This window comes from Stenotrophomonas maltophilia group sp. Smal32, from assembly GCF_030237085.1.
Taxonomy (GTDB): domain Bacteria; phylum Pseudomonadota; class Gammaproteobacteria; order Xanthomonadales; family Xanthomonadaceae; genus Stenotrophomonas; species Stenotrophomonas maltophilia_Q.
The window spans coordinates 1-56,468 of record NZ_JASJSI010000009.1; the positions used below are offsets into that span (position 1 = coordinate 1).

The following is a 56,468-nucleotide window of genomic DNA, read 5'->3' on the forward strand; positions in this document are numbered from 1 at the left end:
CCAGCTTCATGCGCGCCGCTGACAGGGATGCGGCGCGACTGCGCCTGTCCGTGCTGCCGACGCTGGGCACCAGTTGGCTGACGCCGCGGCTGGGCACGTTCCGCGCCCGCCACCGGCAATTCGTGCTGGAACTGGACCTGTCGGCAGCGCCGCAGGATCTGGCCGCCGGCCACTTCGACGCCGCCATCCGCAATGGCCAGGGCGAATGGCCGGGTCTTCAGGCAACTCCCTTGTTTCCCAGCGTGTTCACACCGTTGTGTGCGCCGGCGCTGCTGCACGAGGCGCGTGGGCTGGGCAGCAGCGCGCTGGAGATTCCCCTGCTCGGGCGGCCGGACTGGTGGGCCCTGTGGTTTGCCGCGCACGGGCACCATCCACCGCCGGCACCGGAGAGTTTCGTCGCGCCCTTTGCCGTCGAGCATCTGGATGTCGGCGCCGCGATCGCCGGGCAAGGCATCGCCCTTGGTTCGCCGATCCTGTTCCAGGCCGAGCTGGACAGCGGGCGGCTGGTGCAGGCGCATCCGGGCGTGGCCAGCGACGGTCGCGGCTTCTGGTTCGTGGCACCCACGGCGCGAGGTGGCAGTGCCAAGGTCATTGCATTCCGTGACTGGCTGGTCGAGCAGGCCGCCGAGGCGCGGCACGCAGCCCGCCATTACCTGGCCCGGGCGGTAATGCCATGAACCAGAGCCCTGAACTGCTGCGGCGCCTGCTGCGTGCCAAGGACCGGATGGATCGGGCCAGCCATGAGGAATGGCCCGTCGCGCGCCTGGCCGAGGTCAGTGCGGTGTCGCCGGCGCACTTCGCCCGCTCGTTCAAGCAGGCCTTCGGGCTGCCACCGCACCGCTATCTCCTCAGCCGGCGCATCGAACGGGCCGTGGCGATGTTGCGTGACACCGAGTTGCCGGTCACCGAAATTGCCGCGCAGACAGGGTGGAGCAGCCTGGGTACCTTCGGCCGCATCTTCCGTGACATCACCGGTGACAGCCCGGGCAATGTGCGTGAGCGTGAGCGTGCGGGTCAGGCGGCGTCGGCCAGCGTGCCGGAATGCCATGCACGCGCCGCGCAGCGCCCGGACCTGAAGATCGCAGTTTTGGAGAAGCGCCGCCGCGAGGCGGTTGCTAACGTGGACCCTACCTGAGGGAGGTCCCATGACGAACACTGTGAACACGGTCGGCCTGTATGTGCGCGACCAGGATGAGGCGCTGGCGTTCTACGTCGGCAAGCTCGGTTTCGAAGTGCATACCGACGTGCGCAATGGCAGCTACCGCTGGCTGACGGTACGCAGCCCGGGCCAGGACGGTTTCCAGCTGGGCCTGTTCGTGCCGGGCCCGCCCACCCACGATGCGGCCACCGCGCTTTCGCTGCAGCAGCTGGTAGCCAAGGGCGCAATGCCGCCCCTGGTGCTGGCGGTCGATGACTGCCAGGCACGCTACACGCAATGGCTGGCACAGGGCGTTGAATTCACCCAGCAGCCGATCGAGCGCTATGGCGCCGTCGACGCCGGATTCCGCGACCCATCGGGCAATGGCTGGAAGATGATCGAAGCCCGTTCCGAAGCGAGGCGCCGGCAATGAGCCGCGGTGGCTGGGCACGGCCCGTGCATCGTTGGACCTCGATCGTGTTCACCCTGGCGGTGATCGCCAACTTCGCCGTACGTGGGCTGGGCCAGGGCGAACCGGCGGCGTGGATCACCTATTCGCCGTTGCCGCCCTTGTTCCTGCAGCTGTTCACCGGGTTGTACCTGTTCGTGCTGCACTACAACGGCAGGTGCCGCAGCGCCGGGCAGGGCACTGCGGGTTGACGCTGGGTCAGGCGGCAGCGTCGGCGGCGTAGGCCGCCAGCAGCGCGGGAAGGTCTTCCATGCGCTGGAAGATCACCTGGGCACCGGCTGCGCGCAGCGCCTCGGGCGTGCTGTGGTGCGGGCCGCCCTCGCTGAAGCCGAACACGGTGGCGCCTGCCGCCACACCGGCGGTCGCACCGGTCACGGTGTCTTCGATGACCGCGCAGCGCTTCGGATCCACGCCCAGCGCGGCAGCGGCCGCCAGGTAGACGTCCGGGTGCGGCTTGGTGTTGGGCATGTCCTGGCCGCTGTAGACGTGGTCGCCGAAGGCATCGAGGATGCCGACCTTGCCCAGCTGCAGCTGCACCTTGTGCAGATCGGCGCCGGAAGCGCAGGCAATCCGCCCTTCGGTCGCAACTGCGATCGCACGCACCGCTTCCGGCGCGCCCTGGATCGCCTGCAGGTCACGCTCCAGGGCGATGTTGCGCTGCTGGCGGAATTCCTCCAGCCATTCCTCGGTGAACGGCTTGCCGGTGCGTTCTTCGATCAGTCCGGCCAGGTGGGCAACGGATTGGCCAAGGAAGACTTCCCCCGCCTGCGCTGGAGTCAATGGCCAGCCACGTTCGGTCAGCATCTCGGAGAGGACGCGGGCGACCAGTGGCTCGGAATCGACCAGTACGCCGTCGCAGTCGAACAGCACGGCATCGAAGGGGAAATGGGACATCTACAGCTCCAGAGGGCAATGCGGTGGTGCAATTGCCCGCCATTTTCCCACAGCCATCCTTGCGTGGCACCCGGACCGGGTGCCACCCATTCCCGGCAGGCCGGTCAGCCCAGGTCACACCCCGCCGGCTGGGGCCAGGTGGTGGCCGGCAGCATGTTCTTCAGCGAGGCAGGTGCGTTGATCGCCACGTAGCTGGCACCCAGCAGCTCCTCCAGATCGGCGATGGTCACCAGGTAGCTGTCCAGGCTGCCCAGGTTCGCTTCATTGGGGATGATCCAGCTGATCGCCTTGGCCGTGCCGGTGTTCGGATCGCGGGTGATGATCGTCTTCCAGAAGAACTCCGGCGTCGGGATGCCGTGGCTGGAAAGGAAATAGTCGTTGGCGGCGTCGCCGTAGACCACGCCACCGTAGACATCCACCGGCGCGATGTCGCGATAGCACTCGGCCACGTTCTCGGCCTTCACCCAGATGCCCTGGTTGAAGCTGGACACCTGCGGGACGATGTTGGTCATGTAGTTGGCGCGGCGGATGTACGTCGCGTTGTAGTCCATGTGGTTGGACGTCACCAGATGGCCCCGGTCATAGCCGGACTTGATGCTGGCGTAGGAGGCGGTGCTGGTCTGCCCGAGGCAGCCGGCCGGCAGGTCCGGGTCCTTGTAGAAGCTGGACGGCCGCGCGGCCGAACCAGTGTCTGCGGTCAGGGTGTATTCGTAGCGGGTGGCGCTGTGGATGCTGCAATCGTAGGTAAGCACGAAGCCGCCCTTGTTGAGGGTGACGACCTGGGCCTGGGCAGCGCCGGCGAAGGCACTGAGGACGAGCGCGAAGAAGAAGCTTGCAAGGCGCATTGCGGTTCTCCAGCAGAAGTTCAGGGCGCAGCCGTCCGCCACGGCCTGGCAGGGCGAGGTCATGGGGAGACGGTGCGGAGTGGGTGCAGCGGATTGCGGTGGGACGTGGCCGCGTTGTTGGGCTGTGGAGGCCCTGCGGTGTCGTAAGCGTCACAAGCTGTCGTCTTTCGGTCAACGACGAAAAGACGAAGCTGTGACCGCGCGCAAGCACTGGAGAGGTGTCAGATCACACGGCACGTGGGTGACATACGCGGGTGCTAGGGCGTTGTAGCGCAGGCGGTGTACGACTCGATATCCTGCGCAGCAGGACCGGGAGCCATGGGATCGGGCAAGGCGAATGATCAACAGTGAACTGCTTGCAGGGGTCGCTGCTGCCGCCCTGATCGGGATTGCAATCGTGGCCGCGCTGCGTCGACAGAGACGCCCGCCACATCGCAGTTTCAAGTGTGGGCGCTGCGGCAACGCCGCCCTCCATGACGAACGTACCCGTGGCGCCTGGCGCGCCGGCAAGCAGCGCTTCTACTGCAGCGCCTGTCATGCCGCCTGGCTGCGATCGCATCCACAGACTTCCGCGCCGCACCGCGGGGCGTCCGGATGCCTGGGCGTCGTTGGCACACTTGCATTGATGCCACTTGCAGGCCTGGTGGCGTGGGTGATCCACCGCGCCTGAATGTGATCGTGCATCGATCCAACCGGGCGCCGGGTTCGAAAGCGTCATGCTGCGTCGCAAGGTGCCACCCACCATTCGCACTGGTACGGTCCGACCCGTTGCACCACCACCGACGGGGAGAGACCACGATGCGCAAGGTAGTGCTGCTGTTGATCCTGCTGACCGGGCTGGCGCCCACCGCTTGGGCGGCCACGGTCAAGACCACCCATCGCACCATTCCCAGCTGGGATGGAACGCCTCTCGGGGCCTTCGTCATCGAACCGCAGGACGCGGGCAGCGGACGGCATCCGCTGCTGGTGATGCCCAGCAGCTGGGCCGTGCCCAGCGTGGAGTACGTGGGCGTGGCGCAGTCACTGGCCCGGCGCGGCTATGTAGTCATCAGCTACAGTTCGCGTGGCTTCTGGGAGTCCGGCGGCAGCATCGACATCGCCGGGCCGGCCACGGTCGAGGATGTCAGTGCGCTGATTGACTGGGCGCTGGACAACACCCGGGCCGATCCCACCCGTGTTGGCGTCTCGGGCATCTCGTACGGCGCCGGCACCAGCCTGCTGGCCGCGGCGCGCGACCCGCGCATCAAGGCGGTGGCGGCACTGAGTGGCTGGGCCGACCTGCAGGCCTCGCTGTACAGCAACGATACCCCCAGCGCACAGGGCATCGCGCTGCTGGTGGCCGCCGGCCTGGCCACTGGCCGTCCGGGAACGGAACTGGCCACCATCAACCGCAATGTGCTGGTGGGCAACTACCAGGGTGCTGTGGACTCACTGTTGCCTGTGGCGGCGCAGCGCAGCCCCGGGGCCAGCATCGATGAGATCAACGCCAACCAGCCGGCGGTGTTCCTGGCCAACGCCTTCAACGACAGCCTGTTCCCGCCGGGCCAGCTGGTGGACTTCTTCAACCGCCTGAAGGGCCCCAAGCAGCTGCAGCTGCGCCATGGCGACCACGCGCTCAACGAAGCCTTTGGCGCACTGGGCATTCCCAACGAGGTCTACGACGCGGTTGGCGACTGGTTCGACCACTACCTCAAGGGTGAAGCCAATGGCATCGACCGGCAGCCTGCGGTGCAGCTGAAGTCGCAGAAGGGCAGCTGGAGCACGTATCCGAACTGGCAGGCGACCAATGCCGGCGCCATCAGCTATGCGCTGACCGCACCTAAAGGGCTGCTGCTGCCCACCGGCGGCCTGGGAGAGAGCGGAAGCAGTACCGGCTGGAACTACCGTATCGGTAGTGGCCTGCTGACCGCTGCCAATTCGGGCGTGGCGATGGCCTCCGGCGCGCTGCAGATGATCAATCTGCCGCCAGGCGCCTATGTTCCGTTCGTGGGCCGCAACGCGGCCGGCGTCTGGCAGGGGCCGGTCCAGTGGAGTGCGCGACGCCTGGACGGCGCGCCGGAGGTGCGCCTGACCGTCACGCCCAGCCGCGCCGACACCACGCTGTATGCCTATCTGTACGCCGAGGATGTGCTGGGCAACGGCCAGCTGATCAGCCACAAGCCGTACACGCTGCGCGGCGCCACGCCGGGCCAGCCGAAGACGCTGGACCTGCGCCTGGAAGCGAGCAGCTGGAACATTCCGGCTGGCAGCCGCCTGACCCTGGTGGTTGATACGGTGGATCTGCGCTATTCCGGCATCAGCCAGTTGGGCGGCACGGTGACCTTCAGTTCACCAGCCAACGCGCCTTCGGTGCTGAAGGTGCCGTTGCATTGAGGCCAGAAGCCAGGGCCGTCGCCCGATGCCAAGTCGAGCGGCGGCTGTTTCCTGATGGGGTCAGTTGCTGCGCGCCCGGGCGGCCGCCGCGTTCGCGCGATTGATGCGATCCAGTCTTTCCTGTTTTTCGTATGCGTCCTTGGCGTCCATCACGCCACTGGCAGCATGCAACCACCCGCTGGTGGTGCACCCGGAAAGCAGAAGAGTGCAGGCGAGAGCAGAGGCGGCGAGGGTGACTTTCATCTGGATTCCTTGAGGCAACGGTCGCTCCCACGGATCTGAGCGCCTACGCGCATCGGGCGGGAGCGTCGCAAGGCTACTTCACGATGGCTTAACTTTGTGCGACCGACTGACTGGATTTATTTGTATGTTCAATTGGTTGGCGCCCATTTCCTGGCGTGGACAGCAGGCCGGATACGTTTCACGGGAGTCGCGGATGTCTGCAACGACGATGCTGGTCGCGGTACTGCTCGGTACCTCCGCAACGGTAGTCCCGCCCATCGATTGGCCTGACGTGCTGCAGAAGGATCTGGATGCAGCCGACGCGGCCATGCGCGGCAGCCATCCGGGCGCCGTGGATCTGCGGAATCCTGGTTTCGGCGCGCAGCTGGATGAAGCATTGGCCCTTGCGCGCTCGCGCACGGATCGGGTCTCCAGCTACCAGGGTTACTGGTGGGCGATGAAGGGCTATGCGGCGTCCTTCAACGATGGGCATGTCAGCCTCAACGCACTTCCCGGCGCGCCCGTGCTTCCAGCGCAGTGGCCCGGGTTCCTGACCGGTTTCGACGGCGATGCGCAGGTGGTCATGACCGTGGGCGGTGGTCCGGGCCACCCGCCGCTGGGGGCTCGATTGCTGTCCTGTGACGGCATCGATGCGCAGACGCTGGCTGCGCGCCGGGTGGGTGACTTCAGTGGGCGCTGGAACCTGCAGGCCAGCCGCATCCAGGGTGGCGGCGAAGTGCTGCTGGAGCAGGGCAATCCGTTCGTGCCAAGGTTACGCAGCTGCATTTTCCGTGTGAATGGTCGAGAGCAGGCCCATTCGCTACGTTGGACGCCAATCGATCCGGCAGCCCGGAAGGAACGCCTGGCCGATACCCGTCGCAGCTTCCGCCCGGCCAATGGCTGGCACATCATGCCCGACGGCGGCTACTGGATCACCACCAGCAGCTTCAATGCCGACCCTACGGAGCAGAACTTCAAGGAACTGACCGCGCTGCTCGAGCAGCTTGCTCCAAAAGCCGAAGCGCTGCAGCGGGCACCGTCGGTCGTGCTGGATGTACGTGGCAACAGTGGCGGTGCTTCGCAATGGAGCATCGAACTGGCGCGATTGATCTGGGGCCGTGCCGCCGTGGACGGGCTGTCCGATCCCAGCTGGGTGGAGTGGCGGACCTCCGAGGCCAACATTGCCCAGTTGCGCAGCTTCCTGCAGAAGCTGGTGCGGGCGTCCGACGCATCGCCAGAGCTGCGTCGCATGCTGGAATCGGTGACGACGGGCATGGCACAGGCACGCGGCCGGGGTGAGGCAGTGTGGCGCGAGCCATCCGATACCAGGGCAGATACAGCATCAACCGCAGGCCCGGCAGCACCGCTGCGCAAGGGCAGGGTGGTGGTCGTGGCCGATGCGTCCTGCGGCTCGGCCTGCCTCGATGCACTCGATCTGTGGAAACGGCTGGGCGCGATGCAGGTCGGCGTCGAGACTTCGGCCGACAGCCTCTACATGGATGTCAGGCCGGAGCGGCTGCCGAGCGGACTGGCCAGGATTTCCGTACCGATGAAGGTTTTCCGAGGCCGGGTGCGCGGTTCCAATGAACCGCATGCTCCGGATCGTCGCTTTGACGGCGACATGCGGGACACACGCGCACTGGAAGCGTGGCTGCTGGCGCTGTGAGGACGCGCCTGCCCATGACACGGAATTCCCACGTGCTGTTGCCGGACGCAACGCTGGGTCAGCGCAGGTCCGGTGGATTCTTCGAAGCGTCGCGGACACAGGGATCACCGGCGTCCGGTGTCAGGCGCGCCTCGATGTCTGGTGGAAACCGCGGAATCCTGCTGGTCTGCATCACCACCCAGCGCATGATCGTGTGCAGGTAGTTGAGTGGCAGCATCGTGAGCCACATGAAACCCGGGAGCTGCGCGTCTTCGGCGAAGATGCGCTCCTTGCCGGACGCGAAGCTCTCGCGCTTGCCGTCCAGCGGCATGCAGTAGCGCACCGCGTCCACGACGGCTGCCGGTCCTTCTTCCATGTAGCGCCGCAGGAACTCCCAGTGGGCATGTGCGTTCTCGATGCGAGAGGTCGCGATGCAGAACGCGAACGTCTCCCGTACTGTGACGCCATCCGCGTCCAGGATCAGTCCGCGTACATCCCAGTTGTACCATCCGAAGGTTCCGGTTCCGCGGCCAAGCGTGAAATAGACCTGGTCCCAGGGCACGCTGAGGGTGGTGCCATCCAGCCCGAACACGTGTATCTGCCGGTGCTTGCGATCGAGCGCGATCGGATAGTAGGTCCAGCGGAACAACTCGAGGCAGGCCACCCAGATGCTCGCTGCAGTGAAGGCGGCCAGCATCGCCATGCCGATGAATATCGCCTCCCACAGGCCATTTTCGTTGGGTAGCCTGTTCACGATCAGCAACCAGAGCAGCATCAGCACGCCGCCCAGCCCGAAGGCAATGCCGATCGCGCCCAGCAGGGCTGCAAAGCCACGCGCGGCGAACCAGCGATCCACCGAAACCAGGCAGTTCGAATTCATCTTCACCACGCACAGATGCGCCAACGGCACGACATCCAACCGCTTCTTCTGCAGCAGGCGGTGCTCGCGATCAAACGCATTCAGCGGGCGGTTGTTGGGAAACTTGCGCGTGTATCCGGTGTAATCCATGGGCGATCCCTGCGCGATTCCAGCGCCCGTTGGATTCTAGCGGGATTCTCCTGGGGGGGGGATCAGCGACGAACGTCGAACGGATGGCTCTCCATCAGTGCCCGGACTTCAGCTTCGCGGGCAGGGCTGAAGTCGCCGGGAATGGCGTGCTTCAACGCGCCCGCGGCCAGTCCGAAGCGGACGGTGCTTTCTGCGTCTAGACCGGACAGCAATCCGTGCAGGACGCCGGCGGCAAAGGCATCGCCACCGCCGATGCGATCAACGATGCCGGGCAGCGGCCTCGGAGCGGCCTGCGCGCGGGTTTCATCGCGTCCCAGCAGCAGCGCACCGAGCACGTGATGGTCGGCGCTGATCACCTCGCGCTGGGTGCAGGCCAGCCACCGCAGGTGCGGGAACGCAGAAAAGGCAGCGGCCGCAGCGGCCTCGGTTCGAGCGACCGCATCGTCCTGCGGGAAGCGCAGCCCCAGCACCAGTTCGATGTCCCGATGATCGGCAAAGAGAATGTCGGTCTCGGCGAACAGCTCGCGCAGGATCGGCGCTGCATCGCCATCCCAGCGTTGCCACAATGAGGGACGGTAATTACCGTCGAACGACACCTGCACACCGGCCGCGCGAGCCGCACGCACGGCACCCAGCACCGACTCGGCCACGTTGGCGCCCAGCGCCGGGCTGACGCCCGAAACATGCAGCAGGTGCGCGCCGGAAAGCAGGGCGGGCCACGCATGATCTTCGGCGCTGCTGTTTGCGAATGCAGAACCGGCGCGGTCATACACCACTTCACTGGCGCGCTGCACCGCACCGGTCGCCAGGAAGTACAGGCCCATGCGGTGACCCTCCACTTCACGCACGCCGGCCACGCGCACGCCATGCCGCCGCAGCTCGGCCACGGCGTGCCGGCCCAGCGCGCTAGCGGGTACCGTGCTGACCATCTGCACATCGTGGCCCAGGCAGGCCAGCGAGACCGCCACATTGGCCTCGGCGCCTCCCACATGAACCTGCAGCTGCGGCGTCTGCAGCAGCAGTTCACGACCGGGGGCGCCCAGGCGCAGCAGCAACTCACCGAAACAAACGACGCGGCTCATCGGTTCTCTCTCACTCGGAGGTGGTGCAGCCCAGCATGCGCATATCGATGGCATCGGCCATGCGCCGGTAGCCTTCGTCGTTGGGATGCAGATGGTCGCGGGTGATCTCGTTGGGCAACGACTCGGCGCCCTTCGGGTCACGCAGCGCGGCATCGAAATCGATGATGCCGTCGAAGCCGCTGTTGCCGCCGCGTGCCCACTGGTTGATCGCGGTGCGGGTGGCTGCGGACACGGGCTCGTAGCGCTCGGAACCGCCGAACGGGGTCAACGTACCCAGCCAGGCGCGGATGCCGTGCGCATGCAGCCGCGCCGCAACCTGCTGATAGCCCAGCAGCATGTCCGCCGCATTGCGTCCAGGCAGCGGCTGCGCGCCACCACCGTGGCGGATGTCATTGATGCCTTCGAACAGGATCACCTGATCGGCATCAGCCACCGCGATCACATCGCGATCCAATCGTGACAGCGCACTGTGGCTGCGGCCATGGTCAAGCAATTTGTTGCCGCTGATGCCCTGGTTGAGCACCACGAAGCGGTTGGGGCAGGCCTGCTGCAGGCGCTGCGCCAACCGCTCCGGCCACTGGTTGAAGGTGCCGCGACGTGCGGTGGCGCCTTCGGTGATGGAATCGCCCAGCGCCACGATTACCTGGGGACGATCATCACGCTGCACCATCACTGCCGAGAACACGTTCTGCTGGTAGCTCAGCCGCACGCTGTCGGCAACGGTTGCCTGCCTGCCGTCCGCTACCCGCAGCTCGGTGCGGCGCACGGCGGGACGGGTGGGCTGCGGGAAATAGGCACTCACGCTGATTTCCTGCAGCGCCGCCACCGGCATCCGCACCGGGTCGCTCAGAAGCGCGGCCCCGACCGGCACCTCGATGACCGCGCGGCCGTCCACCGTTACCGGCAGTGGCGCGGCCTTGCTGTTCTTCATTCCCACGCGCAGGTCCTCGACGCGCAGGGGCGCCGTGCCGAGTTCGTTGCTGATGCGCAGCCGCAGCGCATCGCCACGGCTGCCAATGCGCATGTCCTGGCGCACGGTCTGTGCGGCGAACTGTACCGGCGCATCGGACGTTCCGTCCTTGCGGTCGGGCGCGGGCGCGGCCGTCCAGGCAGTGACCCACACGGGTGCGGCCCACGCAGCGGGCGCCGTCATGGCGGAGCAGAGCATCAATGAAAACAGAAGTGTCCAGCGCTGCATGGGCAGGAGTCCGGTCAGGTGTCAGGAGAAGTAAGTGCCGCCGTTGACGTCCAGATTCGCGCCGGTGATGAACGCGGCCGCATCCGAGGCCAGGAACACCGCAGCGTCGGCAGCTTCGTCCGGCGCCCCCTGGCGGCGCAACGGGGTGGCGCCGGCAACGGCCGTGCGTACTTCCGGCTTGGTGAATTCGTCGTGGAAGCGGGTGGCGATCATGCCGCAGCACAGCGCGTTCACGCGGATGCCCTTCGGCCCCAGCTCCTTGGCCATGGCGCGGGTGAAGGTCATCACCGCCGCCTTGGCGGTGGCGTAGATCGATGCGCCCGGGCCGCCGCCATCACGGCCTGCCTGCGAGGCGAAGTTGACGATGGCCGCGCCTTCGCGCATGTGCGGCACCACTGCGTGGGTGGTGAGGTAGGTCGAGGTCAGGTTCAGGTCCATCACGGTGTGGAAGAACACCGGGTCGATGTCGGCCAGCGGCCGGCGCTGCACCATGCCACCGGCCACGTTCACCAACAGGTCGATGCGCTCGCCGAACGCGGCCTGTGCCGCAGCGACCAGGCCGGCGACGGCCGTGGCGTCGGTGACGTCGGCGCGATGCACGATGGCCTGGCCACCGGCCGCATGGATCTGTGCCAGCGTTTCCTGGGCACTGGCCTCATCATTGGCGTAGTTGATGCAGACGCGTGCGCCGGCGGCAGCCAGCTTGATCGAAACGGCGCGACCGATATCGCGGCCACCGCCGGTGACAATGGCCACCTTGTCCTGGAACGACATGCGGAAAACTCCTTGGTTTGCGCGGGAATTGAAGAGAGATGCAGGCTCAACCGCCGCGGCGGTCGAGCTTGTGGATAGGCCCGGTCCACCACCACAGCGCAGCAAGCGACAGCGGCACCAGCGCGGCAACGAGGATGAAGATCGGGGCGTAGGAGTGGCGGGTCAGCACCGGCACCAGCCAAGTGGTGATCAAGGTGCCGGCTACTGCGGCCAGGCCCCCCAGGCCCGCCAGCGTGCCCACCGAGCGGCCGTCGAACAGATCGCCGGGAAGGGTCTGGATGTTGCCGATGGCCACCTGGAAGCCGAACAGCACCGCAGCGATTGCCAGCACCGCCAGCAGCGGCTGGTTGGCCAGCACGGCACCCAGCAGGGCAGGAGCCATGACCACGCAGCCCAGCGTTATGGACAGCTTGCGGGCGCGGTCCAAGCTGTGCCCGGCGTGGATCATCCGCCCGGAGAGCCAGCCGCCGCTGAGGCTGCCCAGCATCGCGCCGACAAACGGCACCCAGGCGAACAGGCCGATCTGCTTGATGTCGAAGCCGAAGGTTTCAGCCAGGTAGATCGGCAGCCAGGACACGAACAGCCACCAGATCGGGTCCAGCAGGAAGCGGCAGGCGAGCATGCCCCAGCTCTGCCGGTGGGCCAGCAGCTCACGAACGCTGGCCTTCGGCGCCACCACCGCCTTTTGCCCGGCCTGGTCTTCCTGGATCAGCCGGCGCTCGGCATCGCTCACCCACGGATGCTTGTCCGGGCCGGCGCGGTAGACAAACAGCCACGGCAGCAGCCACAGGAAACCGATTGCACCGACCAGCACGAAGGTGCCGCGCCAGCCCAGCCACAAGTAGAGGCCGGCGATGGCCGGTGCGGAGACGATCGCCCCGATCGACGCACCTGCGTTGAACACGCCCTGCGCCAATGCGCGCTCGCGCGCCGGGAACCACTCGGCATTGGCCTTCACCGCGCCCGGCCACGCGCCTGCTTCGCTGATGCCGAGCATCGCCCGCACCAGGCCGAAGGACAGCATCGAATGGGTGACCGAATGCAGGGCGATGGAGATCGACCACACGCTGATCGACAACGCGAAACCCAGGCGCGTGCCGATCATGTCGAACAACCGCCCGAACAGGAACTGGCCGGCGGCGTAGAACAGCATGAACACCGTCACCAGCAGGGCGTAGTCATCCTTGGTCGCCCCCACTTCCTTGGCGATTTCCGGCCACATCACCGCCAGTGCATTGCGGTCGATGTAGTTGATGACCGTGGCCACGGCAATCAGGCCCACGATCAGCCAGCGCACTGCTGAACGCACCGGCACCTTGCGCAGCTGGGCCACCACCGCAGGGCCGTTCATTTTGCGTCACCCTTGCTGCGGTCCATGCGCGCGTGGCTGCCGCTCCAGCGGTAGGCATGGCCGTCCACGGTCACGCTGTGCTCGCCCTTGGCGCTGCTGTCATCGGACACGCCCAGCGCGATGCGCGCTCCACTGGCAAGGCGCAGTTCGATCACCTCGGCATCGCTGCCGCGGGTGCACACGATGTCCTTGATGCGGCTGTCGGCGCCGTGCACGTACTCGGCGGTGCCGTTGTACTCGCCATGCGGCTCCAGCACGCTGAAGAAGGTCACGTCCTTCTGGCCTTCCACGCGTTGCAGCAGGGCCGGCTCGCGGCGCAGGTTGAACTCCGGATCGTTGGCGCCGCTTTCCACCAGCAGCGCCTGTGCAGGCGCACTGCTGCCGAAGCGGTAGGTGTAGAAGCGCCCATCCAGCAGCCAGGCCAGCGAACGCGGCGCGCTGCCGGGTTTGCTGCGTGCATCCAGCCACAGGTGCTGGTAGCCGTTGTCCTTGCCCAGCACCGGGCGCTGGGCGGGGAAGTGTTCGGCCTCGAAGCCGGTGGTGACGATGTGGCCATTGAAGTGCAGCGGCAGGTCGTAGCGCGCGGCCTTGTCCCCGTGCACCTTCAGCAGGTCCAGCACCACCGGCAGGCCCAGGTCGGGGTGGCGCAGCAGCGCCTGGGTGCGGGTGAATACCACGCCGGGATAGGCATCGCTCATCGTTGCCGAGGCAATCTGGGTATCGGCATCGGCCTGGAAGAAGCGCACCTGCGGGGCGTGCTCCTCGCCGCGCTTCCAGTCACCCTTGAAGTGGCTCTGCTCGTCCACCACCAGGGTGTTGTGGGCCACGGTCTGTTTGGCCCAGCTGCGGTTCTCCGGCAGGTAGATGCCACCGCGCTTGGCTTCCACGTTGAGGAAGCGTGCTGCACCGTAGTCGGTCACCACCGGATTGCCGTTGTCGTAGAACAGCCAGTTGAGCTTATCGAAGTGGCCATGGCCCATGCCCTGCATCGTGTCCTTCTGCACCAGTGCCTGGCCGCGTTCGCCGTTCATGCGCAGGATCGCTAGGGCGCCGCGTTCGCCGTCGGGGCCATCGCGCAGCAACATCGGCCGGTAGTCGAAGGGCCTGGCCTTGTTCGCGGCCAGTGCCTGCGCCACCTGCAGGCCGTCGGGTGACAACAGCAGGCGTTTCTGCTGCTGGGCCACCGACAGCAGGCGGTCATCGCCGGTGCGCGCATAGGCGATGCCGATGCCGGTCACCAGTTCTTCGGTGTCGATGCCCTTGTCCAGGATGGCGTCGTTGATCGGGAAGAACAGGCCGTTGTAGCTGGACTGCACCAGCACATCCACGGCCTTCAACAGCACGCCGTCGCGGCGCGCGAATATCTTCCGCTGCGGTTCGTTGCGTTCGATGGCATTGGCGAAAAGCAGGAACGGCGCCAGTGCGTAGCGCTGGTAGTAGGGGCCTTCCTCGTAGTAACCATCGGGCGAGAACAGCAGGTCGATCTGCCGCAGGAAGCCGAACCGGTCATCTTTCTGGCTGCCCCGCAGGGACTTCTCCACGAGTTCCTGGTCGCGCAGCACGTAGCCGGTCATGCCGGTGGCGGCCACCGCCCAGGTGGCGTGGTTGTGGATCTGGTCGTAGTTCTTCGGCTCGCTGACGAGGAACTCGGCCATCGGCCGGAACACCTTCGATTCGATGGTGTCGCGGTCCCCGATGGACAGTGCGTCACGGATCGCGTCGTAGCCCTGGATGGCGTTGACCAGCCATACCGAATCGTTGAGCACCTGCCAGAACACGCGCCCGGGGATCTGCCCACGGCCTTCCGGGTGCGGGCCCAGCGCCGGGTAGAGCTGGGCATACTGCAGCAGCATGTCGCGCGCATAGTCCACGTAGGCCCTGTCGCCGGTCAGCCGGTACAGCGTGCCCGCCGCCAGCAGCGCCTGGTAGTTGCGCTTGTGCTGTTCATGGGTGCGGCCGCCGCCCTTGTCCTTGGGTACCGGCACGTCGATACCGGCCTTCATCATCTTCTTCAGCGTCGCCTCGGTGCGCGCCTGCTCCTTGGCGAACCACGGGTAGCGGCGCCCTTCGCTGGCCATCTGCTGCCACTGCGCAGCGGTGACCAGCACCGGCGCGGCCTCGGCCTGTCGCACGGCAGCAGCGGGGGCTGCGAACAGCGATGCGCTCGGCAGCAGGGCGAAGGGGGCGGCCAAGGCCAGGGAAACGAACAGCGGCTGCAACCTCATCGATCAACTCCATTGCGGGTGCGTGACAGGGCAACTTCGCCCACCTTGGGATACCAGTCGACGCCGATCGCCTCGCGCGCGGTCATCGCCAGGGCAGGATCGGCACCCACGGCGGGCAGGGCAGGCGTGGCCACCCACAATCCGCTGGCAGCCTGCTGCAGGCTGACGGCTCGGCTCTCTACGCCTCCCGGGAACACGGTGCTGGCTGCCGGCGACTGCACGTTGCCGCTGAAGCCGATGCCGGCCAGCGAACTGGCGGTATTGGGCGGGTTGCTGCTAGTGCGGTTGACGATCAGGTTGCCAGTGAAGCGGCTGTTGTTGGCGGCAACCACGATGCCCTTGGTTTCATCATGGCCGACACCGAAACTGATTTTCGCCACGTCCACGAAGGTGTTGCGGCTGATCGTGGCATTCACCACCGGCGCATAGCCGGACAGCGGCGGACTGGCCTGCGCATCCATCACCGCCAGTGCCGAACGGTTGCTGGACCCGGCCAGCCGTTCAAAGTAGTTGTTGCTGACGGTCTGGTCGGCGTTGATGATGCGTACGCCGCCGGTGCCGGCCTTGTCGTCGCCGAGGAAGACATTGTCGATCACCCGGTTGCCATTGCCGTGGCGCAGGGTCAGCGCGCCGGCCGAACGATAGAACACGTTGCTGCGGTAGGTATTGCCGCCAGACTTGTTGGAGACGATTTCGGTCTCGCCGTCGCAGCCTTCGAACCAGTTGTTCTCCACCGTGCTGTTGGAATTGCTCAGTGAGGTGTCACTGGTGCCGACGCGGATCGTTTCACCGCCGTTGACGCCCAGCGCTGGGCGTGGGCCGAACCAGTTGTGGTCGATGCGGTGCTGGTTGTCCAGGCCCTGGGTGGCATCGCGCACCACCACCACGGTCGGTCCGGCGTTGGTCTTGCCGCGCAACTGGCTGTGATCCAACCGGTTGTTGCTGCCATACAGCGATACCCAGTAGTCCTGGTCGCTGGCATCCGGGTTGGTGTAGTCATCGATCACCAGGCCGGTGACGCGACTGTTGCTGGCGACGGCCTTGCTCGACTCGCGGAACGCGACCACTGCATCACCCGGCGTATAGCCGTTGCGGAACACCAGGTTGGACACCTGCAGGTAGTTCCCCGCCAGGCGCAGGTCCGAGCGCCCGCTGAGGACGACCTTGCCGGCGGTCTGCGCGCGCAGCACGATCGGCGCGGCTGCCGTGCCCTGGGCCTTCAGCAGCAACCGGGCGTCGGTCCAGATGCCGTCAGCCAACACGATCTCATCGCCGGGCTGCAGCGCCGAGACGGCGGTAGCGAACTCAGCGACATCGTGGACGAGCCAGCTGGCTGCACTTGCTGCTGAAGTGGTCAGGCACATGGCCAGACCAGTGGCCAGGCAAAATAGTGATGAATTGTTGTGCGGGTGACGCGCCAGCGAGTGAATGCGCATGAAATCCTTCCAGGGACGGCCCGGCCGTCGTTTCAGGGTGGGTCTGCATACCACTTTCGGGCCTGTTGTAAGCCAGCTTTCGCGCAAAGTCATGCTGCAGAAGCACATTAAATTGCGATCAACTGGTATGGATAAAAGGCATTTGCGCAGTGACATACCAATTGGTTGACATTGTCATGTCGACGTGCCGAAGCTGCGTCCCACGCCTGGCATGCAGGCGATCCTTTGGGAGGAGGAAACCATGCGGCGACCCGCCGGAGCAGTGCACAGCATCTCGTTGTCCCCCACACCCCTGATCGTGGCGCTGCTCGCCGTGCTGGCGGGCCTGCCCACGGCCCAGGCGCAATCCAGCAGGGACGCGGCAGGGCAGGATCCCACCACGCTGGACCAGGTGCAGGTCACCGGCATCCGCGAGTCGATGCAGAGTTCGATCAACAAGAAGCGCGACGACACGGTCATTGCTGACGTGCTCTCGGCCGATGACATCGGCGATCTGCCGGCGCCCTCGCTGGCCGACGCGATCGAAACCCTGACCGGCGCCGCTTCGACCCGCGACAAGACCGGGGCCTCGGAAATTTCCATCCGTGGCCTGGGCGCCTTCCTCAGCAGCACCAACTTCAACGGTCGCGAGATCACCAACGGCAGCGGCGACCGCTCGGTGAACTTCAACATGTTCCCCGCCGAGCTGATCAATACGGTCGCCATCTACAAGACCCAGCGCGCCGACATCATCGAAGGCGGCGTGGCCGGCACCATCGGCCTGGAAACGGTGCGCCCACTGGAGTACGGCAAGCGGGCGGCGCAGATCGATCTGCGTGGCAGCTGGGCCGAGTATGACAAGAAGTACCGCGACGACGACGGCATCGGCTACCGCGGCACCGCCAGCTACATCGACCAGTTCGAATTCGGCAACGGACAGAAGCTGGGCATTTCGCTGGGTTTCCAGCGCCTGGACGGTACTGATCCGGAAGAGAGCATCACCAGCGGTTCCACCTGGTATGCCTGCGATGGCACGCAGAACGTGGGCAATGCCAACTGCAATGAAGTGTCCGCGCAGGCCATCGCCAACGGCGCGCCGTACTACCTGGTGCCAAGCAGCCGCATCTACCGGCTCAAGCAGGAGCGCAACGACCGCCAGAGCGAGTTCGCCGCACTGCAGTGGCGGCCCAATGACGTGGTTGAAGTGAATCTCGACTTCGAACACACCGAGCGCAACTGGTACGAGAACCGCAGCGATCTGAGCCTGTCCAACGCACGTCGCGGCATCACCCAGCGCGACGTGGACGCAGAGGGCATCGTGCGCCACCTGCATGGCAGCACCTCGATCGACTCCACCTCCAACCGCTACTGGCGTGGCGAGGAATACACCGGGGGTGGCCTGAACCTGATCCTGCGACCGACCCCGGCCTGGGAGCTGTCCACCGATCTTTCGTACTCGCACACCAATCGCCTCGATAGCGAGCGCATGACCCGCCTGCGCGCGAACCAGCGCGACGTCAACAATGCCGCCGTGCCCGGCATCAGCAGTGGTGCCACCGGCTACGTGGACTATGACTGGGACTGGCACGGCGAAGTGCCCAGTGTTGCGCTGGCGCCGAACTTCGACCCCACCAACTGGGACGCCTACACCGGGGCGGCGCGGGTGACCTCAAGCGCAACGGAGAACGACCACAGGATCAAGGCCGGCCGCTTCGATGCCAGTTTCATGCCCGAGTCCGGTTTCTTCAGCCGCATCAAGGGCAGCGTGCGCGCCAGCCAGGCCGACTACCGCCTGCGCGACAACACCCTGGTCACCGACTACGACCAGCGCGTGGCGGCCGACAAGGCGAAGATCATCGCCGCCAACCAGGCCTGCCGCGCACCGTTCCCCCAGGATGACTTCATGGATGCCGCCAGCGGCAACACGATCTCCTCGTGGGCGTACTTCGATCCGGACTGCCTGTACCGGTCGTTCCGCGGCAGCCTCGACAGCGGCCTGGATCCGGGTTTCCAGGATCCGAACAATGTCGACATCACCGAGAAGACACGCGCGCTCTATCTGATGGGTGAGTTCAGCAGCAGCCTGTTCGGCTTGCCGGTGACCGGCAACCTTGGCCTGCGCTGGGTCAAGACCGATGTTCGCTCCGAAGGCGTGCGTACCGGCCTGCGTATCGAGGACAACGGTGACGGGACGATCCGCCTGCAACCCACCGGCGAGTACAGCACGCAGGTGTTCAAGGCGGGCAACGACAAGCTGCTGCCCAGCCTCAACGCGGCTTTTGAACTGCGCCCGGACGTGTTGCTGCGGGTGGGTGCATATCGCGCGATGTCACGGCCGGACATCGCCGCGCTGGGTGCCGGGCGCACCATCAACGTGAGCAGTGATGCCACCTACGGCAATCTGGCCGACGCGCTGGATGACATCAGCGCCAGTGGCAACCCGGCGGCACAGCCGCTGATGTCCTGGAACGGCGACCTTTCCCTGGAGTGGTACCCGAACCCGGACACGATGCTGGCCGGCGCGGTGTACTGGAAGCAGTTCAACGGCGGCACCGCCATCGCGCTGGTGCCTGAAACCTACACCATCGACGGCCGGAGCGTGACCGTGCCGGTGCGGCAGCAGGTGACCACCGACGAGGACAGCACGCTGACCGGCTTCGAGCTGACCGCCACCCATCGACTGTCGTACCTGCTCAAGCCGTTCGACGGGCTGGGCTTCAAGGTCAGCTACAACTACGCCGATGCCGACTACCAGACCCAGGACTCGCGACTGGGCGAGCAGCTGGCCAGTGACGGCACGATCATTCCGGCCATCGTGCCGCCGGCGGGTCTCAGCGGCTTCTCACGGCACGTGCTGTCCGGCTCGATCTACTGGGACGTCGGGCGCTTCAACATCCAGGCCATCGGCAAGTTCCGCTCGCACTACTACCAGGACTTCACCGGCAACACCGCGCAGCAGAACCGCTACTACGATGACAACACCAGCGTGGACCTGCGCCTGCGCTACCGGGTGAACAAGCAGTTGTCGCTGTCGCTGGAGCTGATGAACCTGACCAACGAGCCGCGCGTGGCCTACCAGCCGCTTTATGGCAACTTCCGCGAAGTGGTGACCTACGGGCGGCGTGCGTATTTCGGTGTACGATACAAGTTCTGAACAGGGCGGCGCGGCCACTGGTCGCGCCGTCGCTCCAACCGGACCCTTGCCGGCCGCGGTGGCAGGGCAGGGACCCGGAAGGAATCGCCAAGGGTCAGCCGCATGTCCGCCAACCGCCTTTACCAGACCATCGCTGCCAAGCTCCGCAAGCTGATCGAGGACGGCGAATTCCCGCCGGGCTCGCGCTTGCCAGGTGAGCGTGAGCTGGCCGAGCGGTTCGGTGTCAGCCGGGTGACCATCCGCGAGGCTGAAATTGCCCTGGAGGCCCAGGGCTGGATCGCGATCCGCATTGGCTCGGGCGTGCATGTGAAGCCGCGCCCGACGCAGGTTCCGGGTGGACTGCCGGATGTCAGTGCGTTCGACCTTACCGCTGCGCGCGCGGTATTCGAGGCCGAGGCCGCCGCTCTGGCGGCAAGCAATCTGGATGATGCCGGCATTGCCGAGCTGCAGGCGCTGGCCGAAGCGCTGTGCCGTCGCGACCTGAGCGACGCGGAAGCCGGCGAGTACGACCGCCGTTTCCACCTGGCCATCGCACGGCTTTCCGGCAATCCGGTGGTGGAATTCTTCGTGCAGCAGATCTGGCGCATGCGCAGCGAACTGCCGCGGGTGACCGAGGTCTATGCCCGGGTCTGCCATGATGATGGCGCCAGCCGCGCCGACGAGCACATGGCCATCTTCGAAGCATTGCGCGCACGTGATCCGGTGGCCGCACGCAATGCCATGCGCCATCACTTCCAGCGCCTGTTCGAAGCCATGCTGCAGGCGACCGAAAGCCAGGCGCTGGAGGAGATCCGTCGCCGCACGCAGCAGGACCGCGAACGGTTCATGGCCACGACGCGGATCTGAGTGCCGCGTTCAACACAATCGGCGCTGCGACCTTCAGCAGGGCAGATCGCGCTCGACGCCTGATGGATATGAGAAATGGGCATGACTGCGGCGATGCCCAGCGTGTCCGCAATGCCTACACTGCCCCCGGGTCATACACGGCCCGTTGAGAAAGCTGCATACACACAAGGAGCAGGGTATGAAGTTCTCGCTGTTGGGCGCGGCGCTGCCATTGGTGCTGGCACTGAGTGGAGTCCCCCGGGGAAGCGTCAATGCAGGACCGATCGCGGGCACCGCGACCGCCACTGTGGTTGCGAAGGCCACGTACGCGTCGGATTCGCTGGAGGCCGGCTACATCGTCGATTGGATCAAACGGAATTCGCCCGCCTACGCGCCGGCGTTGCAGACGGGTGAACTGGCCATCTCGCACAGCTATCAGTCTGCTGGCAGTCTCAAGCTGGCCGGTGCGGCGGGCCCGCCTGTTCCATTGCCTGCGCGTGGCGTGGAGGGCGAGGTCATCTCGATCTCCAATACCTTGCCGAGCGGCGCTTCCGAGTCGTGGACATACCGGTGGTCGAGCGGGGCGTGGAAGCTGATCAAGTACAGCTTTGATGCATGCCAGGGCCCCGCCAGCATCGGTGCGAAGGGATCCGACACGGCGATCGCTGCAAAGGGACCCTGCATCGACTGAGGGCGACCTGTGCTGGCAGAACAGCGCTGAGTCTGCTGCAGGAGAGTGGTGCCCCGGGAGATCATGGTCCCGGGGCGCCACTTCATACCTTGCCGTGCGAACATTGACCTCGGCGATCAGGCGGAGATCACCCACGGCCCGAGTCAGTCGCTGGGTCATGCAACCCACGCAGCTTCTTCTTGTTGATCTTACCCACGCTGGTGCGCTCGATCGCATCCACGAAATTGACCCGCTCCGGAATCGCATAGCGTGAGATATCCCCGGCGCGGCTGCGTGCTGCGACCAGTTCGATGATCTCCGCTTCGGCCACATGTTTTCCCGGCTTCCTGACCACCAGCGGCAATGGCCGCTCACCCCATTTCGTATCGGCGATACCGATCACCGCGACCTCGCTGACTGCCGGGTGCAGCGCGATGATGTCTTCCAGCGCAAGCGAGGAGATCCACTCGCCGCCGGTCTTGATCACATCCTTGCTGCGATCGGTGACACGCAGGTAGCCACCTACGTCGATGTTGCCGATGTCTCCGGTGTGCAGGTAACCGCCCGCCCACAGCGTTGCCGAAGCCTCGGGATCGTGCAGGTAGCCCTGGGTCAGCCAAGGTGCACGCGCCACCACTTCGCCGGTGGCGACGCCATCGTGGACGACATCACCCATGTCCGGGTCGACGATGCGCAGATCCACCAGCGGCACCGGCAGCCCGGCCTTGGTCCGCAGTGACAGCACCTCATCGGCATCGGTCACGGTATCCACGTCGATCTGGGCGATGGTGAGCAACGGGCAGGTCTCGGACATGCCATAGCCGCCGAAGATGTCGATGCCCCGTGCCAATGCACGCTGCGCGAGCGCACGGGGCAGGGCGGCGCCGCCGATGATCACCTTCCAGCCCTGCAGATCGGCCTGCGCAGCGTCCGGGTGCTCCAGCAGCATGTGCAGGATGGTCGGCACGCAGTGCGAGAAGGTCACCTTCTCGCGGGCGATCAGTGCCAGCAGGTTGGCGGGGAGATAGCGGCCCGGGTAGACCTGCTTGATGCCCATCAGCGTGGCCACGTAGGGCAGGCCCCACGCGTGCACATGGAACATCGGGGTGATCGGCATGTAGACGTCGTCGCGGTGCAGCCGTCCCTGGCTGGGCGCACTGCCGAGGGCAGCCATCCCCGCCAGTGAATGCAGGACCAGTTGCCGATGACTGAAGGAGACGCCCTTGGGCAAGCCGGTGGTGCCGGTGGTGTAGAACACTGTCGCGCGGGTGTTCTCGTCGAAATCAGGGTATTCACTGGCCGCTGCAGCGTCGCGCAGCCCGGCTTCGTACTCGGCGACGAAACCGGCTGGCAGCGGACCATGGGTATCTTCCATCAGGATGCGCGTGCGTAGATCGGGTAGCTGTCCGTCGATTCCATCCAACAGCGGCAGGAACTCGCGATTGACCAGCAGCACCCGTGCACCGCTGTGATTCAGTGTGTAGGCAATCTGCTCCGGTGCCAGGCGCACGTTCACCATCATCAGCACCGCACCGATCATTGGTACCGCGAAGTAGGCTTCCAGGTAGCGGTTGCTGTCCCAGTCCATGACCGCCACCGTATCGCCATGCTTCACGCCCAGCGAGGTCAGCAGCCCCGCCAGCTGGCCGATGCGGGCATGCAGGGTGCGGTAGTCGTAGCGGACCGTATCGCCGTAGACGATCTCCTGCCCGGGGGACACCGCCAGGGGTGTCAGCAGCAGTTGCTTGATCAACAGCGGATAGGCAGCGGCATCGGTAGCGGGGGCGGATGGCATGAGGGTTCCTCGTGGCAGCATGTCGGTGGCCGGTCTTCTCCTGGCCACACTAGCCATCCCTCCCGCCCGTACCAGCGTACCTAGGTACCTGTGCCCAGCCGCGGGCGATTTGCTAATCTCGCCTGGACATGCCGACCCTGCTCATCGCCGACGACCATCCCTTGTTCCGCGCGGCGCTGCATCGCGCGGCCGAAGAGGCGGTCGCCGACCTGCAGATCTGCGAAGCCGATTCGCTGGACAGCGTGCTCGATGCGCTTGAGGGGCAGTCGATCGACCTGATGCTGCTGGACCTGCACATGCCGGGCAACCACGGGCTTGCAGGCCTGGCGACCATTCGTGCGTTGCAGCCGGGGTTGGCGATCATCATCGTCTCGGCCAATGAGGAACCGCAGGTGATCCGGCGTGCCATCGACCTCGGTGCGGCCGGTTACCTGCCCAAGAGTTCGGGCCTGCACGAGCTGCAGGCAGCGCTGCAGTCGGTACTGGAGGGCGAACGCTGGATTCCGGCCCTGCTGCGGGAGCCAGTGGCGCGCGTGGCGCCGTTCAGCAGGGACGCCGACCTGGCCGTGCGCCTGGCCAGCCTTTCCGCGCACCAGTACAAGGTACTGGGCCTGGTGGCCGAAGGGCTGCTCAACAAGCAGATCGCCGACCGGCTCGGTGTGCAGCTGCGTACGGTCAAGGCACACATGACACGCATCATGGGGCGGCTGGGGGTGCGCAACCGCGCGCAGGCCATCCGCGTACTGCACGAAATGGGACTGGCCGATCCATCCCGGCAGATCGAAGAAGCGCCCGGGCCCTGATGGATCAGGGCGTGGCCGCAGAGCTCGCGGACAGCAGGTGGTTGATCGCCCAGCGAAGTGCCAGCGGCTTGAACGGCTTGCTCAACAAAGAGAGCCCCGCGCCACGAACTGCATCGCGCGTCGCGCTGCCGGTGTCCGCACTGAGGATCACCGTCGGCCGCAGCCCATGCATGGCCGTCAGTCGCTTCCACAGCGCGACACCGGTATCGCCGTCATCCAGGTGATAGTCGAACAACCACAGCGCGGCCTCATGTGCTGATGCTCCGATCACATCGGCGCCCGTTGCCGCAATGACATCACAGCCCCAGGAGTGCAGCAGCTGCTGCATCGCCTCCAGCGCAACCGGGTCGTTGTCCACCACCAGCACGCGGATGCCCTTGAGGGCGGTGCTGCCATTGGCCATGGTTCCGCCGCGCGGCGCTTCCGGCCGCGAAGCGCGTGTCACGCTGAGCGAGAAGGTCGAGCCGCGATCCGGCACGCTGCGCAGGTGCAGGGGGGCATGCAGCAGACCGGCAATACGGTGTGCGATGGTCAGGCCAAGCCCCAGGCCCTGGCCATTGCTGCGATCGATCCGATGGAATTCTTCGAAGACCACCGCCTGTTGCTCCGGTGCAATGCCGGGGCCGGTGTCATGCACGCCAATCGACAGCCTCCGGCCCTGGCGGCGCACCCCCAGCAACACGCCGCCACGGCGGGTGTAGCGGATGGCATTGGCCAGGAAGTTCTGAAGCACCCGGCGCAGCAACAGCGGATCGCTGTAAACCCAGGCGTGGCTTCGCACATAGCCGAACTGCAGGCCGCGGGCTGCCGCGAGCACGGCAAACTCCTGTGCAAGCGGATCCAGCACGTTCGACACCGGGAACGGTCGCGGATCGGCCACCAGCCCACCGGCCTCCAGTCGAGAAATGTCCAGCAGGCCCGACAGCAGGTCATCGGTGGAATCCAGCGCACCACGGATCTGGCGCAGGAAGCTGTCGAGGAACTCCGATTCGATGTGCTGCGACATCGCATCGGTCAGCAGCTGCGCGGCATGCAGGGGTTGGATCAGGTCGTGGCCCACGGCAGTCAGGAAGCGGGTTTTCGCCACGTTGGCGCGCTCGGCTTCCTGCACCGCCTGTTCCAGCCGTGCGGTGCGGTCCTGCACGCGGTGCTCGAGTGTTTCATTGCTGCGCTTGAGTGCATCTTCCGCCCGGCGGAACGCGGTGACATCGGTGAAGGTGGCCACGTAGCCGCCACCCGGCATCGGGTTGCCGCGGATCTCGACGATGGTGTCGTCGGGGAAGATGCGCTCGGACAGGTGCGGCGTGCCGCGACGCATGTGGGCGACGCGGCGCTGCAGCGCTCTGTCGGGCGTGTCGCCGGGGCCGTCGCCAATCTTCAGCTGGCCCAGTGCCCAGGCGGTGAGATCGACCACCGGGCGCCCCACCTGCAGCAGCTCCGGCGGGAACCTGAACAACGCGGCGTAGCGGCTGTTCCAGGCCACCAGCTGCAGCTGCGCATCGACCACGCTGATGCCCTGGCTCATGTTTTCCAGCGCCGCCTCCAGTAGCCGCTGGTTGAAGCGCAGAACCTGCGTTGCCTCGCCCACCGCGCGGGTCACCGCATCCAGCGGCGCGGCGCCACCCTCGCGTGCGGCTTCGACCAGCAGCCGCGCCATGCCCGCGCCCACCACGGCGGTCAGCTCGCGCTCGATGGCGATGACCCGGTCATCATCCAGCATCTGCCCGGCGTGGCCCTCCAGCAGCTGGCGCGCACGCTCCTGGCCGAGGAAGCGCCCGGCGGTCCTGCGCAGGGAAGCGGCAGCCACCGCATCCCGCCTCCGGGGCAGCGGCGGACGCACGGCGCGCGACACCAGGGCAACCGTCAGCAGATTGATCGCCAGGCTGGCGCCCATGCTGAGCGCGATATGGCCGGGTTGCACGCGCAGCGAAACCACGGCCAGCCAGTGCAGTCCGTCGGGACTGGCCGACGGTGTCGCGGCCGGGATCACCATCGGCAGCAATACCAGCCACAGCCAGGCCAGCGAACCCAGCACGATGCCGGCCATGATGGCCGGGGACGGCGTGCGTGGGCGGTACACGGCCAGCAGCACCGCTGGTGCCAGCTGCGAGAGCGCGGTGAAGGATATCAGGCCGAAATCACTGAGTGCCTCGGTATCGCTCATCGCGCGGCTGTACAGCCACGCCATCAGGAACACGGCGAGGATGCCTGCACGTCGGAACGCCAGGACACGCGGGCGCAGGTCGGCATTGGCCACGCCGCCACCGATGCCGCCGAGCAGGTGCGACCCGAATCCATGGTTGCCAAGCATGATCGACAGGGTCAGCCCCGAGAGGATCATCATGCCGGTGGCCGCGCTCAGGCTGCCCAGGTAGGCCAGCAGTGCCAGCAGGTGACGACCGCCGGCCTGGGGCAGGGCCAGAACATACAGGTCCGGAGATACCGATGCCGGCAGCTGTGCTGCACCGGCCAATGCCATCGGCACCGACGGCAGCCCGATCAACAGCAGGTAGACCGGGAACATCCAGCGTGCCGTCTTCAGGTCCGAGGTCTGGCGAAGCTCGACCACGCCGACATGGAACTGGTGCGGCAGGGTGAATGCAGAGATGGCGCCCAGCGCAACCATGGTGAGATAGTCCGGCACGATGGCCGGTGGCGGCAGTTGTGCCATCTTTTCCAGCAGCGGCGTGCCGGCCGCGTGCACCGACAGCGCGGCATACAGGCCGATGGCCAGCAGGGCGGTCAGCTTCAATACCGATTCCAGGCCCAGAGCGACCACGATGCCGCGGTTCGGTTCGGTGGCCGATGCCTTGCGGGCACCGAACAGCAGGGTGAAGGCGGCCATCGTCAATGCGAACCAGAACGACATGTCCAGCTGCCAGCCGGCAGCTGTGAAACGATCACCCAACAGTGCGCCCAGCCCTTGGCTGACCGCTCTCAGCTGAAGCGCGATGTAGGGAATGATGCCGAGCAGCGCGACCAGGGTGATGGTGAAGCCAAGGCCGCGATCCGCACGCAGCCGTGCGACCACCAGGTCGGCGATGGTGGCACTGTTGTGCTGCTTGGCCAGTCGCCCCAGGCGGAGCAGGAACGGCAGGCCGAACGCGAAGATCAGCGCCATGCCAGCGAGGGTGGGTGGAATGGGGAAGCCCCATTGCAGCCCCTGCGACGCCGCGCCGTAGTACGTCCATGCGGTGCAGTGCACCGCCAGGGACAGTGCGTAGATGAGCGGCCATGCCTTCCAAAGCCGATGCCCCCGGCGCTCGCCCCACAGGGCCACGCCAAACAGCAGTGCGGTCCACGCAATGCAGGCCAGCAGCACGAAAGAGGGCGTCAACATCGCTCCAGTGTAGGCAGAAGCCGGGCGCGGCAGCGCTAGGCTGCGATCACGATCAGTGACAGCTGCTCGGCAACCAGTGCCATATCACCATCGGGAAGCCGTTCGACACTCTTGTGCTGGGTCAGCAGCCACTGCCCGGGCTGGCGCAGCTCCAGCGAGAGCAGCCGCGAGCGGACGCGCACCTCCGATCCGCTCGGCACCGGCGCCAGGAAGCGCACCTTGTTCAAACCGTAGTTGAGCACGTGGGCGATGCCGGGGAAGCCGGCGAGGGCGGCGACGTCGTCTTCCACGGTCAGTGAGAGCAGCAGGAAGCCATGCGCGATGGTGCGCCCACCCGCCAGCTGTGCCTGCGCCCGCGCCGGATCGACATGGATCCAGTTGTGGTCGCCTGTGGCATCGGCGAAGGCGTCGATGCGCGACTGGGCGATGCGGGTGGCGCCACTCAGCCGCTCGCTGGCCGCCCATTGCTGCAACGGCTGCAGGACGGCCGGCAGGGTGGCGTCGGTGCCCTGTGGGTTCATTCCACACGCTCCAGCAGGGCCAGGATCGCACCACGCGCCTCAGGCTCGGACAGCATGGGCGCGTGGCCGACATCCGGCACCTCCACCAGCCGGGCACTCTCCGACGTCGCCGCCATCTGCCGTGCAACGTCGGCCGGCAGGATGTCGGACAGGGCGCCACGCACCACCAGCACCGGCACGCGCGAGGTCAGCCCGCGCACCGCGCGCCACAGCACCGGCCGCAGCAGCCACAGCACCCACGGTCGCGTGGTGCGGATCACCGCCGGGTCGTAGTCCAGTTCCAGCAGTCCATCGCTGCGCGTGCGGAAGGTACGCACCGCCATCTGTCGCCAGTCATCGGTGCTGAAGCGCGGGAACGCGGCCTTGCCGATCGATGCCACATAGGCAGTGGCCTGCTCGAGATCCATCGGCGGCACCGGCTTGCCCGCGTACTTGCCGATCCGTGCCAGCGCCTCACGCGGCACCTTGGGGCCGGCATCGTTGAGGACCGCACCAGCGATCCGCTCCGGCGCGCGCGAGGCGAGGGTGATGGTCACCAGTACGCCCAGCGAGGTGCCGACGAATACCGCCCTGTCGATGTTCTGCGAGCGCAGCAGCGCTACCAGGTCGTCGGCATAGGTGCGCGGGTTGTAGCTGGTGGGATCATGCGCACGCTCCGACCCCGCGCGCCCCCGCAGGTCGACCGCGATCACGCGCCAGCCGCCGGCAGTGAGCGTATCGGCCAGCGCATCGAAATCGGCACCATTGCGGGTCAGGCCGGGAATGCAGACCACGGTGCCGCGCGGTGCCGTTCCCGAACCCGGTGCATGGTCGCGCGCATGCAGGCGCAGGCCATCATTGCTGTGCCAGTACAGATCTACGTAGGACTGCATCATGCAGGGGCTTCCTGGAAATCGTAACGGATGCGCTAGAAATCGTAACGGACGCTGAGGCTATATTGGCGCGGCGGGCCATAGAAGCCAATCAGCGTGCCGACCGCCGGAATGTTGTAACCGGTGGTGCGGTATTCCTTGTCGGTCAGGTTGGTGCCCTGCAACGAGAAGGTCCAGGCGTCATCCAACCGCCAGATCACACCGGCATTGACCAGTCCATAGCCGTCCTGGCGGATCACCGGGCTCAGGTCGGTGGTGGGCCAGACCTCGCTCTGGTAGCTGTAGCTCACCCGTGCAGAAAGGTTGCTGCCGTTGGCCAGGTCAGTGCGGTACTCCACGTTCAATGCACCCGAGAATTCCGGCGCATTGGTGAACTTCATCTGCCTGGCGACGTTGACGCCGCGATCGATGTACTCATCGTACTTCGTGTCCAGCCAGGCCAGGTTGCCGGAGATCAGCCAGTGCTGGCTGGGCAGGTACTGGTACTCGACTTCCAGGCCCTTGACGGTGCCGGCGCCGGCATTGGTGAAGTCGCCGAAGAAGGAATCGTCGATGCCATCGCCATTGGTGTCCAGGCCGGTGAACACCGACAGCTGGATATCCTTGTACTTGTTGTAGAACGCCGACAGGTTCAGGAAGAAGCGCTGGTCGAAGAAGGCCATCTTGCTGCCGACCTCGTAGCTGTCCACGGTCTCATCGTCGAAGGGCTCGGCCGAGCGTGGCACCGCCACCGCGTTGGCGCGGATGTTGTAGCCGCCCGACTTGAAACCGCGCGTGGCCAGCCCGTACACCATGATGTCCGGGGTGATCTGGTAGTCCAGCGAAACCTTGGGCGAGACGTTCCTGAAGTTGGTCTTCTTGTCGAAGTCCGCCGTCACCGCCACCGGCCGGCTGAAGCCCGGGTCAGCATAGAGGCGGTTCAGCACGATCGCGCGCTTGTCTTCGTCGGTGTAGCGGGCACCCACATCAAGCTTGAGCCTGCTGGTCAGGTCGAACGTCCAATCCGCGTACAGCGCGATGCTGTCGGTCAATACCTTGCCCTGGTTGTCGGCGAACTGGGCGCTGAAGTAGTTGTTCTGGATCTGGCCGCCGGCCTCGCCACTGAACTGGTACAGGCCGACCACGCCGCGCACCCGTCCGCCGGCATCGTAGTTCAGCTGTATCTCGTTGCTGACCTGCTCGTCGTGGTAAGTGCCGCCCACGTCGGCCAGCTTGATCGGCGTGGTGTCGAAGTCGATGTTGGCCTCACTGTCGGATTCACGCTTGGCCACCACGTACTTCACCGCGATATCTTCGTTCGGGCGCCAGTTCACCGTGGCCGACGCGCCCTTGGTTTCCACGTTGTTGAGATTGCGCATGCCCGAACGGATGTCATAACGGCTGTCCATTGGCGGGTAGGCGCGCAGGAACGGATTGGGCGCCAGCATCTTCGAACCGCGCATGCCGGAGTGGTCGTCGATCCAGTCCAGTGCGAACTGCACGTCGAAGTCATCGCCGGCGTACGCACCCAGGTTCACGCGCGCCGCGTTGATCTGCTTGTCGCTGACCGGCTGACCGTTGAACGTGTTCTCGCCGAAGCCATCGTGGTTCATGCTGGCCACCGCCACGCGGGCACGCAGGCCGCTGTCGGCACCACCGATCGGACCACCGATGGCGGCCTTGGCATCCAGCTGGCTGTAGTTGCCCACGGTGACCTGGGCGAAGCCCTCGGTTCTGGTGGGCAGGCCGCGCGAGATGTACTTGATCGCGCCACCGATGGTGTTCTTGCCGTACAGCGTGCCCTGCGGGCCGCGCAGCACCTCGATGCGCGAGACATCGAACACGTCCAGCAGCGCCCCCTGCGGCCGCGCGATGTAAACGTCATCCAGATAGATGCCTACGCCCGGGTCGGCGCCCCAGGTGGGATCGGACTGGCCGATGCCGCGGATGTAGGCGGTAACCGTGCTGCTGGCGCCACGGGCGGCGTAGATGGTCAGGTTCGGTACCTGCGCATCCAGGTCGCTGATGTCCTGGACATTCATCCTGTCCAGCGCCTCGGAGGTGAAGGCGGTGACGGCGACCGGTACCTCCTGCAGCGTTTCCTCGCGCTTGCGTGCGGTGACCTTGATGCTGTCCAGGTTTGTGGGTGAAGCGGTCCTGCCTGCCGTCGGCACGGCCTGTGGCGTGTCCTGTGCCAGTACCGGCCCGGAGGCCAGCAGTGCGCCGATCATGAGACTCAGGCAATTCCGTTTCATTCGGTCCTCCCCCAGGCAAGTGCTCACAGATGGCCCATTGCCACCCCTGCAGCGAAGGCTAGCGGTGTCATCCGGCAGCGGCGAGTGGACCTAGGTCCAGTCGGCAGTGGCCGCCGGATGCGGATACTGGGCGTGCCCTCAGCCGGACGCGCTCCCCGGTACTACTTCATCCACGACTCACGCATGAGGATCTGGCCATGAATTCCGGAATCGATTCGATCAAGGCGGTACTGCTGGCGCTGTGCTGCTGGCTGGCGTCGGCAGGCAGCGTGCTCGCCGCGGGCCCTGCCGGGCATTGGGACATCGGCCTGTACGGCAACCTGTTCGGCGCCCGCGAATACCAGGTCTGGGTGCCGGCCGGCTACAGCGACCAGCAGCCGCTGCCCTTGCTGTTGGTGCTGCACGGCTGCGTCAACGGCCCCAACCTGATGGGCGAGGCCTCCGGCTTCAACGATGTGGCCGACATCGAGGGTTTCATCGTGGTCTATCCGCGCCAGAACGTGACCTCCAACCCGGCGCGCTGCTGGAACTGGCAGCTGCCGATCAACCAGGCCCGTGACAGCGGCGAGGCGTCGATCCTGGCCGGCATCGTGGACAAGGTGAAGGCCGGTTACAGCGTCGATCCGCACCGGGTCTACGTCACCGGCATTTCTGCCGGCGGTGCTATGACCTCGATCATGCTGGCCTGCTATTCGGACGTGTTCGCCGCTGGTGCCATCCATTCCGGCGGCATGTTCAAGGGTGCGACCACCATCTCCGGCAGCGCCTACGCGTTGCTGGCCGGCAGCATCCATTCGCCGGACAGCAACGGTCGGCTGGCCTGGCAGTGCTCGGGCTCACCGATGCCGCGCCCGCTGCCGGTGCTGGTGTTCCATGGCAGCGCCGACCTCACCGTCAACCCGGTGAACGGTGAGCAGGCCGTGCGCCAGTTCCTGCAGACCAACGACCTGGCCGACGACGGCCTGGACAACGACTCGGTGAAGTACCTGCCGACCAGCACCTACCATGGCCAGGTGCCGGGTGGGCGTGCCTACACGATGGACACCTATGCCTATGGCGGTCGCACGCTGGCACAGCACTATGTGGTACAGGGCATGGGGCATGCGTGGAGTGGCAGCCAGTCGGGCTTGCCGTTCACCGACCCGAAGGGCCCGGATGCCACGTTGATCACCTGGTTGTTCCTGAAGAACTACCAGCGCTGAAGGCAACAACCGCTGTAGTGTCGAACCTGATCGACGGTTGCAACCCCATGCTAGCCTTCGCCCTGGCAGGACTGCCTGACAGGGGGAGGGCATGGACATCCGACGCGCTTTTTCAATCGCATGGCTCGCATTCGGCCTGCTCGCATTGCTGTTGTCGGCAAACGCCCTCGGCCATCCCGGCGGGCTCGACAGGAATGGCTGCCAAACCAACCGCAAGACCGGTGACTACCACTGCCATCGAGGCGCTCCAGCAGCGCCTCGATATGTCGACACCCCGCGCAGCAGTTTCGCCCCCGGTTCTGCGCGCAGGTCCGGGGTGTTTGCCAACTGCACGGAGGCCCGCGCCGCCGGAGCAGCGCCGGTACGGCGTGGTGATCCGGGGTATGGGCCACACCTTGATCGCGACAATGATGGCGTGGGCTGCGAACCCTATCGTGGTCGCAGGTAGGGCAAGGCCCGCCTGGCTTCAGTCGCCGTTTTCCCGCGTTCGTCGGTCATCAGCAGGGCTGGTCGCACGACCTCCCTGCGTCGGGGGCGATGCCCTAGGCTGTTGTCACTTGACCGCAGGGACGAAGGCTTCCATGAACCGCTGGCTTTTCCTCGCGCTTGCCGCGCTCCCGTTCGCCGCCGGTGCCGTGGTCATCCGCGATGATGTTGACGATGCCAGGTACCAGATAGACGCAACGGAATTCCCGGCACTGGCAGACATGCCGGGCGAGGGGCACGGCGTCCTGATTGCACCGAGATGGGTGGTGACCGCCGCGCATGCCGCACCGATGGAGGGGATGGGCGCCACCATCACCATCGATGGCAAGGGCTATGGTGTCGAGCGTGTCTTCCTGCACCCCGGCTATCGGAGGATGCCCGAGGCGCTGGGCATGGAGGCGATGGCAACGGGGAGTGCGTCGAAAATCCACGCGTTTCTGGCGGCGTCGGATGACATTGCGCTGATCAGACTTGCCACACCGGTGAGCGACGTGCAGCCGCTGGCGCTCTATCGTGGCAGCGCCGAGGTCACCCAGATCGCCACCTTGATCGGCAAAGGCGCCACCGGCAACGGTGCGACTGGACTGGTGCCCGGCGGGCCGCATCGTACGACGCTGCGGCGGGCCTACAACGCGATTACCGGCGGCAACACGCGTTATCTCTGGTACCGGTTCGACCCGCCTCCGCAGGGCCTGCCCCTTGAAGGCGTGCTCGGCAACGGCGACAGCGGCGGCCCGCTGCTGATCGAGGATCAAGGCGTGTGGAAGCTGGTCGGCCTTGGGTCCTGGATCACTGCCGTTTCCGAGCACGCACTTGAAGCCGGCTACTATGGCCAAGTGGTCTACAGCGTTCGCGTGTCCCGCTACATTGACTGGATCGAAAGCACTATCGATCGTGACGCGTCACGTTAACTGACTGCCCAGGAGCCTGTCGCGTAGATGCTGGCCCGGTCTCAAGGCATGCGACCGGCGTTTGTATCCTTCCAGCGATGGCTTCTTCGTTCAAACATCCTGCGTGCATGATCGACTTCCAGCCTTCCGGCTGGGTGCAGAACGGCGGGCGCTGGGATCTATGGTGGAACGGCCGTTCGGTGGCGCACATCATGGCACACCCCGTACTCGGTATCCGCCTATGCCTGGATGCGCGCAGGATGTCACGAAGCAAGGTCGTCGCTGCGGCGAATGTACGCCAGGCCAAGCGCTATGCCGAGCGCTGGTGCGCCGTTCGGCTTTGCCCCCAGTTGCGGCTGCGCGATGCAGTGGCACGACTGGTGGATGCAACGCCCGGCACGCAAGGTGCGGGGACGCCACCGCTCTCCCGCGAGCAGCGGCAGCAGGCCCGCCGCCTGGCTGAGGCGGGAGCGGGGGAGGTGAGGCGGATCAAGGAGGCGCTCGCGCCCCGTCGGCCGCCGATGGCAGTGCGGCCTGATGTGCAGGAAAATGGCAGAGCCTGGTCGACCACAGACCAGGCTCCACCCAGTCGCCCGCCGGGTGGCCGCGCTACGCCGAAAGCTCCTCGCGCACGATCTTCGCCCCTGCGCTGAGCGCGCGCAGCTTGCCGCGTGCCACTTCACGCGCCAGCGGTGCCATGCCGCAGTTGGTGCTCGGGTAGAGCTTGTCGGCATCCACGAACTGCAGCGCCCTGCGCAGCGTGTTGGCCACGTCTTCCGGCGTTTCCACCGTATTGGAGGCCACGTCGATGGCGCCCACCATCACCTTCTTGCCGCGCACCAGTTCGATCAGGTCGATCGGCACGTGCGAGTTCTGGCATTCCAGCGAGATGATGTCGATGCTGGAGGTCCGCAGCTTCGGGAACGATTCTTCGTACTGGCGCCATTCCGAGCCCAGTGTCTGCTTCCAGTCGGTGTTGGCCTTGATGCCATAGCCGTAGCAGATGTGCACGGCCGTCTGGCACTTCAGGCCTTCGACGGCCCTCTCCAGCGCAGCCACGCCCCAGTCGTTCACTTCGTCGAAGAACACATTGAAGGCGGGCTCATCGAACTGGATGATGTCCACGCCGGCGGCCTCCAGTTCCTTTGCCTCTTCGTTGAGGATCTTCGCGAACTCCCAGGCCAGCTTTTCGCGGCTCTTGTAGTGGGCGTCATACAGCGTGTCGATCATGGTCATCGGGCCAGGCAGGGCCCACTTGATGGGTTGCGCGGTCTGGCGGCGCAGGAACTTCGCATCCTCCACGAACACCGGTTTCGGGCGGCTGACCGCGCCAACCACTGTCGGCACGCTGGCATCGTAGCGGTTGCGGATGCGCACGGTTTCGCGCTTCTCGAAATCGACACCGCTGAGGTGCTCGATGAAGGTGGTAACGAAGTGTTGCCGGGTCTGTTCGCCGTCGCTGACAATGTCGATGCCTGCGTGCTGCTGTTCCTGCAGGGACAGGCGCAGCGCGTCCTGCTTGCCTTCAATCAGGCCATCGTCCTGCAGTTTCCAGGGTGACCAGAGCTTCTCGGGCTCGGCCAGCCAGGATGGCTTGGGCAGGCTGCCTGCGGTGGAGGTGGGAAGCAGTTTCTTCGTCGACATTGCGTCTTGTTTCCTGGGGCGAGTGGGGAATCGATGGATCAGCGGGCGGTCCACTGCTCAAGCACGGCGCGGTATGGCTTGATGAAGTGTTCTTCGGTGAACCTGCCCTGCTTGACCGCCAGCTGGCTGCGCTCTTCGCGGTCGTAGACGATGCGGGTGGAGGAGTAATCCTGGTGCTTCAGGCTGGGCTGGTAGACCTTGCCGGCCACGGAGTTGGCGTTGTAGATCTCCGGGCGGTAGATCTTCTGGAAGGCCTCCATCGTGCTGATGGTGCCGATCAGCTCCAGGTTCGAGTAGTCGCCCAGCAGGTCGCCCTGGAAGTAGAACGCCAGCGGTGCGACGCTGCCCGGCGGCATGAAGTAGCGCACCTGCAGGCCCATCTTGTCGAAGTACTGGTCAGTGGGAGAGAACTCGCCCTGCCGGTACTCCACGCCCAGGATCGGGTGGTGGTTCTCGGTGCGGTGGTAGGTCTTGCTGCTGGATACGCTGATGCAGATCACCGGCCCCTTGCTGAAGTTGGCACGGTAGGCGTCAGATTCCAGGAAATGCCTGAACAGCTTGCCGTGCAGGTCTCCAAAGCCTTCCGGAATGCCAAAGGTGGCCTTGCCTTCGTTGCTGGCCGGCAGCACCACGCTGAAATCGTAGTCGCGCACGTAGGACGAGAAGTTGTTGCCGACGATGCCTTCGGTACGGGCACCGGTGCGGGTGTCGACGATGGTCGGTCGCAGCACTTCGATCAGCGGGAACGGATCGCTGCCATTGCCGCCATCGATGTGCATCTCCACCGAGATGATGTCCAGCTCGACCGCGTAACGATCCGCGCTGGGGTTGTCCCAGTGCGCCAGATCGTTGAAGCGGTTGTTGATCATGCTGATCGTGTTGCGCAGGTTCTCCTGGCGCGACGCGCCGCGGGCCAGGTTGGCAAAATTGGTGGTGATGCGCGTCCCATCGGCGGGCTGGTAATCCTCGTTGAAGGGGATGCGCGTGATGCTGAAGGTGAAGGTGTCGGTCGTCATGGATGGCGTTCCGTAGTGCGGGGTGACATCCGGATGCGGGCGAAGGCATCCGGCATTCAATGTGCTGCGGCGGCCTCAAGGGCGGCGGCGCGGTGGCGGGGCAGGGCCAGCAGCGGCAGGGCCCGCCGCACCGCCAACCGCGTCCGCTCGATCAGGGCATCGTTGTGCACGTGGCCGTCGACGAAATCGCGGTCGGTGGCGTAGACGCCCAGCGGCAGGGTGCGCGCCTGGAAGAAGCTGAAGAGCGGGCGCAGCTGATGGTCGATCACCAGCGAATGGCGCTCGCTGCCGCCGGTGGCGGCCAGCAGGATGGGGGTGTCGACCAGTGCGTCCTGGTGGATGAAGTCGAAGAAATGCTTGAACAGCCCGGTGTACGAGCCGCGATAGACCGGCGTGCTCACCACCAGCACATCGGCCTGCTCGACGGCGGCCAACTGGCGTTCCACCGTGTCGGGCAGCTGCGAACGCCAGAGCGCACCCGCCAGCTGCGGGGCCAGCTCGCCCAGTTCAACCAGGTGCTGCTCGCTATGGATGTCCTCGCCCATCAGGTCCAGCAGATGCTCGGCCAGGGCCGCGGCCCTGGAGGGGCGCTGCAATCCGCCGGAAACGGCGACGATTCGAAGGGGGCGGGTAGGTGAAAGCATGACCCGATGCTAGCCACGCCCTTCCATGACGTAAAATGGTATTACTTCACCAATCCATGAGCGGGATTCATCATCATGCTGGAGCGGATCCACCTCAGTATCGTGCAGCAGGTCGAGCAGCAGGGCTCTCTCACCGCTGCCGCCGGCGTACTCAACCTGACCCAGTCGGCCCTGAGCCACAGCATGAAGAAGCTGGAGCAGCAGCTGGGTACCGACGTCTGGCTGCGCGAAGGCCGCAGCCTGCGGCTGACCCAGGCCGGGCAGTACCTGCTGGCGGTTGCCAACCGGGTGCTGCCACAGCTGGACCTGGCCGAGGAGCGGCTGGGCCAGTTCGCACAGGGTGAGCGGGGTGCGCTGCGCATCGGCATGGAATGCCATCCCTGCTACCAGTGGCTGCTGAAGATCGTCTCGCCGTACCTGGCCGCGTGGCCGGACGTGGACGTGGACGTCAAGCAGAAGTTCCAGTTCGGCGGCATTGGTGCACTGTTCGGGTACGAGATCGACCTGCTGGTCACCCCGGACCCGCTGCTGAAGCCGGGCCTGAAGTTCATTCCCGTATTCGACTACGAGCAGGTGCTGGTGGTGGCCAGCAATCATGCGCTGGCCAAGCTCGACCATGTAAAGCCACGCCAGCTCGCCCAGGAAGTGCTGATCAGCTACCCGGTGCCGTTCGAGCGCCTGGACATCTACAACCAGTTCCTGCTGCCGGCCGGCATCACCCCGCGACGGCACAAGGCCATTGAAACCACCGACATCATGATGCAGATGGTGGCCAGCGGCCGTGGCGTGGCCGCCATGCCACGCTGGTTGGTGGAGGAGTATGCCGCGCGCATGGACGTGGTACCGGTGCGCCTCGGTGCGAAGGGCATTCCCAAGCAGATCTATCTGGGTGCGCGCCAGGCCGACACCGGCATCGACTATCTGGAGGCCTTCATCGACCTGGCGCGGAACAGTTCGCCCCTGGCCAGCAGTGCAGGCATGGGCAAGTAATGTCCGCACCTACGTCACTGCGGGCGCAGGCCTTCCTTGATGCCTTTTCGCTGGAGGTAAGCGCCAAGGCCATGCCGGCGCTGGCTGCCGAAGCCGCCCGCATTCCGCGTGGCACGACGATTTCCATTCCCTGGCTGGCCAGCGAGGACGACGACGCACGCCTGGCAGCGGCGCGCAGGGTGCGTGAACTGGGCTTCGAGCCGATGCCGCATCTCCCGGCCCGCCGAATCGGGTCGCGTGCCGCGCTTGAGCGGTTCCTGCAGCGTGCCTCCAGCGAGGCCGGTGTCGCCCAGTACCTGGTGATCGCCGGCGATCTGGCTACGCCCGCCGGCCCATTTGCAGATAGCGCTTCGATCATCCAGACAGGGCTTCTAGAGAGGGGCGGCATCAAGGTCGTCGCCATCGGCGGTCATCCCGAGGGCCATCCGGTGATGGGCAGTGACGAGTGCTGGCAGGTGCTGGATCACAAGTGCCGAGCCATCGAAGCACGCGGCATGGCGCCGATGATCATCACGCAGTTCGCCTTCGATGCCGACGTCGTTCTGGCCTGGTTGGACGCGCTGCGCGCCCGTGGCATCGATGTTCCGGTACTGGTCGGCGTGCCGGGTCCGGCAAGCATCGCGCGGCTGGCACGCTACGCCGCAATGTGCGGGGTGGGTGCCAGTGCATCCATGCTGGCAAAGTACGGCATCTCGATCGGACGACTGCTCGGAACCGCGGGGCCGGAAGTATTCGTGGACCACCTGGTGAGCGGTTTGACTGAGGCCCACGGGTTGGCCAGCCCGCACTTCTTCCCGTTCGGTGGTATTGCCCAATCACTGGACTGGATCAAACGGCATCGGGCGCAGGCGTCGGTTGCCCGCCGCTGACAGGTCAATCATGGCGGCCGGGCAGTTCACGTGGTTGCCCGGTCCCGTCCCGGTCAGCCCTGCCGGTGTCGTATCTCGGACGGGCAGCTGATCAGGCCGGCATTGCTGATGGCCTGGCGCGTACCGCACGCGCGGCACGCAAGCACGGTGCCTCCTCTCACATGCTCCATCTCCTGCTCACCCCAGACGCTGGTTGCGCCGCACGCCGTGCAGGTTGCTTCTATCTGCAGGGCCCGGGCCAGGTCGCCCTCTGCGCCCGGTCTGTAGGTGAGGTCGGTGATCTTGAATATGCCGGTATGACTCATTGGAACGCCGTTGTGGGTCTACTACGGGAAGATATCGATGCAGAGGTGTCGGGCGCGTTGGCGCGGCGTCGAGAAGCGGTGCGGGTCCACTCAGGGGTCAGTCCGCAATGTGAATTCCTCCAACCGCGCACGGCTGACGGACTGATGGTTGCCGCACCCCGGGCAGCTGAGCGAAGCAGCGCCGTTGAGGTCGACAAGCCCATGACCAGGAATGGCCCGGAATTGCCTTGAGCATTTCAGGCAGGAGCAATCAATCCGGGTGACCTGCAGCAGGGTGCCATCCTCACGCGCCACTCCTTCGACGCTGACTACATAGAACTGTCCGATGTCTCGCATGAAGATGAACAATGCCCTGAACGTTTGGGGCGCCCATCATGCCGTCTGGCGTGCCGTACGGCGCAGCCATCGACCGTCCTTATTCTGAAGAATTAAGAATACGCATCACGGCCCGGGCTTGTACCGGATGCTAGAGTGTGAATAGGTGCCGACGTGGCGCCACATTCAAGGCGGATGTCCATGCCCATCAGGGCCGTTGTATACGCAAGCCAGGCCGCCGAAGGTCTTTCGATTGATCGTCTGAAGGCGCTCGTGGCCGATGCTGCAAGGTTCAACAAGCTTGCAGGGGTGACAGGCGTGCTGCTGCACGACGGCACGCGATTCGTGCAGTACTTCGAAGGCCCGGAAGATGGCGTGGCCAGCGTCTACGAGCGCGTGCTGCAATCGGCCAGCCACACGGATGTCGTGGAGCTGGCCCGCGGGCGCGTCTCTACCCGCCAGTTTCCCTATTGGTCGATGCACCAGCTTCCTGCCGATCAGCTTCTGGTCGGCCGACTTGCCAGGGCCGACTGGTCACGCTTCAAGAGAAGCCAGCCCGAGGAAATCGCAGGCTCCGCGTGGGGAATCGATGTGCTTGCTGCGGCGGTAGCGCCCTACGTACACGCCGCTTAGTTTCCGCTTCGGCGGCCACTTGATCGAGGTGTGCAGTGAAATGAAGGCTCTCATCACGCTCATTGCTGCACTGGCTGCGGGCCCGGCGCTTGCCGATGCCCCGCTGCCGCCGCCGGAGAGGTTCACGGCATGCTCCTCCGCGCGGAATCTCTGTGCTGATTCCGATCCGGCCTTGAATTCAACACGGGTAACGCCGCAGGCATCCGGTCAAGAGGCCTGGCTGATACCCGGGTGGCATCGCTGGCTGTTCCCGTCGGACGATGGGGAGTCGGTCGTGGTCGGCTACGAGGGCATGAACCTGGTTCCGGCTGACGTGAGGTTGAGCGAGCCGGTGCTGCTTTTCTACCATCGTGGCCGCTTGGTCCGCACCGTCACCCTGGGTCAACTGTATCGCCGCACATCGCAGCTTCGGCGTACCGTCTCGCACTTCGCCTGGGCGAGTACCATCGGCTTCAATCACTCCAACCAGCTCGTGGTCGAGCTGGTCAATGGAGAGAAGGTGGCGTTTGCTCCCAGAACAGGTGCTCGCGAGCCGGTTCGGCCGGACGGGCGCTGACTGCCCGCCGCTGTCACCGCCCGGATTGATCGGGACGCAACACAGGCGCTGCCGGTTGCAGCCGGGCCTGGATGAATTCCAGCAACGCCCGGACCCGCGCCATGACCGAATGGCGATGGCTATAGGCTCCAAGCAGTTGCAGCGGCGCAGGTAGCAGATCCAGTTGCACTTCCTGCAGCCGGCCGTCGGCAATGTCGTCCTGGCACGGATGGGCCGCAACGATGGCAAAGCCCAGGCCTTGGCGTGCGCCCGCAACGGCCAACTCCCCACTGTTGACCCGATAGCGGCTGCGCACAGACACCTTCACGATGTTTCCCGTGGCGTCGAGAAACTGCCAGGGCTGCCCCTTCAGGGCACTTGCGGTGGTGATGCAAGGGAAGCGCTTGAGTTCATGCACCCGATGCGGCACGCCAGTCCTGGCCAGCAACGCCGGCGCGGCCACCACAATGCTGGGCAATGTCGCCAGAACACGGGTGATGAACGCACTGTCATCCTGCGGGCCACGGTGGAAGAACAGGGAGAGATCGATGTCTTCGCGCAGCACTTCCAGGCCGGTCAGGCGCGTGTCGCACTCCAATTCAATGCCGGGGTGGAGACTGCAGAACTCGGCGAGGATGGGCGCGAGCAGCCGTGGCGCTTCGGTCGGAATGCACATCCTCAGAGGACCCTTCAGTTCGCGCTGCACCGCGCCGAGCTCCTCCTCGGTGGACAGCAGGGTATCGAGCAGGGGCTTGGCGCGCGCGTATAGCAAGGTGCCGGCTTCGGTCATGCGCAGGTGGCGGGTACTGCGCTCCAGCAGTCGAACGCCCAGGTTGCGCTCCAGTGAAGCGACATGGCGACTGACGTTGGATGAAGGCAGGGCCAGCAGGCGCGCCGCACCCGAAAAGCTCTGCTCGTCTACAACGGCCACGAACACACGGACGGTGTTCAGGTCGAAACTACTGCGCATGACTATCCCGTCCAGGGTATGAACTTCTCTCACTTCTGCATGCTAGTTGCCAGCATTGGCAGAGTCCAGACTGCACTCCCGCCCCATGGATGTTCCGCAATGGCGTACCCGGGGCTGATAAAAGGCGTGTTGGAATGGACGTAGGAATCCTGGGTGGCGGCATCGCAGGCCTGAGCGTGGCCCTTGCCCTCCACAAGCAAGGGCACAGCTGCTTCGTATACGAGCGCCGCACCGCACCATCAACCATGGGCGCCGGCGTGACACTCTGGCCCAACGCCGGCTTCGTACTGCAGGAATTCGGGCTGCTGGAGGACATGGGTGCAGTCGGCGGCCGGCCGACATCCGTGCACCGCTGGAATGCAGCGGGTGACCCGCTGGGTGGCCTGGATATCACGTTGCTAGACCAGATCATGGGATACCCGACCCATACGATTCTGCGCAGGGACCTGCAGGCGGTTCTGCTGGATCATGTGATGCGAGCGCGTATCCCGGTGGCGTTCGGGCATTGCGCCGAAACAATTGAGCTGGATGCCAGCGGCAAGGCCGTGGCGCGGTTCAACAATGGGCACAGCATCCGCCCGGATCTGCTGCTCGGCGCGGACGGGCGCATGGATTCGGTGGCGCGCAGGTTCGTCGCGGGGGACAACACGCCGATCTACCAGGGCTTCGTGAACTGGATCGGGGTTGCACAGGGCAGGGCACTGGCAAGCGACATCAGGATCGATGACTACTGGGGTGCCGGGGATCGTTTCGGCTGCGTCGCCGTCCGCGAAGATCGGGTGTATTGGGCGGCCGCGCAGGCGCGCCCACTCCCTGCGGCGTCCCCCGCCGCGGGCATGCACGACGAAGTGAGGTGCTTGTTTGCAGGATGGCCCGAGCCTGTCGACCGCCTCATCGAGGCCACGCCGGCGCACGCCGTCCAGCGGGTCGCCGTGCACGACCTTGAGCCGCTGCACACCTGGAGCCGCGCAAACGTGCTGCTCATTGGGGACGCAGCCCATGCGCCGCTGCCAACATCGGGGCAGGGAGCATGCCAGGCACTTGAAGACGCCTGGCACCTGGCACGCTGCATTGGCGGGGGCGATGGCTGCCTGGAAGAGGTACTGCTGCGCTTCGCCACCATCCGCGGCCCCAAGACTGCCCGGCTGGCAGAGCAGGGCCGCATGTTCGCGCGCGGCCTGTTCGCCAACGACCCTGAAACCTGTCGTATCCGCAACGAGCGCGCCAGGGCATCCGACCCAATGCGCGACGCGCTGGCCATGGCGGCAGGATGGTCGCAGGGCCTGCCGATGGCCGACCGCGTTGAAAGGCTGGCGGCAAACAGTGCAGGCAGCATGTATCGCCTATGAAAGTTGGGAATCACCCATGGCCTGACCGCGCCATCCCCCACCTTCACCCCGCAGCAGCGAGAATGCACCATTGGGCGCGCTTCGACGCGCGCCGTTCACTGCCCGCAGGATCGCGAAGATGTCCAAGCCCCCCTTTGGTGAATCGTCATGTGCCGCCGCTGCCAGCGGTTGCGTCGAGGTGCGCGGTGCGCGAGAGCATAATCTCAAGAATGTCGACGTCTCCATCCCGCGCAATGCACTGGTGGTGTTCTCCGGGGTATCCGGTTCCGGCAAGTCTTCGCTGGCCTTCGGCACCGTCTTCGCCGAGGCACAGCGGCGCTACTTTGAATCCGTTGCGCCCTACGCGCGGCGCTTGATCGACCAGGCCGGCGTGCCCGATGTGGACGCCATCGACGGGCTGCCACCGGCAGTGGCGTTGCAGCAGCAGCGCGGCGCGAGCAATGCACGTTCATCGGTGGGCAGTGTCACCACGCTGTCCAGCCTGGTGCGCATGATGTATTCGCGTGCAGGTGCATACCCGGCCAACCAGCCGATGCTGTACGCCGAGGACTTCTCGCCCAACACGCCGCAGGGCGCCTGCAGCACCTGCCACGGGCTTGGGCATGTGTACGAGGTGACCGAAGCGCTGATGGTTCCGGACCCGTCGCTGAGCATCCGCGAGCGCGCCATCGCTTCCTGGCCGCCAGCCTGGCATGGCCAGAACCTGCGCGACATCCTGGTCACGCTCGGCTACGACATCGACGTGCCGTGGAAGAAGCTGCCGAAGAAGGACCGGGAGTGGATCCTGTTCACCGAGGAAACACCCACCGTGCCGGTCTATGCCGGCTTCACGCCGGCCGAGACCCGGGCCGCACTCAAGCGGAAGCTCGAGCCGAGTTACATGGGCACGTATACCGGCGCGCGCCGCTATGTGCTGCAGACCTTTGCCAATACCCAGAGCGCGTTGATGCGCAAGCGGGTTTCCCGCTACATGGAAGGCAAGCTGTGCCCGGCCTGCCACGGAAAGCGACTGAAGCCGGAAGCGCTCTCGATCACCTTCGCGGGCGTGGATATCGGCGAGTTCATGCGGCTGCCCCTGGATCAATTGGCGGATCTGCTGGAGCCCATCGCGCAAGGTGACTTCAGCGCGCACAGCCGGGGCGAACCCACCAGCAGGAACGCCACGCGCCGCGACCGCAACCAGCGTGCGGCCAGCGGGCGCGCCGTCCATGCTGCGGCCCCGGATGTCCGCCTGACTTCGGCCCTTTCGGAAGAGAAGCGGCTGGCTGCACAGCGACTGGCGGCTGGGGTCATGGCGCGTGTACGGCAGCTGCGTGAGCTGGGCCTGGGCTATCTCTCGCTGGACCGCGCCACGCCAACGCTGTCCGCCGGCGAACTGCAGCGCCTGCGGCTGGCCACCCAGCTCAGCTCGCTGCTGTTCGGTGTGCTGTACGTGCTCGACGAGCCTTCGGCTGGCCTGCACCCGGCCGACAGCCAGGCGCTGTACGACGCGCTGGATCGGCTGCGTGATGGCGGCAACTCGGTGTTCGTTGTGGAGCACGATCTGGAGCTGATGCGCCGCGCGCAGTGGCTGGTGGACGTGGGGCCGGAGGCCGGCGAACGGGGAGGGCGCGTGCTTTACAGCGGCGAGCCCGACGGCCTGCGCCAGGTGCAGGATTCGCGCACGGCCCAGTATCTGTTCGACCGGGTGCCGGCACCCGCCAGCCGCCAGCGCAGCGCAAGGCATTGGCTGGAACTGCAGGGCATCCATCGCCACAACCTACAGGGCGTGGACGCCCAGGTGCCGTTGGGGTTGCTGACGGCAGTGACCGGCATTTCCGGCTCGGGCAAGTCCAGCCTGATGGCGCAGGCACTGCCGGAGCTGATGCTGCTGCATCTGGGGCACGAACCCGCGGACGATGGTGCCGAGGCATCGCCGACCGACGGGCCGACGGTGATCGAAACCACCCGAGGCCAACTGGCCGGGGATGTGGACGCCATCCAACGCGTGGTGCAGGTGGACCAGAAGCCGATCGGCCGCACGCCACGCTCCAACCTGGCCACCTATACCGGGCTGTTCGATCACGTTCGCAAGCTGTTCGCGGCGACGCCGGCCGCACGTCGTCGCCGGTTCGATGCGGGCCGTTTCTCGTTCAACGTGGCCAAGGGCCGATGCGAGACCTGCGAAGGCGAGGGTTTCGTGAGCGTCGAACTGCTGTTCATGCCCAGTGTCTACGCCCCATGCCCCACCTGCCACGGCGCGCGTTACAACGAAGCCACGCTGAAGGTGCTGTGGAATGACCGCAACATCGCCGAGGTCCTGCAGATGACGGTGGACCAGGCGCATGCGTTCTTCAGCGGGGAGGAGCCCATCGCCCGACCGCTGCAGCTGCTGCAGGAAATCGGCCTGGGTTACCTGCGGCTGGGCCAGCCGGCCACCGAGCTTTCAGGGGGCGAGGCCCAGCGCATCAAGCTGGCCACCGAACTGCAGCGCAGCCAGCGCGGGCGCACGCTCTACGTGCTGGACGAACCCACCACCGGCCTGCATGCCTCCGATGCGGACAGGCTGCTGGTACAGCTGCAGCGGCTGGTCGAGGCAGGAAACACCGTGGTCATGATCGAGCATGACATGCGTGCGGTCGCGCAGGCCGACTGGGTGATCGACGTCGGCCCGGGCGCAGGTGGCGCGGGCGGCACCATCGTGGCGAAGGGAACGCCGCATCAGGTGGCGCGTGCCAAGGGCAGCCGGACGGCGCCGTTTCTGGCGCGCGAGCTGGCGCCTCTGTAGGGCCGAGCCATGCCCGGCCATCACTTTCCGCCAGATCTCGGGTCCGCCGGTCCATCAAACGATGTTCAGCTCTCCCCGCGCCACTGGCTCATCAACATCTGAAGAAAGCGTTCCGCAGTAGGCGAGAGCAGGGCGCCTCGGCGACGGACGATCCCGATCGTGCGCGACACCACAGGGTTGCCTATCGAGCGCGTCACCAGGGTGGGATGATCCCCGTCCGGCGTCGCCATTTTCGGCAGAACAGAAACGCCGATGCCGGCCTCGACCATGCCCAGTGACGTCGACAGGTGGGTCACTTCGTAGTGCCAGCTCAGTTTGAGGTTCTCGCGCGCCAGGGCGCCGTCCAGCAGCGTGCGATTGCCGCTGGTGCGATGCACGGTGATCAGCTGATGCTCGGCCAGGTCGGCCCACTCCACCTTGCGCTTGCGGGCCAGCGGGTGGTCGCGTCGGCAGGCCAGCACGAACGGGTCTTCGGCCAGTACGTCGAAATCGAGATTCGGATCGTTGGCGCCCATGAAGTTGATGCCGAACTCGACTTCGCCACGTTCCACCGCCTGCAGGCCCTCGGTCGCCGGGATATCCAGGATCCGGAAGCGGACGTTGGGATGCGCTTCGTGGAAACGCGCCATCACGCTGGGCAGGAAGTAGAACGCCGCCGTCGGCAGGCACGCGATGGTGACGGTAGCGCCGCGGGTGTCTTCGCGGCCGCGCAGTGAGAACAGTGATCCATCGAATTCCTCCAGCATGCGACGCACCAGCGGCAGCAGGTTCTCACCGACGGCAGTGGTGCTGACGCTGCGCGTGGTCCGCTCCAGCAGCGGCGAACCCACGGCCTGCTCCAGCTTCTGGATCCGGCGGCTGAGTGCCGGCTGGGAGACATGCAGGATCTCCGCCGCCCGATGAAAGCTGCGCGTCTCTGATACCAGCAGGAACGCGCGTAGATCGAGAATTTCGCAATTGATGCTCATCAGGTATCAATCATCCAAAAATCAGCAATTCACAGATTAATTGGGGTCATGCCAGTATCGAATCACAGAGGGGTCATTCATCCCCTATACGCATCAATCTAGCACACGTATGTCCAACGATCTGCTCAGCATTCCCTGCGTACTCATGCGCGGCGGCACCTCCAAGGGCCCGTTCTTCCTGGCCAGCGACCTTCCGGCGAACACCGCCGAACGCGATCGCCTGCTGTTGGAAGTGATGGGGTCGGGTCATCCGCTGCAGATCGACGGCATCGGTGGTGGCAACGCGCTGACCAGCAAGGTGGCCATCATCGACCGATCGAGCCGGGCAGATGCCGACGTGGACTATCTGTTCGCCCAGGTAAGGGTGGAGCAGCAGGTCGTGGACACGTCTCCCAACTGCGGCAACATGCTGGCGGCGGTGGGCCCGTATGCCATCGAGCGGGGGCTGGTGCAGGCTCAGGATCCGCAGACCGAGGTGCGCATCCACAACGTCAATACCGGCAAGCTGATCATCGCGACGGTGGAAACGCCTGGCGGCAATGTGGTCTACCGCGGTGATACGCGCATTGCCGGTGCGCCGGGCTCGGCCTCGCCGGTCAGGCTCTCTTTCCTTGATGCCGCGGGCGCCCGCACCGGCAAGCTGCTGCCCAGCGGGCACGCGCAGGAGTCCATCGATGGCGTCCCGGTCAGCCTGGTGGACTGCGCCATGCCGATAATGCTGGTGCGTGCCGAGGACCTGGGCGTACGGGGTGATGCTTCGCCCGCCGAACTGAACGCGGACGCGACGTTCATGCGCCGGCTGGAAGCGCTGCGCATCCAGGCAGGTGCCCGCATGGGCATCGCCGACGCCGGCAACAAGGTCATTCCCAAGCCGGTGCTGCTGTCGGCGCCGCAACAGGGGGGCGATCTGCAGGTGCGCTATTTCATGCCGCACCAATGCCACACCGCACTGGCCATCACCGGCGCGGTCGGCCTGGCCACCGCCGCCGTCACGCCGGGCACGCTGGCCCACACTTTGGTCGGATGCCTGTCCGTTCCCGGCAGCATTACCCTCGAACATCCGAGCGGGGCCCTGGAGGTGAGTCTCAGTCGCATTTCGGACGATACGCCGGTGATTGCCAGCGTGGTGCGCACCGCACGCCGACTGTTCGACGGTCGGGTATATGCAACGTCGCCCGCGCACGCCACGGCCAGTACCACCCAAGACCGCCAATGGACGTCAGCGGCATGATCTGAAACCGGCTGGGTCGGCACAGGCGTGCCTGCCCCGCCACCACAACGTAGATGCTTCACTCCTGGGAGGGATGATGTACAAGCAGTTCCTGATGGCCGCGCTGTGCGCGGCCGGCCTGGCCGCGGCCGGGTGCAGCAACAGCGGCCGCGCCGAAGGTGCGACCACAGGCAGCGCTGACAACGCACCGGTGCGCATCAGCGTCGGCTCCTACAACCTCAACAACCTGCCGTTCTTCATCGCCGACGCCAAGGGCTATTTCAAGGATGTCGGTCTCGAAGTGAAGACCGAGAACTTCGCCCAGGGCGGCTCCAAGGTACTGCAGGCGCTGGTGGCCAATTCCACAGATGTGGCCGTCGGCTTCTACGACCACACCATCCAGATGCAGGCCAAGGGCAAGGACGTCGTCGCCTTCGTGCTGCTCTCGCGCAATTCCGGGCTGGTGATGGCCGGCCGTGAGGATGCCACCTTCGATCCGGCCCGGCCGGAAACCATCAAGGGCCAGAAGGTCGGGATCACCGCGCCGGGCTCCTCGTCAGACTTCTTCGTCCGTCACTTCCTCGCCCAGCATGATATTCCGGCCGACAGCATCTCGCTGATCGGCGTCGGCTCCGGCGCCGCAGCGGTTGCCGCCCTGGAGCAGGGCAAGATCGACCTGCTGGTCAACTACGACCCGGCTGCCACCCTGATCACCGAGCGCAAGGTCGGCAGGATCCTCCTCGACGCGCGCAGCGACGACGGCGCCCGCCAGGTCTATGGTGGCCTGTACCCGACCTCGGTGATGTATGCCAACCAGAGCTTCCTGGACAAGCGCCCCGAAGCGGCCGAGAAGATCGCCCGTGCCGAGCAGATGGCATTGAAGTTCATCGCCGACAACAGTGCCGAAGAGATCGTTGCCGCGCTGCCGGACAGCTACGTCTCCGGCGATCGCGCCACCTATGCCCGCGCGGTGGAGAACGCGCGCGCGATCTTTACCCGGTACGGTCACTTCACGCCGGCCGACCTGGAAACCCCACTGAAGGTGCTGCGCGAGTTCAACACGGATGTGGCCAAGGCCAACATCGATCTGTCCAGGACCTACACCAATGCCTTCGTCGAGCGTGCCAACGCTGCGGCGCCGGCGGCCCAACCGTAAGCGGAGGTAACCCCATGGCCCTCAATGCCACCGTGCGCCAGTTCAATGGCGCACCGCAGCTGGAGCCTGCACAGACCATGGTCGCCATCAACAAGGTGACCATGTCCTTCGGCGAATTCACCGCCGTGCGTGATGTCGACATCCAGGTGGGTGACGGCGAGTTCCTTGCCATCGTCGGCCCGACCGGCTGCGGCAAGAGCACCATCCTCAATTCCGTGGCGGGTCTGCTGAAGCCGTCTTCCGGGCAGGTCAGCATCGACGGCCGCGCCGTCAGCGGCGTGCAGGAGTCGGTCGGCTACCTGTTCCAGCAGGATGCGCTGCTGCCGTGGAAGACGGCTTACCAGAATGTTGAACTCGGCCTGCGCTTCCGCGGCGTGCCCGAAGCCGAACGCAAGGCCAAGGCCAACGCGTGGTTGGCCAAGGTCGGCCTGGCCGGTTTCGAGCACCGCTACCCGCACCAGCTGTCCGGTGGCCAGCGCAAGCGGGTGCAGATGGCGCAGGCGCTGATCGTCGAGCCGAAGGTGATCCTGATGGATGAACCGTTCTCGGCGCTGGACATCCACACCCGGCACCTGATGCAGAACGAGCTGCTGCGTCTGTGGCAGGAGGACCGGCGCTCGGTGATCCTGATCACCCATGACCTGGAAGAAGCGATCGCCCTGGGGGATCGCGTGGTGGTGCTGTCCTCCGGCCCGGCCAGCCGTGTCGTGCGCAGTTTCGACGTGGATCTGGAACGGCCGCGCAACGTGGCCGAGATCAAGCTGGATGACCGTTTCACCGACCTGTACCGCGACATCTGGGCCTGCCTGCGCGGCGAAGTGGAGAAGAGCTATGCACGCCAAGACTGACAAATTCATCCAGCTGGCCCTGGTAGTCGCCGTTTTCGGCGGCTGGGAAGGCGGTATCGCGCTGGGCGTGATCGATCCGTTCTTCTTCCCTTCGCCGACGGCGATCGTGCAGCAGGCCTGGACCTGGCTGTCCGATACGTCCTTCTACCAGCACGTCTACATCACCCTCACCGAAACCGCGCTGGGCTACATCATCGGCACCGGTCTGGGTGTGGCTGGCGGCGTGTGGCTGGGCCTGAGCCGACGCTCGGCGCGCATCCTCGATCCCTTCATCAAAGGCTTCAACGCAATTCCGCGCGTAGTGCTGGCGCCGATTTTCGTGTTGTGGCTGGGGCTGGGCTTGTGGTCGAAGGTGGCGCTGGCGGTCACCCTGGTGTTCTTCACCACGTTCTTCAATGCCATGCAGGGCGTGCGCGAGGTGAATCCGGTGGTGCTGGCCAATGCCCGCATCCTGGGCGCAAGCCGCAGCGACCTGCTGCGCCATGTCTACTTCCCCGCAGCAGCCAGCTGGATCCTGTCCTCGCTGCGCACCTCGGTGGGCTTCGCGGTGGTCGGCGCGATCATCGGTGAGTACCTCGGGGCCTCGGCGGGCCTGGGTTACCTGATCGCGCAGGCCGAGGGCAACTTCAATGCCGTGGGCGTGTTCGCCGGCATCATCATCCTGGCCGCCTTCGTGCTGGTCATCGACGCCCTGCTGGACGTGGTCGAGAACAAGCTGATCACCTGGCGTCCCAACGCCCAGGCACAGGCCACCAGCTGAACCGGCCGCGCTGAGCCGGCCTGCCGCGCCGCCGGACCGATCCGGCGGCGCGCACTTCTTCCCCCGATCTTCCCCCGCACCACCGCAACAGGCCAGCGCCGGGCCAGGGGGCCGGCTGGCCGGAGAGAGAGCCCATGAATCATTCCACCGTGCTGCCGCTGGCAGCGCTGTCGGTCGCGCTCGGCCTGCTGTTGGCCAGCGGTCACGCAGGCGCCCAGTCTACTTCGCCCCCGCCCGCACCACTGAGCCAGGCCGAACTGTCACACCTGGTGCAGCAGCAGGCGTTGCAGATCCAGCAACTGGAAGCTCGCCTCCGCGCCGTGGAGGGCGGGCAGGGCACTGCGGCCGCAACGCCCACGCCGCCCGCACCTGCGCTGGAGACGCGGGTGGCCGCACTGGAATCGGGACAGTCCAAGCTGCCCAAGGTCTCCTGGGCCAAGGGCGCACCGGAGTTCAGCAGTGCCGACGGCAATACGGTGTTCCGTCCCCGCGGCCGCCTGTTCGTCGATGCCTCAAGTACTGACGGTTCCGCGGTCGCCGAACGCAATGTTTCGGGTACCGAGATCCGTTCGGTGCGCCTGGGGGCAGAGGGACGCTACGGAACCCTGGGCTGGGTGGTGGAGGGTGACTTCGCCGACAACGCGGTGGCCTGGAAGTCGGTCTACGCCACGCTGGACCACACCCTGTTCGGCCTGCCGGCCGATCTCACGATGGGCAACCGCTTGAACGATCGCGGTATCGATGGCTCCAGCAGCACCTCCAACACGCCGTTCCAGGAACGCAACGTGGTCGGCACGTTGATGCTGCCGCAGCGCGGCCTGTTTGGTGTCGGGCTGACCGAGCGCGTGCATGGAAAGGGGTGGCACGCCAGCCTGTCGGTGTCCGGCAACGACCTCAACAACGCCGGCACCGACAACGACAGCCAGACCTGGGCCACGCGCGTCCACTGGAATCCGCTGGACACCGCTGACGCCACGGTGCATCTGGGCGCATGGGCCTTCCACGAGAAGATTCCCGCTGGGGCCAGCGGCGTGGTGCGCAGTTCGGCCATCGCAGGGCATTTCAACGATCTGGTCAAGATCGCGCCGGGCACACTGCTGGGTGCCGAGCGCAGCACCGCCTACGGTGCGGAACTGGCCGGCTTCTTCGGCCCGGCGTGGGCAACCGGCGAGTGGGGTACGCGAAGCCTGCGCGGGGCCGATGCCAGCGGGCGCTATGGTCGCGACCACGAGGCGTGGGCGATCTCGGCCGGCTGGTTCCTGGCGGGCGCGCTGCCGTCCTACTCGGGCAAGGCCGGCACGTGGGGCAAGGTGAAGGTGGCCGATCCGGTGACGCGCGGCGGCAGTGGCGCGTGGGAGCTGAAGGGCCGCTATGAGGACGTGGACTATGCCGAACTGCCCAGTGGCGGTACCGGCCACGCGTGGACACTGGGCGCGAACTGGTACCTCAACGATTTCAGCCGGGTGATGTTCGAAGCCGTGCGTTGGCAGACCCGCCACCGCAGCGGCAGTGCCGCGGGCAGGGATGAAGGCACCACCTTCAATACCCGGCTGCAGTTGGCCTTCTAGAGCCGGGCCGCCGCCTGCATTCTGGTCACAGCAGCAACAGCGCAGCGATGAGTGCAGGCGGCATCACCAGCGCGCCGACGCGCAGGAAGTCGAGCGCGCTGACATGCTCGCCTTCGCGACGCAACGCCACCAGCCACAGCATGGTGGCCAACGAGCCGGTCACCGACAGGTTCGGCCCAAGGTCCACGCCGATCAGCAGCGCGGCACGGGTCTGTGCGGGCAGTTCAGCCATCTGGCCCAGCGAACCGGCCGCAAGGCCCACCGGCAGATTGTTGGCCACGTTGCTGAGCAGTGCGGCCGCGCCACCTGCCAGCCAGCTGGCCTGCTGCGGTGACGTCTTCGCCAGCGCCTGCAGCGCGCTGGCCGCAGTCTGGATGACGCCGGTCTGCGCTACCGCTTCCACCAGCACGAAAAGCCCGGCCACCAGCGGCAGCACGCCCCAGGCTACGTGGCGCAGCAGCGGTAGCGGGCTGCGGCGCTGGCGAACCACCACCGCCGCCACGCTCAGGGCACCGGCGCAGAACGTGGCCAGGCCCAGCGGCCCGTCAAGTGCAGAGGTCACCAGCAGCACGCTGCCGGTGAACAGCACACCCAGCGCACTCAGGCGCCCGCCCTCGGTCAGCGGGCGATGCTGCGGCGCGGCCACCAGCGGCTGTGCGATCTCGCGCCGGTGCACCCAGCGCAGCACAAGATAGGTCGCACCGATCGCAGCCAGCGAGGGCAGTGCGAACTGCGCCAGCCACTGCAGCAGCGGTGGCATGTGCTGGCCGTAGACCACCAGGTTGGCCGGGTTGGAGATGGGCAACACGAAGCTGGCCGCATTGGCGATGAAGGCACAGACGAACAGGTAGGGCAGGGGATTGGCGCGGGCCGCCTTGCAGGCCGCGTAGACCGCCGGGGTCAACACCACGGCTGTCGCATCATTGGAAAGAAACACCGTTACCAGCGTGCCGACCAGGAACACCAGGTCGAACAGGCGCCGCCCCGAGCCGCCCGCATGCCGCACCGCATACAGCGCCAGCCAGTCGAACAGCCCTTCGCGGCGGGCGAGCTCGGCCAGCACCATCATGCCGACCAGGAAAAGGTAGACGTCGCGGCCTTCGGCGACTGCGTGCCAGGTGGTGCCGAACGACACGGTGCCGCTGAGCGGAAGCAACGCGGCCGCGCCGAGCGCCCACACGTACTCCGGGATGCGGAACGGGCGGAACAGCAGGCCGACAGTGGCAACGGCCACCGCCATCCAGATGATGAGCGAAGAATGGGAAGCGAGCATGGAGTAGGGCGTGCGCGGTGCCGTCCATCGACCCCGCCGCCGGTTCCCCGGCGTATGTGATCGGCGTGCAGGCGCCCGCTGCGATCAGTGCAAGTGCCGGGGTTGCAGCATCATACCGTGCCGGCTGCCCAGCGAATGCCCTGGCGCGGCGCGGTCCGTGACGGCCGCGCCAAGGCATTCAACACGGCGCCTACTGCGTCGCGCACTCCACCTTGCGATCGAACTCGGTGCCCAGTACGACAGAGGTGATCGCAAGCGTTGTGCCCTTTCCGGCGCGCAGTGCAAACGGTACGCTCAAGCGGCTCATGTCTGCCCCGGCCTTGGCCAGGCATTTGAGGGGAACGCCCAACCTGAGCCACTCATTCCGCGGCGCTGCCGACAGCGCAGGGCCCAGCGCAACCTCGGCAGAACACGCCGCCCCGCAGGCGGTACCCAGTGTCACTGCGGATGCCGCAGGGAGCTGTTCGACACGCACGGTCGCTACCACGGAGAGCTCGCCGTTGGTCTCGCGCGACCAGTCCAGCGGAGTATTGGCCTGCAAGGCCACCGTGGCCGGCGCCCGGAAACTGAACTGGCGTGCGCCCTCCTGCACATCGGTGTTGATCGCGACCATCGCCAGTGACTGGTCGGCAGTGGTTGCATTGGGATGCACGACATCGGTCGATTCGCCATTGGCGGCAGTCAGGCGAAGCATCAGGCCGGTGCCGGCCACACCACGCTCGAACAGGGTGCCGCTACCCGCGGCGTCCGGATCAATTCCGGGGTCCTCGGAAAGCGCAGGTAGATTTCCCTTGTCGGCATAGGTCAGGCCGTATCCGAAGGCGAACTGCGGGTCGTAGTCCTTCTGCCCCACGTTGTTCTCGTACTGGTTGGCGCGGCGTGGCCAGGAGTAGCTCAGCTTTCCGCGGAAGTCGTGTTGCACGCGCCCATCGCCGCCGCGCAGCAGCACATCGGCCACGCCCCCACCTTCCGAGCCCGGCAGCCACGCAGCCACGAAGGCATCGGCGGCGTTGATTTCGCGGTTCAGCCACAGCGGGCGCCCACTCAGGAACACCCCCACGACCGGAATGCCGTCTGCCTTCAGGCGTCGCATCAGCTCCAAATCTCCGGACTTGCCGTTCTTGAACATCAGGTTGGGCAAGTCGCCCTGAAATTCGGCGTAGGGATCTTCGCCAAACACCACGATGGCTACATCGGGGCGATTGCGGTAACGGCCATCGATGGCCAGTTCGGCCTGGCCGCCGCCCGACTTGACCTGTGCCTGCAGACCTTCCCAGATCGTTTCCGCATTCGGGAAGTCCTCGCGACGCGTGCCGTCGCCCTGCCAGCTGAGCGTCCAGCCGCCCGCCTGACGGCTCATGTCGTTGGCGCCATCGCCCGCAACCAATACCCGCTGTTTCGGCGAGAGTGGCAGCAGCTGGTTCTGGTTCTTGAGCAGCACCAGCGATTCACGCACGGCCTGCCGCGCCACCTGGCGATGCGCCGGCGCCCCGAGCAGCTCGAACTTGCCGCCCAATGCGCGCTCGGAGGGCTTGGGCTTGTCGAACAGGCCCATGCGCATCTTCACCCGCAGGATGCGGCGGACGGCATCGTCCAGCCGCGCCTCCGGCAGGGTGCCGTCCTTCACGTGGGCCAGCGTGCTCTCATACATCCCCTTCCAGCTGTCCGGTGCCATGGCCATGTCCAGGCCGGCGACGTAGGTCTTCGCGCAGTCGGTGTTGCTGCAGCCCTTGATCTGGCCATGGCCGTTCCAGTCACCGACCACGAAGCCGCCGAAACCCATCCGGCCCTTCAGCACATCGGTCAACAGTGGCTTGTGCCCGTGCATCTTCTCGCCATGGAAGCTGTTGAACGACGCCATCACCGACTGCGCGCCCGCATTGATCGCCGGCAGGTATCCAGCGGCATGGATGTCACGCAATGCGGCCTCGTTGACCGTGGTGTTGCCCTGGTCCTTGCCGTTGCCCGTGCCGCCATCGCCGAGGAAATGCTTGACCGTGGTCATCACGTGGTGGTCGTCGAGGAAGTCCGCGGCCCCCGCCTTGCCCTGCAGGCCCTCGACGAAGGCCCCTGCATAGCTGGCCACCAGTGCCGGATCTTCCGAGTAGCCCTCGTACGTGCGCCCCCAGCGGTCGTCCTGCGGGACGGCCACGGTCGGCGCGAAGGTCCATTCCATGCCGGTCACGCGGGTTTCGGCCGCGGTGATCCTTGCGATCTCGCGCAGCAATTCCGGGTTGCGCGCTGCGCCCAGGCCGATGTTGTGCGGGAACAGAGTGGCACCCACCACGTTGCTCTGGCCATGCATCGCATCAATGCCCCAGACGATGGGAATGGCCTTGCCACCGTTGCGCGTGTCCATCGAGGCTTCCCAGAACGCGTCGGCCAGCGCAAGCCATTCGGCGGGCTTTGCGTTGTAGCGGCCACCTGGGTCGGATGCGCCGCCTGCCAGTATTGAACCCAATCGATATCTGCGCACGTCATCGGGCGTGATGCTGGCGATATCACCCTGCACGATCTGGCCGACCTTTTCTTCCAGCGTCATTGATGCGATCAGCGCGTCGATGCGTCGTTCCATGGCCGGATCGTCGGCCAGCGGCCAGGTTGCCCTGGGCCAGTGCGCGGGCGTGATGGTGCCTGCGTCGTTCACCGGGGCAGGGGCCGCACCGGCCGCAGGTACCAGCGCCATGGCAAGCGCCGCAGCCAGCATCAGGCGGTGGGGACGGAACACGGGGTTGCGCTTCGCACGATCGGAATGACGGATGTTCATCGGAACAATCATCTCGGAAGGGTGGCTTGGGTCGGCTCGGCGGCCGGAAAGCAACCTGACAGCGTTGTCAGTCAAAACCGAGCATACCCAGCCCGTGGGACGAATGCTTGCTGCACAGCGGCATGGGATTTGAGGATAAAGTTGCATCTGTATCCACATCCCGTGGTGCAGGATTCCGGTAAAGATGGTGAGGCTATGACGGGCAGAGGGCGGGGGATGCCGGGAGCTGAGCAGGTGCTCGCAGGCAGGCCGGGACGCGTGCGGATCGAGGATGTCGCGGCAACGGCCGGGGTCTCGATGAAGACCGTCTCGCGGGTGCTCAACAACGAGCCGAACGTCTCCAAGAGCACCCGGGCCCGGGTGGAGGCGGCGGTGGAAAAACTGCGCTACCGCCCCTTGCCCTCGGCACGGGTCCTCGCTGGCCGGCGCTCCTACCTCATTGCGATGCT

At 65.9% G+C, this 56,468-nt stretch carries 48 protein-coding genes (1 of these 48 running past the window's edge); 25 read left to right on the forward strand and 23 right to left on the reverse strand.

Features of this window, described 5'->3' with window-relative positions; genetic code table 11:
• From QRO91_RS03745 to QRO91_RS03760, 4 genes are all read left to right on the forward strand, one after another.
• The coding region (locus QRO91_RS03745; protein ID WP_285310264.1) for a LysR substrate-binding domain-containing protein at window positions 1–677 on the forward strand (677 nt) is incomplete at its 5' end.
• Window positions 674–1,135, forward strand: a complete 462-nt coding sequence (locus tag QRO91_RS03750; protein WP_005409769.1) for a helix-turn-helix domain-containing protein — start codon at window positions 674–676, stop codon at window positions 1,133–1,135. The genes QRO91_RS03745 and QRO91_RS03750, both read left to right, overlap by 4 nt.
• A gap of 10 nt (window positions 1,136–1,145) precedes the next feature.
• Window positions 1,146–1,571: a VOC family protein gene (locus QRO91_RS03755; protein WP_049430432.1), complete on the forward strand. Its 426-nt coding sequence runs from the start codon at window positions 1,146–1,148 to the stop codon at window positions 1,569–1,571.
• Window positions 1,568–1,798: a hypothetical protein gene (locus QRO91_RS03760; protein WP_049430431.1), complete on the forward strand. Its 231-nt coding sequence runs from the start codon at window positions 1,568–1,570 to the stop codon at window positions 1,796–1,798. The genes QRO91_RS03755 and QRO91_RS03760 overlap by 4 nt, the downstream gene beginning before the upstream one ends.
• A gap of 7 nt (window positions 1,799–1,805) precedes the next feature.
• On the opposite strand, the gene QRO91_RS03765 is transcribed toward QRO91_RS03760, so the two are convergent.
• Window positions 1,806–2,501, reverse strand: coding sequence for an HAD family phosphatase (locus QRO91_RS03765; protein ID WP_049430430.1), 696 nt, complete (start codon window positions 2,499–2,501; stop codon window positions 1,806–1,808).
• Window positions 2,502–2,605: 104 nt separating this feature from the next.
• Window positions 2,606–3,346, reverse strand: a complete 741-nt coding sequence (locus QRO91_RS03770; RefSeq protein WP_049430429.1) for a DNA/RNA non-specific endonuclease — start codon at window positions 3,344–3,346, stop codon at window positions 2,606–2,608.
• A gap of 798 nt (window positions 3,347–4,144) precedes the next feature.
• Here QRO91_RS03770 and QRO91_RS03775 point away from each other — a divergent pair.
• A complete protein-coding gene (locus QRO91_RS03775; protein WP_197650068.1) occupies window positions 4,145–5,719 on the forward strand; it encodes an alpha/beta fold hydrolase in 1,575 nt (524 codons plus the stop codon).
• A gap of 60 nt (window positions 5,720–5,779) precedes the next feature.
• Here the strand turns inward: QRO91_RS03775 and QRO91_RS03780 are convergent, their stop codons facing one another.
• A complete protein-coding gene (locus QRO91_RS03780; RefSeq protein ID WP_049430425.1) occupies window positions 5,780–5,962 on the reverse strand; it encodes a hypothetical protein in 183 nt (60 codons plus the stop codon).
• Between the two features lie 193 nt (window positions 5,963–6,155).
• Here QRO91_RS03780 and QRO91_RS03785 point away from each other — a divergent pair, with 193 nt between their 5' ends.
• Complete coding sequence (locus QRO91_RS03785) at window positions 6,156–7,607, forward strand: S41 family peptidase (protein ID WP_100443843.1); 1,452 nt, start codon at window positions 6,156–6,158, stop codon at window positions 7,605–7,607.
• A 58-nt stretch (window positions 7,608–7,665) separates the two neighbouring features.
• On the opposite strand, the gene QRO91_RS03790 is transcribed toward QRO91_RS03785, so the two are convergent.
• The 7 genes from QRO91_RS03790 to QRO91_RS03820 all read right to left on the reverse strand — a co-directional run bounded on the left by QRO91_RS03790 (window position 7,666) and on the right by QRO91_RS03820 (window position 16,661).
• Window positions 7,666–8,595 carry a DUF6708 domain-containing protein gene (locus QRO91_RS03790; RefSeq protein WP_197650067.1) on the reverse strand — a complete coding sequence of 310 codons (930 nt, stop codon included), beginning with the start codon at window positions 8,593–8,595 and terminating at the stop codon, window positions 7,666–7,668.
• Between the two features lie 62 nt (window positions 8,596–8,657).
• Window positions 8,658–9,677 (reverse strand): sugar kinase, encoded by a 1,020-nt coding sequence (locus tag QRO91_RS03795; protein ID WP_197650066.1) that lies wholly within the window; start codon window positions 9,675–9,677, stop codon window positions 8,658–8,660.
• Between the two features lie 10 nt (window positions 9,678–9,687).
• Window positions 9,688–10,875 carry a GDSL-type esterase/lipase family protein gene (locus tag QRO91_RS03800; protein ID WP_197650065.1) on the reverse strand — a complete coding sequence of 396 codons (1,188 nt, stop codon included), beginning with the start codon at window positions 10,873–10,875 and terminating at the stop codon, window positions 9,688–9,690.
• A gap of 21 nt (window positions 10,876–10,896) precedes the next feature.
• Window positions 10,897–11,649: an SDR family NAD(P)-dependent oxidoreductase gene (locus QRO91_RS03805; protein ID WP_049430416.1), complete on the reverse strand. Its 753-nt coding sequence runs from the start codon at window positions 11,647–11,649 to the stop codon at window positions 10,897–10,899.
• A 46-nt stretch (window positions 11,650–11,695) separates the two neighbouring features.
• A complete protein-coding gene (locus QRO91_RS03810; protein WP_197650064.1) occupies window positions 11,696–13,000 on the reverse strand; it encodes an MFS transporter in 1,305 nt (434 codons plus the stop codon).
• The gene (locus QRO91_RS03815) at window positions 12,997–15,225 is read right to left on the reverse strand and encodes an oligoalginate lyase (protein WP_285310265.1); all 2,229 of its coding nucleotides are present in this window, start codon (window positions 15,223–15,225) and stop codon (window positions 12,997–12,999) included. Before QRO91_RS03815 ends, QRO91_RS03810 begins: the two co-directional genes overlap by 4 nt.
• Window positions 15,222–16,661, reverse strand: a complete 1,440-nt coding sequence (locus QRO91_RS03820; RefSeq protein ID WP_285310266.1) for a polysaccharide lyase 6 family protein — start codon at window positions 16,659–16,661, stop codon at window positions 15,222–15,224. The genes QRO91_RS03815 and QRO91_RS03820 overlap by 4 nt, the downstream gene beginning before the upstream one ends.
• A 241-nt stretch (window positions 16,662–16,902) precedes the next feature.
• Between QRO91_RS03820 and QRO91_RS03825 the strand changes: the two genes are divergently transcribed.
• From QRO91_RS03825 to QRO91_RS03835, 3 genes are all read left to right on the forward strand, one after another.
• Entirely contained in the window at window positions 16,903–19,794 is a 2,892-nt protein-coding gene (locus QRO91_RS03825; protein WP_197650062.1) for a TonB-dependent receptor, read from the forward strand.
• A 102-nt stretch (window positions 19,795–19,896) separates the two neighbouring features.
• Window positions 19,897–20,640, forward strand: coding sequence for a FadR/GntR family transcriptional regulator (locus tag QRO91_RS03830; protein WP_197650061.1), 744 nt, complete (start codon window positions 19,897–19,899; stop codon window positions 20,638–20,640).
• Between the two features lie 178 nt (window positions 20,641–20,818).
• Window positions 20,819–21,310 (forward strand): hypothetical protein, encoded by a 492-nt coding sequence (locus QRO91_RS03835; protein WP_197650060.1) that lies wholly within the window; start codon window positions 20,819–20,821, stop codon window positions 21,308–21,310.
• Window positions 21,311–21,437: 127 nt separating this feature from the next.
• Here QRO91_RS03835 and QRO91_RS03840 read toward each other — a convergent pair whose 3' ends face one another.
• Window positions 21,438–23,084 (reverse strand): fatty acid--CoA ligase, encoded by a 1,647-nt coding sequence (locus tag QRO91_RS03840; RefSeq protein WP_197650059.1) that lies wholly within the window; start codon window positions 23,082–23,084, stop codon window positions 21,438–21,440.
• Between the two features lie 128 nt (window positions 23,085–23,212).
• On the opposite strand from QRO91_RS03840, the gene QRO91_RS03845 reads away from it, so the two are divergent.
• The gene (locus QRO91_RS03845; RefSeq protein ID WP_197650058.1) at window positions 23,213–23,887 is read left to right on the forward strand and encodes a response regulator transcription factor; all 675 of its coding nucleotides are present in this window, start codon (window positions 23,213–23,215) and stop codon (window positions 23,885–23,887) included.
• A gap of 4 nt (window positions 23,888–23,891) precedes the next feature.
• Here the strand turns inward: QRO91_RS03845 and QRO91_RS03850 are convergent, their stop codons facing one another.
• Genes QRO91_RS03850 through QRO91_RS03865 form a run of 4 tightly spaced genes read right to left on the reverse strand, consistent with a single transcriptional unit; the run spans window position 23,892 to window position 30,854 of the window.
• Window positions 23,892–27,227 carry a PAS-domain containing protein gene (locus tag QRO91_RS03850; RefSeq protein WP_197650057.1) on the reverse strand — a complete coding sequence of 1,112 codons (3,336 nt, stop codon included), beginning with the start codon at window positions 27,225–27,227 and terminating at the stop codon, window positions 23,892–23,894.
• 35 nt (window positions 27,228–27,262) lie between these two features.
• Entirely contained in the window at window positions 27,263–27,748 is a 486-nt protein-coding gene (locus tag QRO91_RS03855; RefSeq protein WP_197650056.1) for a MaoC/PaaZ C-terminal domain-containing protein, read from the reverse strand.
• Entirely contained in the window at window positions 27,745–28,623 is an 879-nt protein-coding gene (locus QRO91_RS03860) for an alpha/beta fold hydrolase (RefSeq protein WP_049430805.1), read from the reverse strand. Before QRO91_RS03860 ends, QRO91_RS03855 begins: the two co-directional genes overlap by 4 nt.
• Before the next feature lie 32 nt (window positions 28,624–28,655).
• Complete coding sequence (locus QRO91_RS03865) at window positions 28,656–30,854, reverse strand: TonB-dependent receptor (protein ID WP_285310267.1); 2,199 nt, start codon at window positions 30,852–30,854, stop codon at window positions 28,656–28,658.
• A gap of 197 nt (window positions 30,855–31,051) precedes the next feature.
• On the opposite strand from QRO91_RS03865, the gene QRO91_RS03870 reads away from it, so the two are divergent.
• The 3 genes from QRO91_RS03870 (at window position 31,052) to QRO91_RS03880 (ending at window position 33,453) form a co-directional block, all read left to right on the forward strand.
• Window positions 31,052–32,056 carry a PHB depolymerase family esterase gene (locus QRO91_RS03870; RefSeq protein ID WP_197650055.1) on the forward strand — a complete coding sequence of 335 codons (1,005 nt, stop codon included), beginning with the start codon at window positions 31,052–31,054 and terminating at the stop codon, window positions 32,054–32,056.
• A gap of 91 nt (window positions 32,057–32,147) precedes the next feature.
• Window positions 32,148–32,504: an excalibur calcium-binding domain-containing protein gene (locus tag QRO91_RS03875; RefSeq protein ID WP_285310268.1), complete on the forward strand. Its 357-nt coding sequence runs from the start codon at window positions 32,148–32,150 to the stop codon at window positions 32,502–32,504.
• Window positions 32,505–32,637: 133 nt separating this feature from the next.
• Window positions 32,638–33,453, forward strand: coding sequence for a trypsin-like serine protease (locus QRO91_RS03880; protein WP_197619221.1), 816 nt, complete (start codon window positions 32,638–32,640; stop codon window positions 33,451–33,453).
• 588 nt (window positions 33,454–34,041) lie between these two features.
• Here QRO91_RS03880 and QRO91_RS03890 read toward each other — a convergent pair.
• The 3 genes from QRO91_RS03890 to msuE are packed head-to-tail and all read right to left on the reverse strand — an operon-like array spanning window position 34,042 to window position 36,736.
• Complete coding sequence (locus QRO91_RS03890; RefSeq protein WP_049430794.1) at window positions 34,042–35,076, reverse strand: methionine synthase; 1,035 nt, start codon at window positions 35,074–35,076, stop codon at window positions 34,042–34,044.
• A 38-nt stretch (window positions 35,077–35,114) separates the two neighbouring features.
• A complete protein-coding gene (locus tag QRO91_RS03895) occupies window positions 35,115–36,092 on the reverse strand; it encodes a DUF1852 domain-containing protein (protein WP_197650054.1) in 978 nt (325 codons plus the stop codon).
• A gap of 56 nt (window positions 36,093–36,148) precedes the next feature.
• Window positions 36,149–36,736 (reverse strand): FMN reductase, encoded by a 588-nt coding sequence (gene msuE / locus QRO91_RS03900; RefSeq protein ID WP_197619219.1) that lies wholly within the window; start codon window positions 36,734–36,736, stop codon window positions 36,149–36,151.
• A 75-nt stretch (window positions 36,737–36,811) separates the two neighbouring features.
• Here msuE and QRO91_RS03905 point away from each other — a divergent pair, with 75 nt between their 5' ends.
• Window positions 36,812–37,726 (forward strand): LysR family transcriptional regulator, encoded by a 915-nt coding sequence (locus QRO91_RS03905; RefSeq protein WP_049430788.1) that lies wholly within the window; start codon window positions 36,812–36,814, stop codon window positions 37,724–37,726.
• Window positions 37,726–38,595, forward strand: a complete 870-nt coding sequence (locus tag QRO91_RS03910) for a methylenetetrahydrofolate reductase (protein WP_049430785.1) — start codon at window positions 37,726–37,728, stop codon at window positions 38,593–38,595. The genes QRO91_RS03905 and QRO91_RS03910 overlap by 1 nt, the downstream gene beginning before the upstream one ends.
• Window positions 38,596–38,648: 53 nt before the next feature.
• On the opposite strand, the gene QRO91_RS03915 is transcribed toward QRO91_RS03910, so the two are convergent.
• Window positions 38,649–38,900 (reverse strand): hypothetical protein, encoded by a 252-nt coding sequence (locus QRO91_RS03915; protein ID WP_049430784.1) that lies wholly within the window; start codon window positions 38,898–38,900, stop codon window positions 38,649–38,651.
• Between the two features lie 516 nt (window positions 38,901–39,416).
• Here QRO91_RS03915 and QRO91_RS03920 point away from each other — a divergent pair.
• Both QRO91_RS03920 and QRO91_RS03925 read left to right on the forward strand, forming a co-directional pair.
• On the forward strand, window positions 39,417–39,848 hold the full coding sequence (locus QRO91_RS03920) for a BLUF domain-containing protein (RefSeq protein WP_049430846.1): 432 nt from the start codon (window positions 39,417–39,419) through the stop codon (window positions 39,846–39,848).
• Window positions 39,849–39,888: 40 nt separating this feature from the next.
• Complete coding sequence (locus QRO91_RS03925) at window positions 39,889–40,404, forward strand: hypothetical protein (RefSeq protein ID WP_049430781.1); 516 nt, start codon at window positions 39,889–39,891, stop codon at window positions 40,402–40,404.
• 13 nt (window positions 40,405–40,417) lie between these two features.
• On the opposite strand, the gene QRO91_RS03930 is transcribed toward QRO91_RS03925, so the two are convergent.
• Window positions 40,418–41,353 (reverse strand): LysR family transcriptional regulator, encoded by a 936-nt coding sequence (locus tag QRO91_RS03930; RefSeq protein ID WP_197650053.1) that lies wholly within the window; start codon window positions 41,351–41,353, stop codon window positions 40,418–40,420.
• A gap of 134 nt (window positions 41,354–41,487) precedes the next feature.
• On the opposite strand from QRO91_RS03930, the gene QRO91_RS03935 reads away from it, so the two are divergent.
• Together QRO91_RS03935 and QRO91_RS03940 are read left to right on the forward strand one after the other, a co-directional pair.
• The gene (locus QRO91_RS03935) at window positions 41,488–42,702 is read left to right on the forward strand and encodes an FAD-dependent oxidoreductase (protein ID WP_049430775.1); all 1,215 of its coding nucleotides are present in this window, start codon (window positions 41,488–41,490) and stop codon (window positions 42,700–42,702) included.
• A 118-nt stretch (window positions 42,703–42,820) separates the two neighbouring features.
• Window positions 42,821–45,469 (forward strand): excinuclease ABC subunit UvrA, encoded by a 2,649-nt coding sequence (locus QRO91_RS03940; protein ID WP_197631949.1) that lies wholly within the window; start codon window positions 42,821–42,823, stop codon window positions 45,467–45,469.
• A gap of 65 nt (window positions 45,470–45,534) precedes the next feature.
• On the opposite strand, the gene QRO91_RS03945 is transcribed toward QRO91_RS03940, so the two are convergent.
• A complete protein-coding gene (locus tag QRO91_RS03945; RefSeq protein WP_049430770.1) occupies window positions 45,535–46,437 on the reverse strand; it encodes a LysR family transcriptional regulator in 903 nt (300 codons plus the stop codon).
• A gap of 109 nt (window positions 46,438–46,546) precedes the next feature.
• Here QRO91_RS03945 and QRO91_RS03950 point away from each other — a divergent pair, with 109 nt between their 5' ends.
• The 5 genes from QRO91_RS03950 (at window position 46,547) to QRO91_RS03970 (ending at window position 51,979) form a co-directional block, all read left to right on the forward strand.
• Window positions 46,547–47,668, forward strand: coding sequence for a 4-oxalomesaconate tautomerase (locus QRO91_RS03950; RefSeq protein WP_285310269.1), 1,122 nt, complete (start codon window positions 46,547–46,549; stop codon window positions 47,666–47,668).
• Window positions 47,669–47,744: 76 nt separating this feature from the next.
• Window positions 47,745–48,803 (forward strand): ABC transporter substrate-binding protein, encoded by a 1,059-nt coding sequence (locus QRO91_RS03955; RefSeq protein ID WP_049430767.1) that lies wholly within the window; start codon window positions 47,745–47,747, stop codon window positions 48,801–48,803.
• A gap of 14 nt (window positions 48,804–48,817) precedes the next feature.
• Window positions 48,818–49,651, forward strand: coding sequence for an ABC transporter ATP-binding protein (locus QRO91_RS03960; RefSeq protein ID WP_014647218.1), 834 nt, complete (start codon window positions 48,818–48,820; stop codon window positions 49,649–49,651).
• Window positions 49,635–50,411 (forward strand): ABC transporter permease, encoded by a 777-nt coding sequence (locus QRO91_RS03965; protein WP_005409726.1) that lies wholly within the window; start codon window positions 49,635–49,637, stop codon window positions 50,409–50,411. The genes QRO91_RS03960 and QRO91_RS03965 overlap by 17 nt, the downstream gene beginning before the upstream one ends.
• 134 nt (window positions 50,412–50,545) lie before the next feature.
• Window positions 50,546–51,979: an OprO/OprP family phosphate-selective porin gene (locus QRO91_RS03970; RefSeq protein ID WP_049430764.1), complete on the forward strand. Its 1,434-nt coding sequence runs from the start codon at window positions 50,546–50,548 to the stop codon at window positions 51,977–51,979.
• A 25-nt stretch (window positions 51,980–52,004) separates the two neighbouring features.
• On the opposite strand, the gene QRO91_RS03975 is transcribed toward QRO91_RS03970, so the two are convergent.
• Together QRO91_RS03975 and QRO91_RS03980 are read right to left on the reverse strand one after the other, a co-directional pair.
• Window positions 52,005–53,252 carry an arsenic transporter gene (locus tag QRO91_RS03975; RefSeq protein ID WP_049430762.1) on the reverse strand — a complete coding sequence of 416 codons (1,248 nt, stop codon included), beginning with the start codon at window positions 53,250–53,252 and terminating at the stop codon, window positions 52,005–52,007.
• A gap of 190 nt (window positions 53,253–53,442) precedes the next feature.
• Window positions 53,443–56,019 (reverse strand): glycoside hydrolase family 3 protein, encoded by a 2,577-nt coding sequence (locus QRO91_RS03980; protein WP_285310270.1) that lies wholly within the window; start codon window positions 56,017–56,019, stop codon window positions 53,443–53,445.
• 216 nt (window positions 56,020–56,235) lie between these two features.
• Here QRO91_RS03980 and QRO91_RS03985 point away from each other — a divergent pair, with 216 nt between their 5' ends.
• Window positions 56,236–56,468, forward strand: partial view of a LacI family DNA-binding transcriptional regulator gene (locus QRO91_RS03985; protein WP_049430759.1) — the start only. 814 nt of this gene lie beyond the right edge of the window; only the first 233 of its 1,047 coding nucleotides appear in the window; its start codon is at window positions 56,236–56,238; its stop codon lies beyond the right edge, outside the window.

What these genes read in the sequence shown, in the direction of transcription:
- QRO91_RS03750 (WP_005409769.1), top strand. Translation starts at nt 674, where the DNA reads ATGAACCAGAGCCCTGAACTGCTGCGGCGCCTGCTGCGTGCCAAGGAC.
- QRO91_RS03755 (WP_049430432.1), top strand. Translation starts at nt 1,146, where the DNA reads ATGACGAACACTGTGAACACGGTCGGCCTGTATGTGCGCGACCAGGAT.
- QRO91_RS03760 (WP_049430431.1), top strand. Translation starts at nt 1,568, where the DNA reads ATGAGCCGCGGTGGCTGGGCACGGCCCGTGCATCGTTGGACCTCGATC.
- QRO91_RS03765 (WP_049430430.1), bottom strand. Translation starts at nt 2,501, where the DNA reads ATGTCCCATTTCCCCTTCGATGCCGTGCTGTTCGACTGCGACGGCGTA.
- QRO91_RS03770 (WP_049430429.1), bottom strand. Translation starts at nt 3,346, where the DNA reads ATGCGCCTTGCAAGCTTCTTCTTCGCGCTCGTCCTCAGTGCCTTCGCC.
- QRO91_RS03775 (WP_197650068.1), top strand. Translation starts at nt 4,145, where the DNA reads ATGCGCAAGGTAGTGCTGCTGTTGATCCTGCTGACCGGGCTGGCGCCC.
- QRO91_RS03780 (WP_049430425.1), bottom strand. Translation starts at nt 5,962, where the DNA reads ATGAAAGTCACCCTCGCCGCCTCTGCTCTCGCCTGCACTCTTCTGCTT.
- QRO91_RS03785 (WP_100443843.1), top strand. Translation starts at nt 6,156, where the DNA reads ATGTCTGCAACGACGATGCTGGTCGCGGTACTGCTCGGTACCTCCGCA.
- QRO91_RS03790 (WP_197650067.1), bottom strand. Translation starts at nt 8,595, where the DNA reads ATGGATTACACCGGATACACGCGCAAGTTTCCCAACAACCGCCCGCTG.
- QRO91_RS03795 (WP_197650066.1), bottom strand. Translation starts at nt 9,677, where the DNA reads ATGAGCCGCGTCGTTTGTTTCGGTGAGTTGCTGCTGCGCCTGGGCGCC.
- QRO91_RS03800 (WP_197650065.1), bottom strand. Translation starts at nt 10,875, where the DNA reads ATGCAGCGCTGGACACTTCTGTTTTCATTGATGCTCTGCTCCGCCATG.
- QRO91_RS03805 (WP_049430416.1), bottom strand. Translation starts at nt 11,649, where the DNA reads ATGTCGTTCCAGGACAAGGTGGCCATTGTCACCGGCGGTGGCCGCGAT.
- QRO91_RS03810 (WP_197650064.1), bottom strand. Translation starts at nt 13,000, where the DNA reads ATGAACGGCCCTGCGGTGGTGGCCCAGCTGCGCAAGGTGCCGGTGCGT.
- QRO91_RS03815 (WP_285310265.1), bottom strand. Translation starts at nt 15,225, where the DNA reads ATGAGGTTGCAGCCGCTGTTCGTTTCCCTGGCCTTGGCCGCCCCCTTC.
- QRO91_RS03820 (WP_285310266.1), bottom strand. Translation starts at nt 16,661, where the DNA reads ATGCGCATTCACTCGCTGGCGCGTCACCCGCACAACAATTCATCACTA.
- QRO91_RS03825 (WP_197650062.1), top strand. Translation starts at nt 16,903, where the DNA reads ATGCGGCGACCCGCCGGAGCAGTGCACAGCATCTCGTTGTCCCCCACA.
- QRO91_RS03830 (WP_197650061.1), top strand. Translation starts at nt 19,897, where the DNA reads ATGTCCGCCAACCGCCTTTACCAGACCATCGCTGCCAAGCTCCGCAAG.
- QRO91_RS03835 (WP_197650060.1), top strand. Translation starts at nt 20,819, where the DNA reads ATGAAGTTCTCGCTGTTGGGCGCGGCGCTGCCATTGGTGCTGGCACTG.
- QRO91_RS03840 (WP_197650059.1), bottom strand. Translation starts at nt 23,084, where the DNA reads ATGCCATCCGCCCCCGCTACCGATGCCGCTGCCTATCCGCTGTTGATC.
- QRO91_RS03845 (WP_197650058.1), top strand. Translation starts at nt 23,213, where the DNA reads ATGCCGACCCTGCTCATCGCCGACGACCATCCCTTGTTCCGCGCGGCG.
- QRO91_RS03850 (WP_197650057.1), bottom strand. Translation starts at nt 27,227, where the DNA reads ATGTTGACGCCCTCTTTCGTGCTGCTGGCCTGCATTGCGTGGACCGCA.
- QRO91_RS03855 (WP_197650056.1), bottom strand. Translation starts at nt 27,748, where the DNA reads ATGAACCCACAGGGCACCGACGCCACCCTGCCGGCCGTCCTGCAGCCG.
- QRO91_RS03860 (WP_049430805.1), bottom strand. Translation starts at nt 28,623, where the DNA reads ATGATGCAGTCCTACGTAGATCTGTACTGGCACAGCAATGATGGCCTG.
- QRO91_RS03865 (WP_285310267.1), bottom strand. Translation starts at nt 30,854, where the DNA reads ATGAAACGGAATTGCCTGAGTCTCATGATCGGCGCACTGCTGGCCTCC.
- QRO91_RS03870 (WP_197650055.1), top strand. Translation starts at nt 31,052, where the DNA reads ATGAATTCCGGAATCGATTCGATCAAGGCGGTACTGCTGGCGCTGTGC.
- QRO91_RS03875 (WP_285310268.1), top strand. Translation starts at nt 32,148, where the DNA reads ATGGACATCCGACGCGCTTTTTCAATCGCATGGCTCGCATTCGGCCTG.
- QRO91_RS03880 (WP_197619221.1), top strand. Translation starts at nt 32,638, where the DNA reads ATGAACCGCTGGCTTTTCCTCGCGCTTGCCGCGCTCCCGTTCGCCGCC.
- QRO91_RS03890 (WP_049430794.1), bottom strand. Translation starts at nt 35,076, where the DNA reads ATGTCGACGAAGAAACTGCTTCCCACCTCCACCGCAGGCAGCCTGCCC.
- QRO91_RS03895 (WP_197650054.1), bottom strand. Translation starts at nt 36,092, where the DNA reads ATGACGACCGACACCTTCACCTTCAGCATCACGCGCATCCCCTTCAAC.
- msuE (WP_197619219.1), bottom strand. Translation starts at nt 36,736, where the DNA reads ATGCTTTCACCTACCCGCCCCCTTCGAATCGTCGCCGTTTCCGGCGGA.
- QRO91_RS03905 (WP_049430788.1), top strand. Translation starts at nt 36,812, where the DNA reads ATGCTGGAGCGGATCCACCTCAGTATCGTGCAGCAGGTCGAGCAGCAG.
- QRO91_RS03910 (WP_049430785.1), top strand. Translation starts at nt 37,726, where the DNA reads ATGTCCGCACCTACGTCACTGCGGGCGCAGGCCTTCCTTGATGCCTTT.
- QRO91_RS03915 (WP_049430784.1), bottom strand. Translation starts at nt 38,900, where the DNA reads ATGAGTCATACCGGCATATTCAAGATCACCGACCTCACCTACAGACCG.
- QRO91_RS03920 (WP_049430846.1), top strand. Translation starts at nt 39,417, where the DNA reads ATGCCCATCAGGGCCGTTGTATACGCAAGCCAGGCCGCCGAAGGTCTT.
- QRO91_RS03925 (WP_049430781.1), top strand. Translation starts at nt 39,889, where the DNA reads ATGAAGGCTCTCATCACGCTCATTGCTGCACTGGCTGCGGGCCCGGCG.
- QRO91_RS03930 (WP_197650053.1), bottom strand. Translation starts at nt 41,353, where the DNA reads ATGCGCAGTAGTTTCGACCTGAACACCGTCCGTGTGTTCGTGGCCGTT.
- QRO91_RS03935 (WP_049430775.1), top strand. Translation starts at nt 41,488, where the DNA reads ATGGACGTAGGAATCCTGGGTGGCGGCATCGCAGGCCTGAGCGTGGCC.
- QRO91_RS03940 (WP_197631949.1), top strand. Translation starts at nt 42,821, where the DNA reads ATGTCCAAGCCCCCCTTTGGTGAATCGTCATGTGCCGCCGCTGCCAGC.
- QRO91_RS03945 (WP_049430770.1), bottom strand. Translation starts at nt 46,437, where the DNA reads ATGAGCATCAATTGCGAAATTCTCGATCTACGCGCGTTCCTGCTGGTA.
- QRO91_RS03950 (WP_285310269.1), top strand. Translation starts at nt 46,547, where the DNA reads ATGTCCAACGATCTGCTCAGCATTCCCTGCGTACTCATGCGCGGCGGC.
- QRO91_RS03955 (WP_049430767.1), top strand. Translation starts at nt 47,745, where the DNA reads ATGTACAAGCAGTTCCTGATGGCCGCGCTGTGCGCGGCCGGCCTGGCC.
- QRO91_RS03960 (WP_014647218.1), top strand. Translation starts at nt 48,818, where the DNA reads ATGGCCCTCAATGCCACCGTGCGCCAGTTCAATGGCGCACCGCAGCTG.
- QRO91_RS03965 (WP_005409726.1), top strand. Translation starts at nt 49,635, where the DNA reads ATGCACGCCAAGACTGACAAATTCATCCAGCTGGCCCTGGTAGTCGCC.
- QRO91_RS03970 (WP_049430764.1), top strand. Translation starts at nt 50,546, where the DNA reads ATGAATCATTCCACCGTGCTGCCGCTGGCAGCGCTGTCGGTCGCGCTC.
- QRO91_RS03975 (WP_049430762.1), bottom strand. Translation starts at nt 53,252, where the DNA reads ATGCTCGCTTCCCATTCTTCGCTCATCATCTGGATGGCGGTGGCCGTT.
- QRO91_RS03980 (WP_285310270.1), bottom strand. Translation starts at nt 56,019, where the DNA reads ATGAACATCCGTCATTCCGATCGTGCGAAGCGCAACCCCGTGTTCCGT.